General features: G+C 62.6%; 46 protein-coding genes and 2 pseudogenes (1 of these 48 running past the window's edge). 41 read left to right on the top strand and 7 right to left on the bottom strand.

From position 1 onward, the window contains the following. The 7 genes from AC3EA7_RS07575 to AC3EA7_RS07545 form a co-directional block, all read left to right on the top strand. Nucleotides 1-1045, top strand: the 3' portion of a protein-coding gene (locus AC3EA7_RS07575) for a Gfo/Idh/MocA family protein (protein WP_488613429.1). 74 nt of this gene lie to the left of the window's left edge; the window shows 1045 of its 1119 coding nt (coding positions 75-1119); the start codon falls outside the window, past its left edge; it ends in the stop codon at nt 1043-1045. A gap of 11 nt (nt 1046-1056) precedes the next feature. Further along, nucleotides 1057-2418: a glycosyltransferase family 4 protein gene (locus tag AC3EA7_RS07570; protein ID WP_488613428.1), complete on the top strand. Its 1362-nt coding sequence runs from the start codon at nt 1057-1059 to the stop codon at nt 2416-2418. Nucleotides 2419-2950: 532 nt separating this feature from the next. After that, complete coding sequence (locus AC3EA7_RS07565; RefSeq protein ID WP_488613427.1) at nt 2951-5095, top strand: polysaccharide deacetylase family protein; 2145 nt, start codon at nt 2951-2953, stop codon at nt 5093-5095. A gap of 22 nt (nt 5096-5117) precedes the next feature. After that, nucleotides 5118-5432 (top strand): XdhC family protein, encoded by a 315-nt coding sequence (locus tag AC3EA7_RS07560; protein ID WP_488613426.1) that lies wholly within the window; start codon nt 5118-5120, stop codon nt 5430-5432. Nucleotides 5433-5827: 395 nt separating this feature from the next. Then, on the top strand, nt 5828-6562 hold the full coding sequence (locus AC3EA7_RS07555; protein WP_488613425.1) for an XdhC family protein: 735 nt from the start codon (nt 5828-5830) through the stop codon (nt 6560-6562). 15 nt (nt 6563-6577) lie between these two features. Then, nucleotides 6578-7789, top strand: a complete 1212-nt coding sequence (locus tag AC3EA7_RS07550) for a Mur ligase family protein (RefSeq protein WP_488613424.1) — start codon at nt 6578-6580, stop codon at nt 7787-7789. Next, nucleotides 7783-8103, top strand: a complete 321-nt coding sequence (locus AC3EA7_RS07545) for a DUF1727 domain-containing protein (protein ID WP_488613433.1) — start codon at nt 7783-7785, stop codon at nt 8101-8103. The genes AC3EA7_RS07550 and AC3EA7_RS07545 overlap by 7 nt, the downstream gene beginning before the upstream one ends. A gap of 246 nt (nt 8104-8349) precedes the next feature. On the opposite strand, the gene AC3EA7_RS07540 is transcribed toward AC3EA7_RS07545, so the two are convergent. After that, the gene (locus AC3EA7_RS07540; protein ID WP_488613423.1) at nt 8350-8775 is read right to left on the bottom strand and encodes a PIN domain-containing protein; all 426 of its coding nucleotides are present in this window, start codon (nt 8773-8775) and stop codon (nt 8350-8352) included. After that, nucleotides 8772-9026, bottom strand: coding sequence for a type II toxin-antitoxin system Phd/YefM family antitoxin (locus AC3EA7_RS07535; protein WP_488613422.1), 255 nt, complete (start codon nt 9024-9026; stop codon nt 8772-8774). The genes AC3EA7_RS07540 and AC3EA7_RS07535 overlap by 4 nt, the downstream gene beginning before the upstream one ends. Before the next feature lie 158 nt (nt 9027-9184). Between AC3EA7_RS07535 and AC3EA7_RS07530 the strand changes: the two genes are divergently transcribed. The 32 genes and pseudogenes from AC3EA7_RS07530 to AC3EA7_RS07375 all read left to right on the top strand — a co-directional run bounded on the left by AC3EA7_RS07530 (nt 9185) and on the right by AC3EA7_RS07375 (nt 48481). Beyond that, nucleotides 9185-10012 (top strand): 5-deoxy-glucuronate isomerase, encoded by an 828-nt coding sequence (locus AC3EA7_RS07530; protein ID WP_488613421.1) that lies wholly within the window; start codon nt 9185-9187, stop codon nt 10010-10012. Then, complete coding sequence (gene kduD / locus AC3EA7_RS07525; protein ID WP_488613420.1) at nt 10009-10779, top strand: 2-dehydro-3-deoxy-D-gluconate 5-dehydrogenase KduD; 771 nt, start codon at nt 10009-10011, stop codon at nt 10777-10779. Before AC3EA7_RS07530 ends, kduD begins: the two co-directional genes overlap by 4 nt. An 81-nt stretch (nt 10780-10860) precedes the next feature. After that, a complete protein-coding gene (locus AC3EA7_RS07520) occupies nt 10861-11991 on the top strand; it encodes a hypothetical protein (RefSeq protein WP_488613419.1) in 1131 nt (376 codons plus the stop codon). 647 nt (nt 11992-12638) lie between these two features. Continuing rightward, a complete protein-coding gene (locus AC3EA7_RS07515; RefSeq protein ID WP_488613418.1) occupies nt 12639-13274 on the top strand; it encodes a hypothetical protein in 636 nt (211 codons plus the stop codon). A 22-nt stretch (nt 13275-13296) separates the two neighbouring features. Next, entirely contained in the window at nt 13297-14184 is an 888-nt protein-coding gene (locus AC3EA7_RS07510; RefSeq protein ID WP_488613417.1) for a hypothetical protein, read from the top strand. A 69-nt stretch (nt 14185-14253) separates the two neighbouring features. Beyond that, nucleotides 14254-14499, top strand: coding sequence for a hypothetical protein (locus AC3EA7_RS07505; protein ID WP_488613416.1), 246 nt, complete (start codon nt 14254-14256; stop codon nt 14497-14499). A 13-nt stretch (nt 14500-14512) separates the two neighbouring features. Beyond that, a complete protein-coding gene (locus tag AC3EA7_RS07500; RefSeq protein WP_488613415.1) occupies nt 14513-17500 on the top strand; it encodes a hypothetical protein in 2988 nt (995 codons plus the stop codon). A gap of 86 nt (nt 17501-17586) precedes the next feature. After that, on the top strand, nt 17587-18063 hold the full coding sequence (locus AC3EA7_RS07495; protein WP_488613414.1) for a TadE/TadG family type IV pilus assembly protein: 477 nt from the start codon (nt 17587-17589) through the stop codon (nt 18061-18063). Between the two features lie 16 nt (nt 18064-18079). Beyond that, nucleotides 18080-18598, top strand: coding sequence for a hypothetical protein (locus AC3EA7_RS07490; protein ID WP_488613413.1), 519 nt, complete (start codon nt 18080-18082; stop codon nt 18596-18598). 34 nt (nt 18599-18632) lie between these two features. After that, nucleotides 18633-19529 (top strand): SAF domain-containing protein, encoded by an 897-nt coding sequence (locus AC3EA7_RS07485; protein ID WP_488613412.1) that lies wholly within the window; start codon nt 18633-18635, stop codon nt 19527-19529. A 58-nt stretch (nt 19530-19587) separates the two neighbouring features. Beyond that, the gene (locus AC3EA7_RS07480; protein WP_488613411.1) at nt 19588-20844 is read left to right on the top strand and encodes an ATPase, T2SS/T4P/T4SS family; all 1257 of its coding nucleotides are present in this window, start codon (nt 19588-19590) and stop codon (nt 20842-20844) included. Nucleotides 20845-20875: 31 nt separating this feature from the next. Then, on the top strand, nt 20876-22138 hold the full coding sequence (locus AC3EA7_RS07475) for a nucleotide-binding protein (protein WP_488613410.1): 1263 nt from the start codon (nt 20876-20878) through the stop codon (nt 22136-22138). A 199-nt stretch (nt 22139-22337) separates the two neighbouring features. Continuing rightward, nucleotides 22338-24389 (top strand): ATPase, T2SS/T4P/T4SS family, encoded by a 2052-nt coding sequence (locus AC3EA7_RS07470; protein ID WP_488613409.1) that lies wholly within the window; start codon nt 22338-22340, stop codon nt 24387-24389. A 12-nt stretch (nt 24390-24401) separates the two neighbouring features. Next, nucleotides 24402-25352: a type II secretion system F family protein gene (locus tag AC3EA7_RS07465; protein ID WP_488613408.1), complete on the top strand. Its 951-nt coding sequence runs from the start codon at nt 24402-24404 to the stop codon at nt 25350-25352. A gap of 26 nt (nt 25353-25378) precedes the next feature. Then, the gene (locus AC3EA7_RS07460; RefSeq protein ID WP_488613407.1) at nt 25379-26170 is read left to right on the top strand and encodes a hypothetical protein; all 792 of its coding nucleotides are present in this window, start codon (nt 25379-25381) and stop codon (nt 26168-26170) included. 16 nt (nt 26171-26186) lie between these two features. Beyond that, nucleotides 26187-26885, top strand: a complete 699-nt coding sequence (locus tag AC3EA7_RS07455; protein WP_488613406.1) for a hypothetical protein — start codon at nt 26187-26189, stop codon at nt 26883-26885. A 555-nt stretch (nt 26886-27440) separates the two neighbouring features. Continuing rightward, the gene (locus AC3EA7_RS07450; RefSeq protein WP_488613405.1) at nt 27441-29771 is read left to right on the top strand and encodes a hypothetical protein; all 2331 of its coding nucleotides are present in this window, start codon (nt 27441-27443) and stop codon (nt 29769-29771) included. Then, nucleotides 29768-32617 (top strand): peptidase M23, encoded by a 2850-nt coding sequence (locus tag AC3EA7_RS07445; RefSeq protein ID WP_488613404.1) that lies wholly within the window; start codon nt 29768-29770, stop codon nt 32615-32617. The genes AC3EA7_RS07450 and AC3EA7_RS07445 overlap by 4 nt, the downstream gene beginning before the upstream one ends. Nucleotides 32618-32681: 64 nt before the next feature. Next, nucleotides 32682-32981 (top strand): hypothetical protein, encoded by a 300-nt coding sequence (locus tag AC3EA7_RS07440; RefSeq protein WP_488613403.1) that lies wholly within the window; start codon nt 32682-32684, stop codon nt 32979-32981. A gap of 19 nt (nt 32982-33000) precedes the next feature. Continuing rightward, nucleotides 33001-33390, top strand: coding sequence for a hypothetical protein (locus tag AC3EA7_RS07435; protein ID WP_488613402.1), 390 nt, complete (start codon nt 33001-33003; stop codon nt 33388-33390). Further along, nucleotides 33383-34054: a hypothetical protein gene (locus tag AC3EA7_RS07430; protein WP_488613401.1), complete on the top strand. Its 672-nt coding sequence runs from the start codon at nt 33383-33385 to the stop codon at nt 34052-34054. Before AC3EA7_RS07435 ends, AC3EA7_RS07430 begins: the two co-directional genes overlap by 8 nt. 12 nt (nt 34055-34066) lie before the next feature. Beyond that, nucleotides 34067-35920 (top strand): VirB4 family type IV secretion system protein, encoded by a 1854-nt coding sequence (locus tag AC3EA7_RS07425; protein ID WP_488613400.1) that lies wholly within the window; start codon nt 34067-34069, stop codon nt 35918-35920. Continuing rightward, nucleotides 35917-37230, top strand: a complete 1314-nt coding sequence (locus AC3EA7_RS07420; RefSeq protein ID WP_488613399.1) for a hypothetical protein — start codon at nt 35917-35919, stop codon at nt 37228-37230. Before AC3EA7_RS07425 ends, AC3EA7_RS07420 begins: the two co-directional genes overlap by 4 nt. Then, entirely contained in the window at nt 37211-39196 is a 1986-nt protein-coding gene (locus AC3EA7_RS07415) for a hypothetical protein (RefSeq protein WP_488613398.1), read from the top strand. The genes AC3EA7_RS07420 and AC3EA7_RS07415 overlap by 20 nt, the downstream gene beginning before the upstream one ends. A gap of 113 nt (nt 39197-39309) precedes the next feature. After that, entirely contained in the window at nt 39310-39963 is a 654-nt protein-coding gene (locus AC3EA7_RS07410) for a redox-sensing transcriptional repressor Rex (protein WP_488613432.1), read from the top strand. Between the two features lie 380 nt (nt 39964-40343). Next, nucleotides 40344-41570, top strand: a pseudogene (locus AC3EA7_RS07405) (DNA cytosine methyltransferase). A gap of 342 nt (nt 41571-41912) precedes the next feature. Next, nucleotides 41913-42302: pseudogene (locus tag AC3EA7_RS07400) on the top strand (very short patch repair endonuclease); the annotation flags it as partial. A gap of 480 nt (nt 42303-42782) precedes the next feature. Further along, entirely contained in the window at nt 42783-44186 is a 1404-nt protein-coding gene (locus AC3EA7_RS07395) for a substrate-binding domain-containing protein (protein WP_488613397.1), read from the top strand. 134 nt (nt 44187-44320) lie between these two features. Beyond that, nucleotides 44321-45091, top strand: coding sequence for an ABC transporter ATP-binding protein (locus tag AC3EA7_RS07390; RefSeq protein ID WP_488613396.1), 771 nt, complete (start codon nt 44321-44323; stop codon nt 45089-45091). A gap of 5 nt (nt 45092-45096) precedes the next feature. Then, nucleotides 45097-45801 (top strand): ABC transporter ATP-binding protein, encoded by a 705-nt coding sequence (locus tag AC3EA7_RS07385; RefSeq protein WP_488613395.1) that lies wholly within the window; start codon nt 45097-45099, stop codon nt 45799-45801. Nucleotides 45802-45811: 10 nt separating this feature from the next. Then, on the top strand, nt 45812-47398 hold the full coding sequence (locus tag AC3EA7_RS07380; RefSeq protein WP_488613394.1) for a branched-chain amino acid ABC transporter permease: 1587 nt from the start codon (nt 45812-45814) through the stop codon (nt 47396-47398). A 3-nt stretch (nt 47399-47401) separates the two neighbouring features. Beyond that, on the top strand, nt 47402-48481 hold the full coding sequence (locus tag AC3EA7_RS07375; protein WP_488613393.1) for a branched-chain amino acid ABC transporter permease: 1080 nt from the start codon (nt 47402-47404) through the stop codon (nt 48479-48481). A 56-nt stretch (nt 48482-48537) separates the two neighbouring features. Here AC3EA7_RS07375 and AC3EA7_RS07370 read toward each other — a convergent pair whose 3' ends face one another. Then, nucleotides 48538-48693, bottom strand: coding sequence for a hypothetical protein (locus AC3EA7_RS07370; protein ID WP_488613392.1), 156 nt, complete (start codon nt 48691-48693; stop codon nt 48538-48540). A 433-nt stretch (nt 48694-49126) separates the two neighbouring features. On the opposite strand from AC3EA7_RS07370, the gene AC3EA7_RS07365 reads away from it, so the two are divergent. Together AC3EA7_RS07365 and AC3EA7_RS07360 are read left to right on the top strand one after the other, a co-directional pair. Continuing rightward, nucleotides 49127-50401, top strand: coding sequence for a 6-phospho-beta-glucosidase (locus tag AC3EA7_RS07365; RefSeq protein WP_488613391.1), 1275 nt, complete (start codon nt 49127-49129; stop codon nt 50399-50401). A gap of 3 nt (nt 50402-50404) precedes the next feature. Next, nucleotides 50405-51628, top strand: coding sequence for a hypothetical protein (locus AC3EA7_RS07360; RefSeq protein ID WP_488613390.1), 1224 nt, complete (start codon nt 50405-50407; stop codon nt 51626-51628). 295 nt (nt 51629-51923) lie between these two features. Here AC3EA7_RS07360 and prmC read toward each other — a convergent pair whose 3' ends face one another. The 4 genes from prmC to AC3EA7_RS07340 form a co-directional block, all read right to left on the bottom strand. Further along, on the bottom strand, nt 51924-52796 hold the full coding sequence (prmC, locus tag AC3EA7_RS07355; protein ID WP_488613389.1) for a peptide chain release factor N(5)-glutamine methyltransferase: 873 nt from the start codon (nt 52794-52796) through the stop codon (nt 51924-51926). A 4-nt stretch (nt 52797-52800) separates the two neighbouring features. Further along, nucleotides 52801-53334: a hypothetical protein gene (locus tag AC3EA7_RS07350; protein ID WP_488613388.1), complete on the bottom strand. Its 534-nt coding sequence runs from the start codon at nt 53332-53334 to the stop codon at nt 52801-52803. A gap of 21 nt (nt 53335-53355) precedes the next feature. After that, nucleotides 53356-56052, bottom strand: a complete 2697-nt coding sequence (locus AC3EA7_RS07345; RefSeq protein ID WP_488613387.1) for a SpoVR family protein — start codon at nt 56050-56052, stop codon at nt 53356-53358. A 293-nt stretch (nt 56053-56345) separates the two neighbouring features. Next, nucleotides 56346-57455 (bottom strand): DUF444 family protein, encoded by a 1110-nt coding sequence (locus tag AC3EA7_RS07340; protein WP_488613386.1) that lies wholly within the window; start codon nt 57453-57455, stop codon nt 56346-56348. Nucleotides 57456-57671: the final 216 nt, after the last annotated feature.

The raw sequence follows: 57671 nt of genomic DNA, 5'->3' as shown, positions 1-57671 counted from the left end.
GCTGCCGCTGGCGCACCCCGAACTGGCAGGACAGGTGCGCCTGGTTGCTGTTGCAACCGCCAGCACCGCGTCGGCGGAACGGGCGCGGCGCGAACTTGGCGATGATGTGCTGACGACCACTGATCTCGGTGAGATGCTGGCGCATCCGTCGGTCACGGTCGTGGATTGCTGCGCGCCAACCGGCGACCATGCGCGGATCGCGGAAGCGGCGCTTGCAGCCGGAAAAGCGCTCTTCTGCGAAAAACCGCTTGGCGCAACGCCAGTCGAATCGGCGCGCATCGTCGAACTGGCGCAGGCGCGCGGATTAACCGGCGGCGTGAATTTTCATCTGCGCTTCGCGCCAGCGATTCAGGAAGCGCGCCGACGTGTGACCGGCGGATTGATCGGCGAGGTGCGCGGCTTCCATCTGCGCTACTACCGCAGCAGCAACCTGCGTCGCGACCGCGCCATCTCCTGGCGTTTCAGCGGACCGGGAAGCGGCGTGCTCGCCGATCTCGGATCGCACCTGATCGACCTGACCCTTCATCTGCTCGGTCCGATCCGCGCTGTGTCGGCGCGCACCGTCACCGTTGTCGTCGAGCGCCCTGGAGCGGATGGCGCCCCTACGCGAGTCGAAGGCGATGACGTCGCCTGGCTGTCGCTCGAACTGGTCAACGGCGGCTACGGAACCATCGAGGTCTCGAAAATGGTTCCCGGCGCCGGCGACGATATTCGCATCGAGGCGTATGGCAGCGCCGGCGCGCTGATCTTCGACACCCGCGATCCCAACGGATTGGAGATTGTCGAAGGGATCGGCGAGATCGGCGGACGCCGGATCGCCACCCTCAGCCGGACGACCCCGCCGGCAGCGTTGCCATCGCCGGAGACACCGGGAGGGACGTTGCAGTGGCACCTGGCGTCGATTGCGTCATTTGTCGGCGCTCTGCGCCATGGCGTCTCCCCAGAACCGGGTCTCACCGATGGTTTGCAGGTGGATCGCGCGATCGGCGCGGCGCGGCGGAGCGCCGCAGCCAATGGCGCGTGGATCGGGGTGAACGAAGGGTGAGGCGTGATGCAATGAATGGCTCTTCTCCACCCGATGCGTTGCGCGTCGCTATGCTGGCGCGGGTTGTGTTCCCGCTCCACGGCTTTGGCGGCATCGAGCGCCATGTCTTCCATTTGACGACGCACCTGGCGCGGCTTGGCGTGCGGGTGACGTTGTATGTGCAGACTCCGCGCAACGATGAACCGAATCGCGATTCGGTGCATCCCTACGCCGATGTGCTCCCCGGCATCGAGCGCGTTATCACGCTGCGCTACGACTACACCTCGCCGGTGCTGCGCCCCAATTCGATTCTGGGACGACAGATCAACTACCCCTGGTATTCCTGGCGGTTGGGACGCATAGCGGCAGCAGCGGCGCGGCGTGGTGCGTATGACGTGGTGCATGCCCAGGGATTGTGCGCATTCGGATATGGCTGGATCCGCGTCCGTGATCCGGTGCTGCGCTGCGTGCCGTTTATCGCCAATCCGCATGGGCTGGAAGAGTACCGCACCCCCGACTGGCGCAAATGGCTGGCATATGCTCCCTTCCGCGCCCTCTACTCCTACGGAACGCGCTGCGCCGACCGCGCCATCGCTACCGACGCCTGCACGCAGGATGACCTGCCGCGCTATCTGGGAGTCGATCCGGCGAAGGTCGTGGTCATTCCCAGCGCCATCGACGCCGATGAGTGCCTGGCGCCGGTCAACGACACCACACGTGCTGCGCTGCGTCAGCGATTGCGTCTCGATGAGGCGGACCTGACAATCCTCAGCGTCGGACGGTTAGAGCGCAACAAAGGGTATCACGTGCTGATCGACGCATTCACCCGGCTGCGGGAGCGCCTGCCATCACGCTGGCGCTGGCTGCTGGTCGGCGAGGGGAAGGAGCGCCGCGCTCTGGAGAGTCAGGCGCAGCAGGCTGGCATCCTCGACCACGTTACATTCGTGGGCCGGCTCAACGACGCCGAACTGCACAACCTCTACGAAGAGGTCGATCTCGTCGTGCATCCGACGCTCTACGAAGGTTCATCGCTCGTGACGCTGGAAGCCATGATCCACCGCCGTCCGATTGTGGCATCGGCGGCGGGCGGCATTCCCGACAAAGTGTTCGACGAACGCAATGGGTATCTGGCGCGCCCCGGCGACGCTGATGATCTGGCGGCGCGAATCCGGCTGGCGCTGGATCAGCGCGACCGCTGGGCAGCGTGGGGCGAAGAGAGCGTTCGCATCGTGCGCGCGACCTTCGACTGGCCCGTGGTCGCGCGGCGGACGAAGCAGGAGTACGAGGCGATGGTCGGGGCGAGGCGAGAGGCGAGGGGTGTGAGGCGAGAGGCGAGAGGCGAGAGGCGAGAGGCGAGGGGCAAGAGGCGGGAGGCGGGAGGCGAGGGGGGGTGAGCCGGGAGGTAGAAGTGCGCCGCTGGCGCGCCCGTGCAAACGTTGCGCGTTGAACTGGGGAGAGTGGAAAACCTCCCCGACCTTTGAGGTCTGCGCCACCGGTGTCGTGGATTCAAGGATCGTTGCGAGCGGCAAGGGGCTTGTCCTCTGGAGGCGTCTTGCCGCGACCTCGAAGGTCTTGGGGAAAGGTTGCAGGCAAGGAATACCGTAGGGGCGCCCACAAAGTTTGAAGGCGGGAAGGTTGCAGGTTACAGGCGGCAAGGGGCCTGTCCTCTGGAGGCGTCTCGCCGCGACCTCAAAGGTCTTGGAGGAGGGCGCGCGGCGGGCAGGCACAGGGCGGACAGGCACAGGGGCCTGCCCCTACGAGCGCAAACACATGTGTGGAAAATGCCCTGGCGGGCGTCAGCGCCATCAGGAGAACGATCACCCTAAAGCCGGAAATCCATCCCCAGGCTGAACAGAAAAGCAACACCGCCGCCAGCGTCGCCAACATCCAACACCATGGATGGCATATCGAAGGCGCACGCTTACTATGGTACAATTGTACCAGCAGGCGAGCATCCAGGCGAGAGGAACCATGCAGTCAGCCCCGGCTCGAACAGGGATCGAAGCCACGCCGATTGTTGTCTTTCACATCGCCGTTGGTCCCTTCGATGGCAACGGACATTGCCCGGTGCAGGCGAGCGTCAACGGACGCGCCGTTGCGTCGGAGCTGCACCTGGCGGAACCGCTGGTCGATCTGGGCTATCAGGCGCTCCACGCGGGTATGCAGCGGATTGCGGACGTGGCGGCTATCGGGCGGGCGCTGGGGCGGGCGCTGTTTACGCCGCCGGTTCGCGCGCTCCTGCTCGACGCTGCGCGTTCCGCCGCCGCAGATGGCGCGCGCTTGCAAATGCGCTTGCAGATCAACGCCCCTGAACTTGCGGCGCTTCCGTGGGAATATCTGTCACTCGGCACTACGAATGTCTGGACGCCGGCGCTGCGTGCCGACTATGCGCTGGTGCGGGCTGGGAGGCGCATCCCGCCGCTGCCGCCGCTGCCCCTGCGCGAGCCGCTGCGCGTGCTGGCGGTCGCCTCGCCTGGTAACACACACTGTCTGGATGCGCTCGAACGTGCGCTGGCGCCTGGGATTCGCGCTGGACGGATCGACCTGCGAACGGCGCACGACGCCACTCCTGCAACCCTGCAACGGGCGCTGGCGGAAGACGCACCGCATGTGCTTCACCTGGCAGCGCGCGTCGTCCTGTCACCCGAACAGCGGCTCGAACTCGACCTTGGCGCTATGATCGACGCTGGCGACCTAATCGATCTGCTGGCGCACGCGGCAGACCTGCGGTTGGCGACGCTGACCGGCAGTGACGGGAATGGGCAGATGCTTGACGTTGCCCCCATGCTCTGCGCTGCGTTACTGATCGACGAACGCCTGCCCGCCACGATTGCATTCAGTGCGCCGCTGCCTGCGGGCGAAGCGGCATGCTTTGCGGCGCTCTGTTACGACCAGCTGGCGCTGGGGGCGCCGGTCGCTCTCGCCGTAACGGTCGGGCGCGCGGCGCTGGCGCGGATCGGCGACCATTGGGGTGCGCCGGTGCTGCGGGTTGCGCCTGATACCGACGCGCTGTTCCAACCTTTGCCGCGCCGCGCCGCGCGCCCGCGCTCGATGATTCGACCGCTGCCCTTCGTTGCGGCAGCCGCCGTCGGCGCTGCGTTGATCCTTGGCGGATACCTGTTCCGCGCCCCGGGGCGCACACCGTCTGATGAGACCTTTGCGATTCAGGCTGCGCCGCCGACAGCACGCATCGAAGCGGCGGCGACCGCCAGGCGTCCGGCGTTTCTGCCGGTTCGCCTGCCGTTCAGCGAACCATCGGCGACGCCGACGCCAGCGCCGTCTCCCACGCCGACGCCGCTGCCAGCACCTGTCGGGTATACGGTTCATCTCGTTGCAACTGGCGAAACGCTGGATGGCATCGCGGCGCGGCTGGGCAGTGATGCAGGGGCGATTGCGGTCCTGAATGCGCTCGACCCCGACGCGCCGCTGCGCCCCGAACGGGCGCTGGTCATCCCGCTGTTCCGCACCGGAGAACCGGCGTTCGGGCTGACCGAACCGGTGCGTCGCGGCAACCCGGCATCCGGTAAGGTGGCGCTGACCTTCGATATCGAGATCGACGATACGACCCTCTATGCCATCCTCGAAGCGTTGCGGCAGCGTAACGTCAAAGGGACGTTCTTCGTCACGGGGAACTGGGTCAAACGCTTTCCCGATGCAGCGCGCGCAATCGTTGCCGACGGGCACGAGATTGCCAATCACTCGCTGACCCATCCCTACTTCTCCTGGATCGGTCTCGACGGCATGGCGAATGAATTACGTGAGACCGAGCGGATTGTTCAGGAGATCACCGGTCACAGCACACGACCGCATTTTCGTTTCCCGTATGGCGACTACACCGCGCAGGCGGTTGCTGCGGTTGCTGCAGAGGGATTTATCCCGTACCATTGGAGCGCCGATGATCGGGCGATCCCGGCATGGCTCGACCGCGCCGTCGCCGATCCGTCAGGAGCGGCGGGCGGCATCCTGTTGATGCACGGGCGCCCGGCGACTGCGGGGATGCTCCCTGGAATCATTGATCGTCTGCGCGCTGTCGGGCTGGAACCGACAACGTTGAGTGACACGCTCCGCTGATTCGTTTCTGTGAGGCATGTTCATGAAAGACGTTCTTCCTGCAATCGAGCAATGGCGCGCGCGCGGCGAGCGTGTGGCGATTGCCACAGTGGTGAAGACGCTTGGTTCCGCGCCGCGTGGAGTTGGCGCAAAAATGGCGGTTTCGTCGAGCGGCGCCATGGTCGGTTCGGTCAGCGGCGGATGCATCGAGGGGGCGGTGTTCGATGCCTGCCAGGAGGCGATTCGCACCGGCAAGGCGCAGTTGTTGCATTTCGGCATCGCCGATGATGACGCCTGGAATGTCGGGCTGGCATGCGGCGGCATGATCGATGTGTTCGTCGAGCCGCTGGACTGGTGATGCACGGCGCTGCTTTGCTGGCTGCAACACCAGAGACTCGTCGAACGTCTGATAGAGCGATCAACCAGATGTTGCCCAATCACTGCCCGTGTTGACCGTCCAGCGGCTGACGTTGGCTGAGCCTGTCGAAGCCCGCGTCAGCCGCTCCACGTCCTGGATTGTCCAGGTTGTGGTTGATCGCTTTATGAGATGGGTGTTTGGAACTTTCAAGGGCAGGCGAAGGCGCTGCCTTCGTCCACCCCGGCTTCACCTCATGAGGCGGATGTTCAGACACCCTCTGAAATGGGTGGACGCACACCCAAAGAGCATAGCATTAATTTGCAAACCAGGGGTGGAGCGCGTCCTGTCGAACGAATGACACGCCACCGCCCGGCACTATGTGAATGAGAACTATCATGACTCTCCTGTATACCACCCTTAAGTCTTGCCTTGCCGCAGAGCAACCGGTCGCTGTAGCGACGATTGTCGATGGCGCAGGGCAGATCGGCGCCAAGCTGCTGGTGCGCCCCAATGAGGCATTGCTTGGCACTCTCGGCAATCACGCGCTCAATGAGTCGGTCGAGCGCGATGCGCTGGCAATGCTACTGCGCGCGGAAAGCGGCATTCGCACCTATACCGTCGCCGATGGCGAAGTGCAGGTCTTCATCGAAACCTACCCGGCGCCACCGACGATGTTCATCGTCGGCGCGGTGCATATCGCTATTCCGCTGGTGACGTTCGCAAAAACGCTTGGCTTTCGTACCGTGGTGATTGATGCGCGCGGCGCGTTCGCCACTCCTGAGCGGTTCGCGCATGCCGACGAACTGATCCACGCCTGGCCCGATGAAGTGCTGCCCGGACGCCTGACCAGCAACAGTTTCGTGGTGCTGTTGACGCATGACCCGAAACTGGACGATCCGGCGCTCAAGGTGGCGCTCTCCTCGCCAGCGCGCTATGTCGGGGCGCTGGGAAGTCCCAAAACCCATGCCAGACGCCTGGAGCGATTGCGCGCCGATGGCGTGCCGGAGGAGCAACTGGCGCGCCTGCACGCGCCAATCGGTTTGAAGATCGGATCGAATTCGCCGGAGGAGATCGCGGTCAGCATCATCGCCGAAGTTGTAGCCGCTCGCCATGGATTGACCGGAAAGTAGCTCGTTTGCACACCCATGATTGATCTCCGACTGTTGCTGGCAGTCGCCGCCGGTAAATCGGCTGGCGTTGCCAGCCGCCTGTTGCGGCGCGGCGGCGGCACGACGCTCCCCGGCGTCGTCGCTCGACGTATCGATCCGCAGGCGCTGCGGAAACTGGCGGCAACGCTGCCACAGGGGGTCGTGCTGGTTTCTGGCACGAACGGCAAAACCACCACGACCCGCATGATTGCAGCGACGCTGGCGGACGATGGACGGATGCCGCTCCACAATCGCGCCGGCGCCAACCTGATCAGCGGCGTGACTGCAACGGCGCTGGCTGGCGCATCGTTGAACGGGCATACGCACGCGCACATTGGTCTGTTCGAAACCGACGAAGCTGCTTTCCCCGGCATCGCGGCAGAAACCGCGCCGCGCCTGATTGTGCTGCACAATCTGTTCCGCGATCAGCTCGACCGCTACGGTGAAGTCGATACGGTGGCGCAGGGATGGCGAGTGGCGCTCGCACGTCTTTCTGCGGCGACAACCGTGTTGCTCAACGCCGACGATCCGGCGGTTGCGGCGCTCGGAGAAGGGTTATCAGCCAGGGTGCGCTATTATGGTCTCAATGATCTGCGCCACGCCTCGGGCGCTGCGGCGCAGATCGGCGATGCCCGCTTCTGCCGGCGCTGCGGCGCGCCATACCGTTACACGGCGCTGTTCTACGCGCACGTCGGGCATTACCGGTGCGACTCGTGTGGCGCGATGCGCCCGACGCCGGACTATGCTCTCGAACGGCTGGACCTTCGCGGCACAGAGGATGCCATCCTCTATCTGACCTTTCCAGGGGGGGCGATGGAAACGCATCTGCCGCTTCCAGGTCTGTATAATGCGATCAATGCGCTTGCAGCAATCGCTGCGTGCCTGGAACTCGGCGTTCCGGCGCCACGTATTCGTGCCACACTCGAACGTTTCGACGCTGCCTTCGGACGTATCGAGCGGGTCGATGCGGGTGGCCGCCCATTACTGATTGCCCTGATCAAAAACCCCGTCGGCGCCACCGAAACCATCCGTATGCTGACGGATGCGTTCAACGTTCAACGCGCAACGTATTCTGAGACGTTGCGATGCAACGTCTCTACGGGTGACGTTCAACCCTCAACGTATTCCGAGACGTTGCGGTGCAACGTCTCTACGGGTGACGTTCAACGTTCAACGTTCAACGTTCAACCCTCCATCTCCTCATCCTGATCAACGACCGCCATGCCGATGGCACGGATGTCTCGTGGCTGTGGGATGCGGAGTTCGAGCGTCTGGCGGGGCATGTGGCGCACGCGACAGTCGGCGGAACGCGCGCGGCGGATATGGCAGTGCGGCTGAAGTATGCGGGGGTCGAACCGGGACGCCTGACCGTCGTCGACGATCCGGCAGATGCGCTGGACGATGCGCTGTCGCGGTTGCCATCTGGCGCAACGCTCTACGCTCTGCCGACCTACACCGCCATGCTCGATTTGCGCGCCGAACTGGTGCGTCGCCGGTGGGTGCGACCGTTCTGGGAAGATTAGACTGCATCCAGACCTGAACTCAATACCCTTCGAATAAGCTCACACAAAGGCGCAAAGGCGCAAAGACTCCGCGCCTGATAGGAAGATCACCCTCAACCTGGACGATTACGCCTGCACCTGTGGAGCGGTTAGCGCTGGTTTCGACCGCTCAACCTGCGTTGGCTTCGGCAGGCTCAGCCAACGCCGAATGGATGCTGCTCCGATGACTGACCGCGAGCGGGACGCCCGTGCACCCAGGTGGGACGTTTAGCCCTCATCCCACGGATTAATGACCGGTATGCCAGCGCCAGCAAAGTCCCTGATGTTGCGCGTGACCAGGACGTATCCTCCGTCACGCGCGATTGCCGCAACCAGCGAGTCGATCGCAGGCAATAACCGTCCATTGCGCTCGAGCGCCGCAGTCAGCGTTCCCCAGGCGAGGGCGACACTGGTTGTGATCGGGACGATCCGTCCCTGGAAGCGCAGCAGGAGATCGTTGTGCAGCCATTCCTGTATCGTCTGTTTGCTCTCCGTATCGGGGAGTTTCTCAACGCCTTTTTGAATCTCGCCAATAGTGATGACGCTCAGGTATACCGTGTCGGGGTCGAGACCGTCGATCCACAAGATGACCTTCGGATCTGGTCGCCGGGAGATCAATTCAGAGATGACGTTGGTATCAAGCAGATACTTCATATGCTTATGTCATCGCGCAAACCGCTCTGATCGCGCTGGAGATCAATATCGACTCCAGCGAGCGGCGACTCTTGAAAGAATTCGGAGAGTTTTCTACTTGTGAGGTGCATACGCCGATATTCGGTATACGACAGAACCACCACTGCCTCAGTTCCGCGTCTGGTGATGATCTGAGGACCATTGCGGAGCGCCTCGTCGACGACCTCGCTCAATCTGTTTTTGGCTTCGTGCAACTGCCAGATGCGCGACATAGATTTCTCCTGTCTAGCCTATCTAGCCAGATTATACCATGCATCAAGGCGCTAGGGAGACCGCACGATGTGGTATAGTTTGCACGCACTTGTTCTCTCCGCGAATGAAATCGGTTGCAACGCCGGAGATGCATTGCAGAACCGAAGGAGCGCATGCTATGGTCCCCTATTTCACGCATGTCGGCGGTAGCCATGGTCTCAACATGCTGGATGTCAATCCCTGTACCCTGCTCGATTTCGGTCGCCTGGTCCTTGTCGATGGCGCCAGTTTTTCTGGCGAAACCGGCGGACGCGAGGCGGTGCTCGTTATTTTCGGCGGGCGCTGCACGGTGCAGGTGGCCGGAAAGACGTTCGCCGGGATCGGCGCGCGCCCCAATCCGTTTGCCGGAAAACCGTATGCGGTCTATCTGCCGGCTGGCAGCGTCTACACGATGACAGCGCATGGCACGCTGGACGCCGGTCTCTGTTCGGCGCCGTCGGATCTGGTGACCGATCCGTATGTCATTACGCCCGATATGATTGTGCGGGTCGATGCGGGCGCCGCCAACTTCAGCCGCACGCTCTACAACATTCTGACGACCAGCAGTCAGCCGGAATTGCCTGCCTCGCGGTTGTTGGTCGGTGAGACGTTTGTGCCCTCGGGTAACTGGAGCACCTACCCGCCGCACAAGCACGAGGTCGATAACCTGCCCCACGAGGCGTACCACGAAGAGATGTACTATTTTCGCGTGAATCCTCCTGAAGGTTTCGGGTTGTGCCGCCATTACAGCCCGGAGCGCGGCTATGACCATACGTACACCATCGCCGACTCGACGATTTTCATGACGCCTCACGGCTACCATACCACCTGTAGCGCGCCAGGGTATACGAACTACTTTCTCTGGTTCCTCGCCGGCGCCGGGCGCACCCAGGCAGTCGCGTTCGACCCGGCGCTCGCCTGGGTGCAGAAGGCTGTGCCGCTGATCAGGCAGGCGGAGCGAGCATGAAGAGGAATGCACTCGATCAATTCCGTCTCGATGGTCGTGTGGCGCTCGTCACCGGCGGCGACAAAGGATTGGGGCAGGGGATTGCCGTTGCGCTGGCGCAGGCTGGCGCGGATGTGGCGGTTGTCTCCCGTTCCGGGAATGCGGCTGCGACGCCGGACGCCGTCGCCGCAGCGGGACGGCGTGGCGTGGCACTGACCGCTGATCTGAGCAGCACTGCATCGGTTGACCGGATTGTTGCCGAGACCTCCGCGCACCTCGGACGGATCGATATTCTGGTCAACAACGCCGGGATTATTCGTCGCGCGCCGGCAATCGATTACGGATGGAACGACTGGCGCGCCGTGCTCGACGTGAACCTGGATGCGGTCTGGGCGCTGTGCCAGGCGACCGGACGCCTGATGATCGCTCAGGGGCGCGGAAAGATCATTAATATCGCGTCCCTGCTCGCCTTCCAGGGCGGCATTCGCGTCCCCGCCTACGCCGCTGCAAAACATGCTGTCGCCGGGTTGACGAAGGCGCTTGCGAATGAATGGGCGTATTTGGGGGTGAATGTGAACGCCATCGCCCCCGGCTACATGGTCACTGACAATACACAGGCGCTACGCGACGACTCGGAACGCGCCCGACAGATCCTCGAGCGCATTCCCGCCGGGCGCTGGGGCGTTCCCGACGATCTGGCGGGTGCGGCGATCTTTCTGGCATCCTCCGCCAGCGACTATGTGCGTGGTCACGTGCTCGTCGTTGATGGCGGGTGGCTGGCGCGGTGAAGCAGCGGTTGCATTCCGCTTTCGGAAGTATGGCATAATGCGCCTTCGTCCGGTCAGTACATATGAGAGCTACGAGGCTGCATGCACCATGTTGTTTATCGTCCGGGCAGGGGCGTTGCCGTAGCTGCGCTGCTGATTGCGTGCATTGTGGCGTTGCCTGCCTATGCCGCGCCGCGACCGGCTGGGATTGCCGATGGGGTGATTGTCGCGCCAGACGGCGGTTTTGCGCTGGCGCCTGATGCGCCGCCGGCGCCGGCAGCGTTTGGCAATGCTGGACGTTTCGGGAGTTTCGTCAGCGACGCAGTTATGTATCAGAGCGTGTTCGATACGCTGCGCGTCACGTATGAAACCCGCCTCCCGCGCGGCGCACAGGTGGCGCTCGATGTGCGCGCCAGCGCCGATGGCGTGCATTGGACGCCGTGGGTCGTCGATCTGACATCGGGCGCAACGGCGCAGTTCGACCGACCGGCGCGCTATGCACAGTATCGCATTCGCCTGCTGGCGACGGATGAAATGCCGTCGCTTCACTCCCTCCGGTTAACTCCGATCCGTTCCACGCCATCGTTCACCGCATTCGAGAACGAGCCGCCGCCGGTCGCGCCGACGTTTACCGTCCACGCCACGCGCCTGGGGCTGGTGGGACGGCGCACCGCCAATGGTCATCGAATCGCCCAGCGTGACCGTTTTGTGGCGCTGCCGTGCGTCTGCGTGCTTTCCAGTCGCGGCGGCAACGAATATATGGTGCGTATCACGTACAAGGACCGGAGCGTCGTCGCGCCAGTGTACGACGTCGGACCGTGGAACACGCGCGATAACTACTGGGACCCGCAGGAGCAACGATATTTCAGCGACCTGCGCCAGGGATGGCCCCAGGACCACGCCGCTTTCTTTGATGGGCACAATAAAGGACGCGCACAGCATGGCAGGGTGCGCTTCCCCACCGCTATCGATATTGCCGATGGTATTTGGTGGGACGACTTTGGCATCAAGGGCGACCGCGCCGTGGTGGATGTCACGTTCCTCTGGATGGGGCGCGACCCGCTCGAACCGTCCGATCAGCCTCAACCTTCCCCGGAAACGCCGCCTGCTGATGCGTCTATCGCCCCTGCGCCCGGTGATACGCCGCCTGCTGATGCGCCTATCGCCCCCGCGCCCAGTGATACGCCGCCTGCTGATGCGCCGGAGGATGCAGAACAGGGTGCAGGGGAGTGACGTTACTATGCACTTATGTGTGGTCAGGTGGTTGCCACACTACGGGTACGTCCCCTCACGAGGTGCGCAACGTCCCGACGCCTGTTTTCCTCTCATCCCCCCTCTTTCCACACGATACATGATCCACACGTCTGAGAGCGGCTTCCAAGCCTGTGCAGGCGGGCTTCGCGCCCCTCCCCCGCGCCTTCCGCCGCCAGGCGGATTTTTCGAGCATCCCCGCACAGAATCGTCTCCCACCCTGTCCCCTGGCGCTACCCGCGTCCCCTACCAATGCCCGCCGTTTCCTGCAACCATCGTGGGGCATGGTTGGTCTTCACAGTCGCGCCGCAGCGGCGTATACTGCGGCGCAGAATAGTACGCAACGCGGTGAAGGATGCAGGCCGCGATGAGCAGACGGCGTTCGGGCGCAGAGCTGCGGCTCTATGCCCGAACGTCGTTGTGTTGGCGGGGAAAAACGTTTAAGGTTCGTTACAACGCAGAAACGGTGATATGCTATGCTCAAATGGCATAATGTCTCATTACCTGTCACCGGAGGTTTGTATGACAACAACCCGTCATCGCTCGACTCGCCGTCTGCTCCTCTTGACGCTGCTGGAGCGGACATCCGTCACTGACCGTCAACGCTGTTCGTTCAACCAGGAGAGTGCATGATTCGTCTCATTCTTCAACGACAATCGTCATCCATTCTGTTGACCCTGGCCGTCGTTCTGTTCGTGGCGCTTGGACTCGGCGTGCTGTTCGGCGTTCCGCGCGGCGGGGACGCCCAGGCGCTGGGCGACCCGAACGCGCCGCGTCCGACCGTCGCGGCGCCGACGGTCATCGCCGCGCAGCCGCCGATTGCCCGTCCGGCGGCGCCGGTTGACCATCGTCCGCCTGACCGTCCCGACCCGTCCTTGCGCATGCCCGACGTCGCCTTGCATCCCGCCGCCATCGCCGCCGTTCAATGCGCCCTCGGCGCGACGGCGCCGGCGCACGACCCGACGCTGGACGAAGCCGCCATCGCCATCGCCCGCGCCGGGTTCGCCGCCGACTCGGTGGACGCCATGATCGCCGCCGAACGCGCCGTCGCCGCCGAGTACGATCTGATTGTATGGGGCGTCCTGGGCGGCTTCGCCGCCGTCCATGCGCCGGACGCCGACCCGTGCCGCTTCGCCGGCAAGGATCTGCGCGCCGAACTGACCCGCCCGGAGTGGGCGTCGGCGCGCGCCGTCGGCGTCGCCTTTTTCGCCGAGCCGAGCGCCGACGCGCCGGTCTCGGAACTCATCGTCGTCGGACGACGATGACCGCAGCCGGGAGGAGTCTTCCATGCCGTTCCGTTCACTTCTTCGCTTCATCCTGATCGCAGCGCTTCCCATCGCCATGCTGACGGTCGCCGGCGGCGGCGCGTCCGCCGACGACGCGCCGACGGACGGCATCGCTCCGTTGCCGCATGAGTCCCGCTCGTTCGATGCGCCCCAAGCGGGGGGCGTCCGCCCCGTCCCGACGCAGGCGGACGCGGGGGAGTCCGTCGCGCCGCCCGCAGCGGTCAACGCCCCCGTTCCCCCGCAGACGGCGGGCTTCGAATCCATCGCCCCGCAGTCGGCGGGAAGATGGAGCGTCTATTTGCCGCTCGTGGCGACCCCGTCCGACCCGCTGCGCGACATGGAACTGGAGTTCATCCGCCTGCTCAACGAAGAGCGCGTGCGGCGCGGCATTCGCCCGGTCGTCGAAGAAGCGCGCCTCAGCGCCTATCAGCGCGACGCCAGCGCGCCCCTCGTCGCAGAAACCATCGCCGCCGAGGGATTGAAGGCCGGGTGCCGCCATCAGGCGCGCTATCCGCTGATGCGCTCCTTCGCGTTGCTTGAAGCGCTCGCCTGCAACGTCGTCTCGGCATCGCGCGCGCTGACCATTCTGCTCGACAGTCCGCCGCATGCGGGGATCATCCTGAACGACGACGCCGACACGGTCGGCGTGGGGGTCGCCGGCATTCCCGGCGATACGTGGGGCGGTTATGTCGTTGCGGTGATGACGGCGGCGACCGACATCATCGCGCCGGAGGACCTGAGACCGCGCGCGCTGAACGCCGTCAACGCCCATCGCATTGCGCTCGGCTTGTCGCCGCTGACGCCCAATGCGGCGCTCGACCGCGCCGCGCAGCGCATCGCCACGCAAACCGCCGCACAGCCGCCGGTTGCCGCGAGCAATGGATGGTAGTTCATCCCCTGCGACCACTGGTTTGACCCGACGGAGTTTGCGCAGGCGGAAGGGTATCGCGGACGGACGTTGACCAGGACATTGTGCAAGCAGAACGCCGGGTTCTACTCGCGGTCGCGGATCGACGCCGACCTGGCGTGGCTGCTGGAGCCGCCGGATATTCCTGCGGACCCGTGGCAGGCGGCGTATCAGGCGGAGTGGCGGGCGGCGGGGGTCGGCGTCGCCTACGCCTACAACGACCTGTGGCCGGATCGGTTCTACGGCAACAGTCACACGTTTATCATCATCGTGCTCGGCGATGACCCGAACGGATAATCAGGAGGATCGCATGCGCGCATCATCGTCCGACTCCTTCGTCGCTCCGCCGTCAAGCGCCGCCCCGCCCCCCGCTCCGCCGCCGGCGCGACGCGGGGGAACACGGCGCCGCATGACGGCGGTCGTTGCGATTATCATCGCGCTGCTCATCGGCGTTGCGCTGCGCCCCGCCGTCAGCGGGGCGCAGTCCGGCTTGCCAAGCGGGCACCCGTGGGTTCGGGTTCCCGTCGGCAGTTCCTCTACGCTTACGCTGTATGAAGATGTCTCCCGTCGCTACTATCACGGACGGGAAACCGCGCCGCAGCCGCAGTTCAGCGGCGGGCTTATCATCAATCGCCCCGGACCGCCCAGCGGGTGGCCCGCCGTCGGCTACCCCGGCGATGCCGTGCTCGGCGGAGTGAGCATCCCCGGACAAGGCGCACGCGTCGCCTGCCCGAACGATTGGCCGGACAACAGTTCTCCTTTCTCCTTTTGGTCGTCCGGGTACTGGGCGGTTTTTGCACCATGGTCGCGGCAATCAACCGCCGGTTCCGTCACGTGGACGAAGGGAAGCGAGTACAGCGCCTTTTTCCCCTCCGGCGGCGGGTGTGCGGTCGGTCAAATGTCCTGGTACGTTGAACCGACGCCGACGCCGACGCGTCTTCCGGGCAATCCGACCCCGACCCCGCTGCCGTCGCTGGCGCCAAGCAGTATGCCGACGCCGACGATGATCCCTGGCGGTCCGGCGGCGTGTCAGACGGTTCCGTATCCGATGCGGCTGTCCCTTGAGGTGAGGAAGGCGAACGGGACGACGGAGCTGCACCAATACAACTATCTTGCCTATCGTACGGATTACACGTTCGACGTATACTGGCATGCGCAAGGCAAGAACGTGACGTTATACGATATCCCGCCGAACGATCGCGAGGACCCGACGACCCGCTTCCCGCACCTGCGCACCTGGATTCGGCTTGCTCCGGGCGACGTCGTGACGGCGACTTTCCCCATTGGGGAATTTGACACCTTGTCGGGGAACGGGATAGGCGGCGCGTACCATTGGGGCAGGGCCACCATACGGATCGCCATTCAGGAAATGGGGACGGACCTCAGTCCGGGGGGGAACGGCGAGAACGCCGACCGGCTCCTCATGTGGCTGGACATTGAAAGAAACGCACGGGACGGACTACCTCCCGCCGTGCCCCCAACGTGGAAAGACCTCGATTTCCAGTTCAACACCTTCGCGCCGCCGATCGGGTTCCAGGCCGTTCTCGCGCCGGGGGTTGCGATCGTCGATCCCAGAAACGTGTTTACGTCCTTCGACGGCGCGGACCATGGGAACGAGTCCGCCGTCCCGCGCAGATCCTGGCCGGACGAAACGCATCGTTACCTGCGACCGCTTCAGGGGCGTTACCCTAACGGGGACATTATCAACCCAAACACGGCGAACGCCCCGCCGTTGAAGTTCCGCTTCACGGTCGGAGAGGGGAAGATGTATCGCATGTTCGCCATCACCCGCATGGAACGCCCCGGCTGCGACATGGGCGAAACCGATGGCTGGAAACTCGGTCGTCCGGTCGGAACCTTCTCCCAACTCGCGTTCGGCGATCCGCGGACGGATGATTTCAATCCGAACCCTGACCTCATCATTGCGCGCGGCGGCGCGCAGGAGGTCGCCGCCGGCGCCCGGGCGGAGTATCGGATCGAGGTGACCAACAACCCGCGGGTCACGAACCCGATCACCTCGATGACGACGCTGCTGACCGAGACGATTCCGTCGGGACTGGAGTTCGTCAGGGCGAGCTGCGACAATTGCACGACGTTTGCGCAACGGAGCGGAACCTCGCCCAACGGCGCATTCGTTTGGGACATCGGCGCCATCCCGCCGAGCGAAAGGCGCACCGTGCACATCACCGTGCAGGCGCCGTTGACGGCGCCCAACGCGGCGACCATGGATGCAAAAACCATGCCGGCGCCGCCGCAGGAGGACAGGGTCCCGGGTAACAACCAAGCCAGCCATACGATGCGCATCGTGCGCGGGAATGTGCGGGCGGAGATCGTCGCGCCGAGGCTGACGCGCCCCGGTCAGGAGTTTGTAATTCGCGTGCGGGCGCGCAATACGACGCCGAACGCGCCGGCGTTCATCCGTCAGATGATCCTGACGCTGCCCTACGGCGTCGCGCTGGTCGACGCCGGCGGCGGGCATGTGGACGGGTCAAGCGTCTCCTGGAATTATAGAGGGGTCGAAGGGCTGCGCGTAAACGGCGGCGCGTCGCACGAGCAGGTCGTGCAGGTGCGGACGCTGCGCGAAGACGAGACGGCGGCGCTGCCGGCGTTCTTGACGACGAATCTGCAGATCATCCCGGTGCCCGGCGGCGACAGGGATCCGAGCGACAACGCGGCGCGGGCGCTCACGGTGGCGCTGATCACGCCGAGGCCGCAAGGCGACGTGCGCTTGCGCATCCATTCCGAGTTCGACCCGAACGAGGGGGTGTACCTGACGGAGGGTGCGGCGTTCGCGTGGCCGCTCGGCGAGACGCTCTACTTTACGCCGCGCGTGACCCTGACGGAGCGACAGCCCGGTCTGCCGTACTATCGGGTGGATCAACGGATCGTCGCCTGGAGTTTCCGCTCCGGTCCATGGAACCTGACGCAGTCCGGCGCGCCCTGTCGCGCCCGCGAGGAGCCGCTGGCGACGGACACGGCGCATGCCGACCTGAGCGGGATGCCGGGGTGTCGCTATCGCTACCTTGACGCGCAGCCGTCGCCCGACGACATGCGCCGCCAGGGACGGCTGCACTGGTCGGCGTTTGCGCCGAACGTCGAGGAGCCGACGTATCTTGTCTCGCCGCCGCCGGCCGATCCGAGCATTCGCATTCGGTATGCGGTGCTGGTCACGTTGACGGAAACCGGAGAGGACCTGGACGAGGACGGACGGAGCGACAGCGTGCTGGAGCGGCGAACGTTCGTTCTGGACGGCGGCGAGGCGCCGGTGACGCTGATCGCGCCGCGGGATGCGCGGTGACCAACGACGCGAGGGTTCATCAGGAGGGCGCTCCTTGCGGGGCGCCCTCGGCAAAGGACAGGACGCACACCCAAAGGAGGATGGACATGATCGAACGCCTATCCGTCATCTTCCGCCGATCCATCCGCCGCTCCTGTCATGGGCAGTCCTTGATCGAAACGGCGATCACGCTCTCCATTCTACTGATCATCATTTTCGGCGGGGTGGCGGCGATTCAGGCGATCGGCGCGCATTATACGGTCAGCCAGGCGGTGCGGGTCGCGGTGCACCAGGCGGCGCTGCGCGGCGCGACCGGCGGGATGGACGGGCGCGACTATGCGCTGAACGACGCGCCGGGACCGGTGGCGGAGGCGGCGCGCGCAGCGTTCGCCGGGAGCGTGTTCGCCGACCCGCAGCACGCCGTCATTCGCGTGCGCTGCGAATCCTCGTGTCGGCGGTATGACCCGGTCACGGTGACCATTTGGTATCAGGCGGAGGTCTGGACGCCGATCCCCGGACTATTGACCGACATTCGCGTCGAACGGAGCGCCACCCGCACGCTGGAGCAGGATGTTCAACCGTAATCGCAGGAGCTGCGCCATGAAGCGACCCGCCAACCGCTGTCTCGCCGTTCTGATGCGCGCCGAATCCGGGCAATCGCTCGTGTTCGTTGCGCTGGTTCTGGCGTTTCTGACGCCGTTCGTGTTCACGATCATCGAGTTCAGCGAACGCCAGCTGGAGGTGGCGCAGATGGAAGATGCGCTGCAGCAGGCGACGCGCTCGGCGGTGCAGACGTTCGCCTATGACCATCTGGCGCGCAATCGTCGGCGCATTAACGAGGAGCGCGCCAAGCGGGAGGCGCGGCTGACCTTCGAGCGCAACCTCGGCACAGTGCGGGGCTTGAGCGGAACGCCCGCAGACTTGGCGCGGCAGGTGACCTGGACGATCCTGCCGGAGGGCGGGACGTGTCGGTTCGCAAATCAGGAGACGATGACCTTTGATCGGCCGGCGGTCTGCGCCGAGGTGCGTCCGACGCTGACCGGGTTCGGTCTGCTGGGGTATGGACCGTACCGTCCGCTTATCACGGCAGCCGCAGCACTCGATGTCCTGGAACGATAGGATTTCTCAATAATCACGACAACGGAGAGCTACTATGTCCTCAAGTCTCTCGACACCGCTGAGCAGTGCGCTCACCCCCAAAAAGTCGCAGGTTGTACCGGCGCTGTTGCTCGTTATCGGCATTGCAGCATCGCTCGCCGCCGCCGCCTACGGCTATATCGAGAGCCGCCGCACCGAACGTGTGGTCATTGCTGCGCGTGATGTCCACTACGGACAACAGATCACCGCCGATGATCTCGCTGTGATCGAATTGCCGTTGCATCGTCCGGTGCAGGTGACGGGAATAACCGATCCAGGCGCCGTCATCGGGCAATATGCAACCCGACAGATTGGGGTAAATGACCTGCTGCAAGCCAGCATGCTGTCGCCGAATCTGCCAGATGAGCCGGTGTATCCCAACGGGCGCAAACTGGAGCGGAACATGGTTCCGGCCCCATTCGCACTGACCGGCGTAGGACCGGTCACCGACCGCGACCGGTTGAACATCGGGTTCATCGCCAGCGACCCATTGCTCTGCGACCGAACACGGGCTGACGTATCGCCTGGAACTGTTCTGAATGTTCCAACGACCCTTGTGGTGGTTCAAGAAGGTGCGCGGGCATATGCCTGCCGCTGGATGTCCGGCATTCCAATTCTGTACATCGAAGACGACGTTGCATATCTGGAAATGACCCCCGCGCAGGCGCATGCGCTGCGGGCGCTCCAGGCGGCAAATGTGGCGCTGTGGGCGGAGCGTTATGGCGCCACCAGCGATCCCTTGCAGTACATGGACCGCCTTGATGCCGCCCAGGTCATTTTGCCCGACCTGACGCGCCCTGTTACCGAGACGCTTCGCCTCGAGCCGCAGATTGTCTCTGACGCGCGCGCGCCGATCCCTGGCGCGACTGCGCCGATTCCCGGCGCTCCAACCACATCTTCCCCTGACGAATAATCTGCGTTCCCCCCCATTATCGGCAGATACCGTCGCTGTACAGGACAGGAGGCATCCTATGAGCGGGTTTTTTGTCGCAAAAAACGGTCAAGAAATTGAAACACAGTCTCTCGATACACATCAACGCACCGTCTCTGACGCTCCGCTTTCCCCCAACGAGCGGCTGGCTGAACTGCGGTTCTGCCAGGAGACCAGGCGGTTGAGCGACTGGCAACGACCCGTCGCCGAAACCATGTGTCGCGCCGGTCTTGGCAACGGATACACCGTTGCGGAATGGGCAGAGATCGCATGGTACGGTCCGCTCGATTTCTGGCTGCACCCCGGATCGCGCGTGTCCGACATGTTTATCGATGGACCGGATCGCACACTGGTCGTTGTTGAGGATGGGAACCGCACCGATACCGGCATCCGCATTGGCGACGAGTGGTTGCGCTGGACGCAGCGCCAGTTGCTCCTGCGAGCCGGTTTCGTCACTCCCGATCATCCCGACGACTGGCGCAGTGATGATGGGCGGGTCGTTCACGCGCTCTACGGCACAGCCGACCGGCGGCTGCGGTTCGCTGTCACCCGTCCGCCGTATACGCCGGATGGCGCGACGGTCGCTGTGCGCGCGCTTCCCGCGCGCTGGCGAACAATCGACGATCTGGCACAGCAAGAGGCGGGCGTCCTGCCACGCGAAGCCGCCGAACTGCTGCTCGAAGCCATTCGGCGCGGCGTTACGCTTCTGATTGCCGGCGGCGCGGGCAGCGGCAAGACCACTCTCACAGCGGCGTTGCTCCAGGCAATTGCCGCCGAGAAGCGCGTAATCCTCATCGAAGACGCGCGCGAATTGCCGCTGCCGCCTGACGGAGTGGCCGTGGAAGTGTTGCGCAGCCGCAGCAGTTTTGCCGGTTGTGTCCGATTGGCGCTCCGCCAGCGTCCTGATCTGATCGTCCTTGGCGAAGTGCGCGGTTCTGAAGCCCTGGCGATGCTCGAAGCCGCTGCAACCGGTCATCCCGGCATCTGTACGATCCACGCTCCCGACGCGCTCACCGCGCTGCGCAACCTGGAGCGCTTCGCCACACTCGAAGGTCTGGCGTCGCCGGGGATTGTGCGTGGTCTGATGACGAGCGGCGCTGTGCCGTTGATTGCGCTGCATATCGGGCATTACGGCGGACGTCGGCGTGTCGGGCAGGTGATCGAGGTCATTGTCACAAGTGGTAGTCAGGCAGGCGACATCCTGCCGCACAACATCCTGTTTGCTTTCAATCCTGCAACAAACCGGCTCGAACGGAAATACCCTGTCCAGAGCGCATGGGGCAAGGGTCGGCTATAAGGCTGGGATTTTCGAACACAAGGAGCTTTCCATGGCAACCGAACTCTTACTGGTCACCAACACACCAGGGCTTGTCGAGGCGCTTGGCGGCTACAATGGCATTCTTCCCTTCGCGGCGCCGAACCTGGCGCGGGTACGCAGCCTGATCGTCGGCGAACAACCGCCGCCGGCGGTGTACCTGGAAGATACGCGCGGCACCATTCCCGACCTGTGGGACACCATTCGCGCGGCTCAGGCGCGCGGAGTGCGCGTGTTGATCGGGCTTCAGAGCATTGGCGTGGTGCATGCCGGCGACTTTACCGACGCCGGGCTGGCGGTAACCACAGCACGTGGACCCGAAGCGCTGGCTGCCTGGATCGCGCAGCAACTGGGCGCTGCCAGACGACTTGCCGCGCGCCAGGTGACGATTGCGGTCGCCGGAGCGAAAGGCGGCATCGGGAAAAGTCTGGTGGTTGCATCGCTTGCAGAAGGGATGCGTCGCCGCGGCTTGCGTGTGCTCGTTGTTGACGGCGATCTCTCGAACTCAGGTCTGGTGCCGGAATTTCGCATTCCGGCGGGGTTTGGCTCGTTTCTGACATTGCGGCAGGAAGGACACGGTCATTCGCGCTTCACACCCGCCAACGTCGCTCGCCTGATCTGGCGGCATGCTCCCAGCGGCATTGACTTCCTCCTTGGCGCCGATGAGTCTGCGCTGGCTGCCGACTTCACGCTGCCGGATTGGCGCGCACTGATGCAGGCGGTCGGCAGCCTGGGCGAGGTGCTGGATCACGATTATGACGTTGTGCTGATCGATACCGGTCCTGACATGAAGAAACGCCCATATGCGCTCGAAGCCGCGCGCAATGGTGGATGGGTCGTCCTGCCGGCGCCGCCGGGACGCAAAGAGCGCGCAGGGGTTGGGATTGCGCTGCAACAGTTTGCGACGCACCAACCCGACCTGACTGATCGCTGCATGCTTATTTTGATGGAACCTGAGCGTGGCGTGACCGTTGGTGTGCGCCGGGTCGCGCCGTTGTTTGCTGAACATTGGCCCAAAGCCCGCATCATCGGCACATTGCCGCGCGACCCGTATCTGGTCAGCCTGGCAAACGAAGAGACGGATCGGTATCTCTCACCACTCGATGCCGGCAGGTTTCGCCCTTTCTCACTGGCGGTTCACAATATCGTTGAGGAAATGTGCGGCATTATCGGGCTGCCGCTGCCGCAACCGAAACCGAGTGTCAACCTGTTCCGGCGCTGGTTTCCAGGAAAACCAATGTTGAGAGCGGGAGGTGAGGCGAGGCAAGGGGCGTGAGGCGAGGGACAAGAGGCGAGGAGTGGGAAGGAACCCCGGTTCTCAGTTCTTGGTTCTCGGTTCTCGGTTCTTGGTTCTCGGTTCTTAGTTCTCGGTTCTTGGTTCTCGGTTCTCGGTTCTCGGTTCTCGGTTCTCGGTTCTCGGTTCTCGATTCTCGGTTCTCGGTTCTCGGTTCTCGGTTCTTCAACAAGGATACGCTATGAACCCTCGATCCATCATCAACCCATCTACGCCGCTGCTCACCATCGAGGAAGACGGCGGATTGGCGACGCTTCTCGGCGGACCAACCGACACCCTGGCGCGCGAGGCGGCGCTGCGTGAGGCAGCCATTCTACAGGCGGCGCGTGATGAACTCCAGCAGGCGTTCAGCGCCGACGGACGGCGGCATTTGCTGAACCCGTTCGCGCCTGCCGCCGAGCGAAACGCCGAAGTCGTCGCCGTACTGCGCCAGGCAATCGGGCAGCATCGCGCGCGTGGCGGCCCGCTGGCGCGTGTCCCGACCGATGATGAAACGCTGCTGGAGATCTTTGCCGCTACCATCGGTTGGGGACCGGCGCAGCGGTACCTCGATGATCCGCGCGTCAACGAGGTCAAAATCATCGGGCGGCGCATTCGCGTACAGGAGAGCGGCAAACCCTTTGTGACCGTTGCGGAGCAATTTGTCACTGCCGCTGAAGTGCGCGATCGCGCAATGTTACTGGCGTCGCTCATGGGTGTCCACCTCGACGCGCAGAACCCGCAGGAAACATTGCCCGCCGATCACGGAACGCGCATTCATGCAACTATTCCGCCGCGCATCCCGACCGAAGATGGCGCGCTGATCTGCATCCGGCGCGGGCGGCGTGTCGCGTGGGATTTACACGACGTGATGCAGCATGGCACATTTGATCGGCAGATCTGCGACCTGCTGCTGCTGCTGGCGCGGGCGCGCTGTTCGTTCCTGATTGCCGGGCGCACCGGCAGCGGCAAAACAGCGCTGCTCGAAGCGCTCGCCAACTCCTGGCCCGGCGATCCCCATATCCTGACCATCGAAGACCACATGCAGGAGATCCATATCCGGCGCGCCGACCTCTGGACACGCGAACAGGTCAATACCCAACGCGACCCCAATGCCTTCGGACGTGTCGCCAGAGAAGCGCTGCGTCAGACGCCCGATCTCCTCTGCCCTGGCGAGATACGCGGCAACGAAGCAGGGGCGGTGCTGGCACTTGTGCTCTCCGACCATCCGGTCATCACCACGCTGCATGCGCGTTCATGCAGCGAAGCGATTGAACGCTTCGCCAGTTTTGCCGCCATGCCTGGCGCATATATGTACGAAAATCGCCGCACCGATGCCCTGCGAGACGCAGCCAACGGCTTCGATGTGGTGATCAAGGTGGATAACTGGGAAGAACTCGGTCTTCGCCTGATCACCGACATTGCGCTGCTGGACGGCGTCGTTATGGAAGAAGGCGCGCCCCGTCCGGCGCTGGTTCCGCTGGCAAAGGTCGATATCCGGTCGGATGGACGGATCATCTGGCAATGTCGGGCAGTCGTCGGCAATAGCGGGTTGTTGGAATGGGCGGAAAGCGATCAGACGCCAGCATCGCTGCGCGAAAAACTGATACGGGCGCGCGCTCTGGCGCAGGTGCGGCAGAGCGCCACTACCCTCGACGCTGTTGCAGGTGCGATTGCCCGCGCGCATACCCACATGCTGGCAGGTGCGCCAGAGCGCGCGCTGGCGGCGCTGCGCAGCGCCTGGCTGCAACGCCGCGACCCACGACTGATCGGTGCAGCGCAGGACATCTTGAGTCAGGCGCCAGGCACCTTTGCCAATGCCATCGAGCAGGCAACCATCGAGGGTGCGGCGCTACAACGGCTTATTGAAGCAAACCGCTGGCGCGACGCGCGCCTGGCGCTCGATGCGATCATGACCGACCTGGCAATTGCAGCGCATGCTGCGCCGCCGGGCGGCTGGGAAATGGTCGAGGCTCACATTCGTCAGGGTATCGCTGCCGAGACCGCTGCCGAAGAAGCGCGCATCGAAGCGGAACGGGCGCTCGAGCAGGGGCAGCCCCGACTCGCCGTTGATATGCTTGCCCACTTTACTCCATCCAATCTGCCGGTAGCGATTGCGCTTCCACTGATTCGTGTGCGCGAACGCGCAATGGAATATCTGGTCCAGACCGGGCAGGGGTCTGAAGCCGCGCTTGCAACGGTACGCGCACAGCGTCTGTCGCTGGAGGCAGGCAACAAACCGGACGCATGCTGAAAGGATGCTGCAATGAACCCCGAATCGATGATCATACCGAACACGACCCATCCTGAAACCGTGTGGCTGGCGGATATTCCGCCGCTGGCGGCGACCATTGCTGCAATTCTGGCGCTGACGCTGCTGATGCGCAGCCGATTGGGGGCAGCACTCGATGCGTATCTCGTACAACGATTCGCCCGTCCTGGCGCCGATCTCCTCGATCCTGCGCTGCGCTGGCATCCCCCGGTGATATGTGCGTCGCGTCTGCTTGGCGTATGCGTCATCGCCGCGCTCGTGATCCTGGTGGTCGTCAACCGGATCGGACCGCTGCTCGTGGCGCTGGTGCTGGCAGGACCGGCGACGGCGCTGCTCGTCTGGGGGCTGCTCTGGTTTGAAGAGCAGCGCTACGTGAACCGCATTGACGCCGCACTACCGGCGACGGTCGGGCGACTCGAGGCGCAGTTGCGTGCAGGAAGCGGTTTGCAACCTGCCATCGAGAAGGTTCTTGCCGATATGCCTGCCTCGCCGCTCAAAGCCGAATGGTCGTGGCTCCTGGAGCGGCTCGGACAGCCGCTCACCACCGGATCGCTCGCCACTGCGACGAGCGTGTGCGCTGCGTTGCGTGCGCAGACGCCATCGCGCCGCCATGCCGCGTTTCTGAGCCATCTTGAGATTGCTATCGATCAACCGCACGCCTCACTGGTGCAACGTGTGCGGGCCGCGTATGAAGCCATGCATGCATCCGACCGCCGCGCCAGTATGCTGGCAACAGAACTTTCGCAAATGCGCAATACTGGAATTGCTCTCTTCCTGATCAATGTTGGCATCACGCTCTACCTCTTCATCGTGCAGCACGAGCGGTTTCTGACCGCGTACAGGAGCGAGGTGGGCGTGCTCGCGGGAGCAGTGCTGGCGCTGGTCGTCGGTGCGCCGCTGGTCGGCGGCTACCTGTTGGGACGGGCTGAAGACATAACCTATTGATGCCACCAGATGAAGCGAGGCGTTCCATGATCGACATCTTTGTTGCACCGGGCGTCTGGACAGTTTTTGCCGGTATTGCCGGAGTCCTGATTGCCGTTATTGGCATGGCGCAACTCGAGCATGCGCGCGCATTGGCGAGCGGATTGCGCACTCTTCCTTCACGTTGGGGTATGACCGGACGGTTTGTGCTGGGACACCTCGCAGCACTGCCGCTTGCGTTGACGCTTGTCTTCCTCATCGTGGCCACAGGAATCGACGGCATGCCGCGCCTGCTCCTGGCAACTGTTGCATTCGCTATCTATCTGTATATCGGCGTGATTATCCCGCGCAAACCGATGACAGCCAGACAGCGGGAACAGAAACGATTGCGACGATTGATCCCTTCGTTTGTTGCCTATGTCCGTGTGGCGCTTGCCGGGTACGATCCGCCGCCGGCGCTGCTCGAACGCTACCTGATACGACCCGATGACCGATATGCGCCGATGCAGCGCGTCGTGGTCGATGCGCTGCGCCTGGTGCGCGACCACGGCGTACTGCCGTTCGATGCAGTGCGACGTGTGGCGCGCGAGCGGGGATGCCCTGAATTGATCGATGTTGCGGAGGCGCTGGCGCAGGCTGAGGCGGAAGGTTCCGATCCGCAAACAGCGCTGCTGGCGCAGGAAACGACGCTCAATCAGGTGCTCCACGACGAGTTTCGCCAGATGATTGAGCGCCGCAAACTCTATCTGCTCGCGCTCGCAGCCCTGGCGGTCGTCAGTGTGCTGGTGCAGATCATCTTCGTGATTGTTATGGGCAGCAACGTGATGGGGCGTTTCTGAGCCGGAGTATGGCACGATGACACCTTTTCGCCGCAACCGTTCACGTCGCCGGAGTGCGCCGCCGCAGACCATCGCGCAGCGCCGTCGCGCGTCTCGCGTTCCGACAATCGGAGATCGGGTGGTGCGCTGGCTCCTGTTCTGTCCGTCGGTTGATCGGCTGCTGACCATCATCCTGCGCTATCCGCGCGCGCTCATGATTGCTGCCATCGGCGCTGGAGCAGGGCTTGCGATCTGGCACATGGGGGCGGTTCTGCGCGCATCCGATGCCACACCGAATCTGGCGCGCATCGCCGATGGGCATGAATTTTCGCTGCCGACCCCGGCGATGACGCCAAACGATGACGTTGTACGCTTTCTGGCAGCGTACAACCAGGCGAGCGCACTGGCTGCGGCGCATGGACAGGCGGCGCTGCTCGAACCCTATCTGGCGCCCGACGGTCCCGCCTGGCAGGCAGTGGCAGCGGAGTATGCGCGTCGCGCCGGCGCCGGTGAGCGCCGCAATGCCACCCTGGTGCGCTGGGGCGTTTTGCAGAGCGACGTGACCTCCGCCGGGGGATGGATCGATACCCAGGAGCAGTGGGATGTCGTCATCACTGTCGGTGGACGCATTATCGACAGCAGACGTGGCGTACTGACTCGCAACCGCTACTGGTTGCGCCAGGACGCTGGCGGCTGGCGGATCGTCGATGCAGCGACAACTGAGGTGATCCGATGAGTGTGGCGCATAAGCAAGGGTGTCCTGTCCCTGTTGGTGTGCACGCGCAAGATACCCTCGCTTCCGGGAAAAGAGTGAACACGTGTCTGTCGAAGGGGCGCTGCGGGCGAAAGCCCTCGCTGAGGATGCAGTTCGACCATGCTCACTGCACGTGAAAGCTCCACTGAGGCTGTTGCTGCCAATACGCGGGCGAGACCGGATTTCTTTCTCAATGTTCATCAGCCCGCAGCGTCATCGCACACCGGATGTCATATGGCATCTTTGCGCCTTTGTGTGAGTCTTCTACGAATGCGCGGTCATTTGGACCATACTGCTGGAGCGCTGCGGCAGGACGCCGGGCCGCTGCGGGTGAAAGCCCTCGCTGAGGATGTGGTTCGACCCTGCTCAGTGCACGCGGTTCGACTGCGCTCACCGCAAGTGGAAGCCCCGCTGAGGCTGCTGATGCCGATGCGTAGATGCGTCCACGCCTGCTGGTATGCGTTGACCGTTGCGCCTTGCGAACCGAACGCGCGAACGTCTTGTCTGACTGAACGCGATAGGGTATGAGATGGGAGCATGGCTATGACATTCCACTTCTGCATTGCGGATAACGATCTCCCTGTCGAACACGCGCAGGATGCCGTAGCCGCTACAGGCGACAGTTCCCTGTCGCAGAGGACATTCCGTACCGGTGCGCACAGATGGCGTTTTGGCGTTGTCATGGGTGTTATTCTCCTGACTCTGCTGATCGTCCCGCCGCCGACGGCTCGCGCCGATGCGCCCGGCACACGCGGTGATCCGTTCCAGCCGCAGGGTTCGACCCGTCAGACAGGCGCTGCACCCGCCGATAGTCTGCTGTGGCAGGAGGTGCAACCTCTGGCGCCGTCGGGTATGCCTCTGGATGCGCCGGCGCCGCGAATCGCGCTCGACTCTGGTCCGACTGGCGGCTGGCTGTCGCGCAACCTTAACCCCGGCAACTGGGTTCTCGATGCCGGGATGGGCGTTGTGGCGGGGGTCATTGCCTCCTTCGGCGAGACAGCGCAGCGCACGGCGGCAGTGCTTCTCAATGCGCGCGCGTCTGAGCAATCCTGGACGATCATTCCTTCAAGCTGCGGCGACAACGCCGCAACCAACTTCGTCTTCTGCACGCCGCCTGCCCTCACCTACAATCATCCGGCGATGACATCGATCTGGAGCGTCATGCGCGCCGTGGCGCAACTGCTGGTCACGCTCCTGTTCGTTGTGCGAATGAGCCGTTTGCTGGCGGAAGGTCAACCAAGCCTGGCAGCCGAAGGGAAAGGATTGCTGCTGACCTTCATCGGCGTTTCGTTGTTCATCAATTCGACGCAGGCAACGCTTGCCCTCATCATCGATCTCTTCAATGCCATCAGCGATGCGCTTCTCTCACGAGCTGCGTTCGAGATGCCGACGCCGGTGGGACCCGACTTGAATATCGGTGCGCTGCTGATGTACGCCCTGTTCTGGTTGGTGATGGTGTGGTTGATCATCAAAAGCGCGTTTCGCGTGGTGCGTGTCATGGTGCTGGTTGGTCTTGCGCCGATTGCAGGCGCGCTTTTGATGGATCGCGCAACGTCACCGCGCTTCTATGGCTGGCTCAATCGTCTTTTCGATCTCCTGATCGAGCAGGTGGCGCTGGCAGCGACGATGATCGTCGCAGTGGCGCTGGTGTCGCCATTGAGAGGCGGTGTGGTCGAGGCATTTACCGGGTATGTTCTTGGGCTGCTCACATTGCTGGTGACGGTGCTCGGGTCGGAGAAGTTGACCGGCATGGCGCAATCGGTGACGCAGGGCATGCCGCTGGCGACGCGGTTGCAGAACTACCTCTGGCGCAGAAGCGGAGTTGTTCCGAAGGCGGAGAAGGCGGCAACGTGGACGGTGAAACGGGTCGCGTCCGCTGCTGGCGATTCTTTCATGCGTCTCGGCGTTGATCGTCGCTTTGACCGGACGGCGCGCGAGGTTGTCCGACCGGGCGCGGATGCCGCGAGTGGCCATTCCGCCGCTGCGCCACGGACCGTCGATGGGCGCATGCCATTTCAGATGCCCACCGCCGATAGCCGCAGCCGGCGCAGGTACGACCGCCTGAAAGCACAGATGCTCGCCGGTGATCAACCCGACCTGGCGCGGCGCGACATCGCAGCAATCCATGCGCGCGGCATGCGCGCTCAGGCTGATGAGATCAGGAAGCGTATCGGTTTCGGAACTCCGCAGCAGGAAGTGCTGGCAAAGCGGCAGACCGCCGCCGATCTGGAACGGCGCGCCGATCAGCACGAAGCGTTTGCGCAAGGACGGTTGCGTCCGCGTCCATCGCCGTGGAATGCCGGGCAACGCCAGCGGCGCCGGGAAGTTGCGCGTGATGCCCTGCTCGAAGCGCAGGCTGAGCACCGGATCGAACGCGAAGACACACTCGCTGCGATCCAGCGCGACGAACGCGAGTTACGCAGCGCCGCTCCCGAACAACGCGCCGCAATTATGGCGCGCATCCAGGAACGGCAGGCGCGTGTGACGGAACTAACCCCCACAGCGGGCATGACCGTCGCCGCAGCCACCCGCGCGCGCGCGGCGGCGCTCATGCGGCAGCGCCTGGCGGCGGAAGGGCTTGCCACGCCGCCGCGCGCGCGCCAGCCGTGGGAGATGAGACCACCATCAGCGCCGCCACATCACTCTGTCACTCCTCCGGTCGAGCGTTCCGCTTCAGGGGCGGGTCATCTCTCAACACCGCCGCCCGCTCACCGCCGAACGTGGGAAATGGTAAAACCATCGTCGCCGTCCTGTTCCGTGATTGTCACCGGGCATCGCACGCCGGACATCAGCCCTTCGGCGCCATTTCCGCATCCGCAGGTTTTGCCGACGCACCGCGCATCCGATGAACAGGAGCGCCGCCGATGAGCGAGAGCGAACATCAGTCTATCTCTCCATCACCGGCGCGTGATGTCGCCCACGGCGCTGCGCGCATGGCAGCGCGCCACATGGCAAAGCGCGCGCTTGCAGCCGGCAGTCATGCGGCGCTGAAGATCGGCGCCGTGGCGGGTGGCAAGGTCATGCTCATCGTGGCGCTGGTCGTTCTGGCAATTGTCCTGATCTGCGGCCTGGCGCTGACGATTGCAGGCGCGCTCGGCATGATCTTTCAACACACGGCGCTCCCCTGGCCCGTAGCGCCGGACGTGCAACCCGACGGAACCTACCGCGCAGGCGGGTGGGCGATCTCCAGTCGCTTCGGATGGCGTCTCCACCCGATCACCGGTCAGCCCGAGTTCCACGACGGCATCGACATTGTCAGCCCGACCGGCGCCTGTCCCTTCGCGCATCGCTGTGTGATTCCTGCCATGATTGATGGCATGGTCACATATGTTGGGTGGGACTCGAACGGCGGACGTCAGCCGGATCGGGAAGGCGGCGGGCAGATCGTTGTCGTCGAGAGCAGTCGCGGCGCGTACCAGACGATCTATGCCCACCTGGAACCGTACCGCCTGCATGTGCAACTCCAGGGGCGAATTATCGATGAGTACGGACGCTACGACGATTATGCCGACTATCAACCGATCGGCGCCGGCGAACTCATTCCCGATGTTGCCGACGGCGCGATTGCCATTGCGTGCCGGGGTGACATGCCCACGTTCGCGCCAGTCCGCAGCGGTGCGACGATCACCTTCCTCTACGACCGCCCTGCCGATTGTCAGACCACGGTGACGTGGGGTGCGCGCGGGGATGGCTGGCGCGGCTGGATTGCCGACGATCCGCCGGCGAATGCACGCGGGCAGGCGACGCTACGCTGGCAGACGCCGATCAACGGCTTGCGCGGTCAGCGCCGCGCCGGTGATGTGGCGTTGCGCTTCCGTGCCCACCTCGTGCCGCCGCCGCCGCCACCGACTCCAACCCCGACGCTGGTTGCGCCAACGCCAGGAGTGCATGCGCACGTTAGCGAACCGCCCATTCTGGTGATGCAATCAGCCGCAGGAAACCACGCCAGTCAGCCCCCCGCATGCCAGCCGACGAGCGATGGCGGGCGCTGTGTGTGGCGGCTGGCGGATATTCCGGTTGTGTCACGTGAGAATGCCTTCTGGAGTAATGGGTATGGAGCAGGAAGCCTGAAACGCGCGCCTCGCACGATGTCCTTCGCCGTCGAGCCTGGCGTTTCGCCCTCTCCAACACCGACGTCACAACCGCAAACCGCTTCATTTCTGTCCGCGAGCATGAGCACGGTTGGGTCCTACCAATTGCCCGTTGGCGGGCGTCGTCAGGTCGCATTGACCGGAACGAGCAGCGACTGGCCCCTGACCGTCGAAGTCGATGCTGGTGAGCGCCTGACGGTGCTGGACGTGACATACGTCTCTGGTGGTGCGCGATGCTCATCGACAGTCCGCAGCGTGCGCTGTGACATAGATGGACCGTATGCGTTCGCTGTCGGATTCGTGGTGGAAGTGCGCGCCGACGCGCCGATGAACAGTGTCCAGACCGTGCATGGAACGGTTCGATCGCCGGTGCGCCAGACAACCGCAACCGTCAATCTTCTCATCGATTCATATGCCGTCACTCCCGGACCATGGCCCCCGCCCACACCGTTTCCGACAGCGACACCGGCGCCGTACCCGCCGCCGGCGATTGCCACGACGCCACCCCTTCCGCCAGAAATCATTTTCCCGGAGGTGACGCCGATTGCCGAACCTCCGCCAGGACCGGGGCAAGGACCGGGTCAGACGCCGTTGGCGTGTCGGTCACAGGCGCTCGTGCCACTGCCGGGGGTTGTCAATGCCGCAGGCGGCACGACGAATATGGCACTGGCGGAAGATGCTGCGCGCAGTTTTGCCGCTGTGCGTGCCGAGATCATCGCGGCGACCGGGCAGGATCCGCTGGCGCGTCTGGCAGATGCGCTGCGTTCGCCGGAGTTCCGCTCCGATAAGCCGGGCGTTGCGCTGATGTCGTGGCATATGACGGGGCGGGCGATTGATGTGGATACCGGCTTTCCCTGGCGGCGGCTGCGCGATGGCCGGATGTGGCGGCTGTACCTCGATGTAACCGACATAACGGCCATCTTTGAGCGTCATGGCTGGAATCGTATTCCTGATCGCACCGATTCACAGGAGTGGTGGCACTATGAGTATCACCCGAACGGCATCAGTTGGGCCAGCGCCATGCGCGAAGTCTGGCCCCTCCAGCGGTTGCAGTCGGCATTTCCGCAGATCAACTGGATCAGCGTCGGTTGTCAGTCAGCGCTGCCGGACGGCAGCACGCCGCTGCCCGGCGATATGGACGAACGCTGTGTGGCGGGCGCCCCCGCGTTTACGCAGGCTGTCGAAGCATTGCCCGGCTGTGGTCCGCCGGTGCGCCTGGGGGAGCGCGTGTATCAACTCGAGTCGCCATTGGGGTTTGTCGGACTGACCGGGCAGACGACCGGCGCACACCTGCACCTCGGGATACGGCAGCGCGGGTATGCGGGCGACTTCCCGATGATCAACATCTGCACACCCGCGTGGTTGCAGGGCATGCAGCCTCTACCCGGCACGAATTGCTGGACGGATATGGTCGATCCGCTGGCATTCCTGCCACTGGCGCCGCCGGGCAACATCGCCGGATTGCCGGAAGGCGCCCCCTACCAATTGCCGCCGCCAGATTACCCCGGGTCGCTCTACCGTGATCCGCGCCCGGGCGAACCGCCAACGGGACAGTACTGGTCGCCCGACGCCGATGGCGGCAGGTATGGCGGCGGCAAATCCGGGCGATCAACGTCGAGGTGACCGCCACGGGGCAAGCTGTGCCTGTATCGAACATTCTTACTGCAATCTGAAAGGAGACGGCACAATGGAATCCATCATTTCGATCATCGGCCTTGCGGTTTCGTCCATCCCCGCCGACCTGCTCGGTCTCTTCGCCGATCCGCCGAAGTTCGACGGATTGTTCAAGGCGCTGTTCGACTGGCTGAAGAACATCATCACCGTCGCCGGGGGCTTCTTCCTGCTCATCGATATGGCAAAGCACATCTTCTCATCACCACGCGACCTGCGCAGCGCAGGCATCGATCTGGCAGTGTTCGTCATTTTGCTGGTTGTCGCCAATCAGTCGTCGAGCATTGTCGCGTGGGCGATGGGGTTGACCGGATAACCCGAAGAGGAGGAGATGCGTGAACGATTATCTGAGCGCGGTCGTGCCGCGCCGATTGCGGGTGCGTGCATCGGTGCAGATCGCTGGGATGCGCCTGCCGGCGCGTTCGTTCCTGATGATCGTCGGGATGCTGGCAGTCGGAGGGATTGCCATCTCACTCGGCGCCACTATCGAACGCACCATTTGGGTGAGCGGCGGGTTGATCTTCGTCGGTCTGGCGCTGCTCGAAGGGCGTATGTGGGGACGCTCATTGCGCGACGCGGCAGGCATCGTCTGGCGGCACCTGAGCCGGACGAAGCGGCTGCGCGCCACCCAACTTCAGGCGATTCTTCCGCAGGAGGAGTCGTTGATGCTGGCGCCGTCGCTGCAACGACCGCGCTGGCAACGCAGGGAGGGTTCCGGTGAGTGACAACGAACTGTGTGTCGCCATTCCACAGCGCATCGTGCGCGGCGCAATCCTGCGATCTGATGGACGCGCCGTAGGACTGGTCGGCGGCGGTGCGCCTGCGTGGGATCTGCGATCCTACGAAAGCCGGGCACACCTCGCAGAGACCTACCACCGCATCTTACTGGCGCAGGAAGCCCCCGTGGATGTGTACGTCGTCGATGGACCGCCGGACCTGGAGTGGGAGATGGCCGAACTTCGCTCTCGCAGCGATCAGGCGGATCACCCCACACTGGCGGCCATTCTCGACGAGACAGCGGAGTATCTGGAGGCATGTTCTGGCGCCGCCGTCAGCCGCAGCCGGCAGACCATTTGGGCAGTCGCCGGCAGCGAACCGTCGGCGCTGCCGGTCAGCGCCAGAAACTGGCTGTCGGGATCGCTCCGAATCTCGAATGGCGCCGTTCCGACACCGCGCGACACATCGTTGTTAGCAGAGGCGGTGGCACGAGCGCGCCGTCTAGCGGAGGCGCTGGCATCGCTGGGCGGTTCACCACCGCCGCGTCTGCTCGAAGCCGAAGAGATTGCCCGGTTCTGGTTTCGCCTGATCGATCCGGTGCGCGCATTGCGCTACCCATTGCAGGGCGCGTTGCTCGAACGAATTCGCCTGGTGGTTCATACGAGTCAATGAAAGAGAGGGCATATGTCACTTCGGGACGCGCTCTCCCGCCCGATCATCGATCCGGTGCGCCGCCGCACAACCGATGCCGCATTCTTGTCGGGCGCCACAACGCTGACAACCCTGCTGGCGCCTGATGGGATCGACCGGCGCTGGAGTCATATGGTTCAGGTGGGCGATTCGTTCATCACGACGCTGGAGGTGCGCGCATTTCCGCCGGTGCTTGCGCTGGCGTGGCTCAACCATGCAGGGTTGGGGTTGGATGGGGTGGGCATCACCGTTCATCAGCGCCTGGTTCCCATTCCCGACGCACTTGCCCGTCGCTGGCTGGCGCGCAGCGAAGATGCGGCGCTTGGCACGCTGGCCGGTGACGCGCAGGCAGGCACGCACTTCGATGCAGAGGCGCAACAGGGAGTGGAGGCGGCGGCGGCGCTGCGCCACGACCTGACGGCAGGCACGGATCGTCTGTTCCAGGTGGCGATCACTATCACGGTTGCTGCGGCAACTCCTGAAGAACTGGCAGCGCGTGTTGACCGGATACGGCAGGCGGCGGCGCAGCAAGGCATTCTACTCGGTACGATGCAGTTTCAGCAGTGGGAAGGGTATCTCGACTCGCTGCCGCTGGGACGAACCCCTGCCGGATTGATGCACGATGCCAGCGGGCGCGCCGCTGCGATGGGCATGCCCACGGCTTCGCCAGGGCTGACACGGCGCGGCGGGTTGCCAATTGTCTGGGGCGAACACCCGCGCAGCGGCGCGCCCGTCGTCTATGACCGCTGGCAGGCGACCAACCCGCATATGCTCATTGTTGCTGAGTCGGGGAGTGGCAAAACGTACACCATGGGCGGGTTGCTGGCGCAGGAACTGGCGCTTGGCGAGGACGCGCTGCTCATTCTCGATCCGAAGCGACAGGAGTACCGCGCGTTGACGACGGCGCTTGGCGGCGCCTACATTTCGCTTTCGAGTCGCGCCGGGTATCACATTAATCCGCTGGAATTGCCGCCGCTTGCGCCCGAACGCGCACGCGCCGTTGCGGCGCTCGAAGAAGACCTGCTCGCGCAGCGGATCAGCATTGTCAAGGCATTGATCTCCCGTGAGTTGAAGGCGCAGGGCACCCACGTCGATGCAACCGGCGCCGCTGCGATTCAGGATGCCATTGCCGCAGCCTACGCCGCACGCGGCATCAGCAGCGATCCGCACACATTTATCCAACCGATGCCTACGTTCAGTGACGTGCAGCAGCATCTTGCGGAGATCGCCCCCGACCTGGCGCGCGCCATGACGTTGTTTACGCGCGGCATCATCGGCGACCTTTTCAACCATCCGTCGAATGTGCCGACCGACAACCCGTTGCTGGCGATCGATCTCTGGACATTGCTCCAGAGCAACGACGACATGCTTGCGCGTCTGCTGCCGGTGATCGTGATGGATTTCTTCGTCACCACGGCGATCAATCGTCCGACCGGGCGACGCAGCCATCTGGTGCTCGATGAGGCGCATGCGCTGCTTCACTCGGAAGTGGGCGCGCGCACATTGCAGATGATCTTCCGTATCGGGCGGAGTCTTCAGTTTAAGGCCACTGTCATCACTCAGAGTCTCGACGATCTGGACGAGAGTGAACAAACGCGCATATTGCTGGAAAATGCGCGCACCAAACTGATTCTGGGGCTGAACCAGGACTCAGATGCGGTCAACCGGGCGGCTGCCATTCTGCGGCTGAATGATCAGGAAGCGGCATACCTGGCGACGTGCCGGATCGAGCGTGGCATCGGCGCAACCGCATTGCTGCTGGCAGATGGCGAACGCACGCCGTTGTTCATTCCACAATGGCCCGACACAATCCATCGGATTGTGACCGGCGCAGGGAGCGACCGATGATTGTTGCAGGGTATCGTATCAATCTGGACGCGCTGCTGGCGCGTGCTGTCTATCGCTGGCACTGGAAGATTGCGCTCACCGTGCTGGCTGTCGGGATACTGACCGGTATTGCGAGCGGCGCCATCCCTCCCTTCTGGCGCGGGCGCGCCGAACTGCGGGTACAGGCTGCGGAGGCGGCGCATATCACCGTCGATGGACGCCCCTGGTATGGCGAGATCTATGCAGGCGCGCACATTGTCGCGGCGACTCTGCCGGATGGACGGCGTTCCTGGGTTCATCTGACGCTGCAAGCGGGGGAAACGGTCTCGCTCAGTCTCCCGCCCGGTCTCCCGCCGCCACGTGTGCGTCAGATGCCATCCGCTGCTCCGGGAATGCGCATTGCATCAATCTGGCGCGCCGGCGACTCGTGGCGCGTGCAGAGTGTCGTTCCGCTTCCTTCAGATGCCGAAGCGAAAGATCTCGATGAGAACGCTCTGGCAACGCAAACCATCGCCTTCGGCGCGTCGGGAGTCGAGCGGTTGACCACGATCGATGCCTATCGCGGGCGAGCCGATGTGCTGACGGTCGATGGAGTACGCTACGAAGCGGTATATGAACCGGCTCAACCGGGCAGCCGTTCGGAGAGCCGGATTGTGGTGCGCGGCTGGGAATATATGACTGCCACCGTTGTCGGGGATGTGTCGCTCGTGCGGTTCGCACCGAATGGTCGGGCGCTGCTGCTGGCGGAACGCACTGTCGCGGGTGAACACATCCAGTATCTCACGCCGGATGCGCCGCCGGTCGCAGTTGTCGCGCTGCCTGGCAAGATTACGGGCGTCGCCTGGCGCCCGTCGGGTGATGCAGCGCTGATCGCCAGTCGTGATGGAGAACGACGCGCGCTGACTCTGGCGCGCCTGCGCCCGACGCCGGTTGCAGCAGTCGTTGCCGAGCCTGCCGTGGATGGATTGCCGCCATACGCCTGGAGCAGCGATGAGGTCGTATGGATTGCGCCGGACGATGCGGGACGATCGCAGGTATGGCGCGCCAGCCTCGATACGCTGCTTCCTGAACGCCGGATACCGCTCGATGCGCGGGCGATGACGTGGCTGACGGATGGGACGCTTCGCATTGTCATGCTTCAGGATGGTCAGGTTGTCATCGGTCGGCTGGACGGCGATCGGTTCATCGGTGAAGCCACGCTTGCGGATGTGCCGGGGCGTGCCGACCTGACCGGCGAGTGGTACGACGATGAATTGCTCCTGCGTAGTGGCGACGAGGCCTGGTTGATTACTTTTGTGGAAGGAAGGATGGATGAGCGTACCACGAATTGAAGCGTTGCTGGTCAGCCTGATTGTGCTGATTGCTGCTGCGGTCGCGCTGGCGACAGCATACGCTCCCCCCATTCCCCGACAGTCGCAGGCGGGAATGGTCCAGGAAGCGCCGCGCGAGACAAGAGCAGCGCCAACCGTCACTCCCGGACGGCAGTCCGGTGACGTACTTCCAGACAATGCGGCATCTATCATTGTGGATGTTGGTGGGCAATGGATTGTTTGGGTGGAGACGAATGGACTGATTGCCACGTTCTCCCTGAGCAGCGTTGCGTTCCTGATGCTGGCGATTGTTGCAGTGCGGCGCCGGCGACACAACGTGGGGGCGCTTCGCTGTGGGCATCCAGCCACGGATGTCACTGGCATCGAGGCGTCCCCTTTCAGGGACAGGTTTGTTGGATGGGCGTGGGTGGTGTGCGCATTGGAACGCCCTGGTCTCCTTCATCCTCCCCGCCCCCCGCTCCCTCGCAGGGAGAAGGGGGAGTTGGAGCGCCCTGATGCCTCAAACGGGCAATTCAACGAGACGGCTTACCGGGAAAAATCGACCCTTGTGAGCGCTGCGCCTCCCTGTGGGCAACCTGAAGGCCAGCATCCTGTACCTGCGCAGAAATGGAGCGTGCCCCTCCAACAATGGAGCACAGTGGCACGAAGGCATGCGCAGGTCTGGACCGGCGCCCTCCGACGTATGGCAACGCTTCAAGGTATAGGGCGGAGAATGCAACGCTGGAAAGATGTGCTTTTGCGGTTCGGCAGACCGGCTTTGTTCCTGGGAAATCCCATCCCAGAGAACCAGAGAGATGAGGCGGAAAAAGCGCCGGAATGCGGCAACCACGACGCACCTCCGAATGATGCCCCATCGACAGGTGGAGAAGAAGGGCAACCTGATGTTCTGGCAACAGTCGATCATCTTGTGGCGTCAGAGCAATCCGTTACACAACCCGAACCCAACACAATCAAAGACTATCAATCCCGCATGACCGACAGCGCCGCAGCAGCGGTTGCAGCCATTCTGGACGTTTATGAACAGCAGAGGCTGGCACGAAGCATGGTCACATTTGCTGAAGCCGGCATTGAACGCCAGCGAGCGCAGGTGCGTTTGACTGTTGCTGCCCACCCTGATGAGTTCGAGACGCTGGCAACACTGCCGGAACAGATCGAAACCCGTCTGACCGGTTCAAAAGCGCAGTGGCAACGCACCACACCCACCCATCCGACGCTGGCGGCCACGCTGCATAGTCCTGTTCCCGCGATGCACAGCAGTCACCTGCTCCTGCCGGTGGCGCGGCGTCAGTGGGATTCACGTCTGCCCGCCTTCCACCGTGGCGCCTCAGCGGTATCGTTCCTGCCGCTGCACACCTGGCGACACGTCGGATTCTACGGCGGCAAAGCCATCGAGAGCGCAAGTTCTGCGCTCATCGACCTGTTGTATGCCGAAGCGCCCGATACGCTGGCGGTGACTATCATCGACCAGGGGCAGGTCAGTGCGCTCTGCAAGGAGACGCCGCACCTGGTTGCGTTGCCAGGCGCAGCAGCAGAGTCGCTGATGGCGCTTGGACGGGCTGTGCGTTCCTTTCCACGGGCTGGCGCGGCGATGCGTGCACTGTTGATCGTTCTTGTGGAACCTGACGCACTGCTCCGCCGGGCGCACAGTGATCTCGTTGCCCGTCTGCTGCGCCACCCCGATGCGCCCGTCTACTCTGTGCTGGCGCAGACCCGTATGCCGGATGCCTCACAGCGACAACACACACTCTTCCCTGCCGTTATCACGGGTGGCGGATACGGGCGATCACACGGCGCAGGCGACTCGCCTCCGGCGGGAATGGTGCGCATTCTTGCGTCGCATGTTCGCCTCGAACGACAATGCCACGTCTACGACGCAGCGCATCTGGCAGCGCTGAGCGCATTGCTGCGCGTGAGTTCTATTGCGCCGCTTTCGCCGACGGTATGGGAGGCGATAGGTACATCTTGACAATCCGACAAAGATAGTGCTACACTTCACATACTTCATGCACGTCAGCGCTTCCCATATCAGCGCACATATGGTGAGCGAACGGTTCAGGCGCGGAGGTCTCTGTGGATCGAATGGAAGGACCCCCTGATGTTGTTGTCCGGCGGCTGCCGTTGTACGCTCGCAGTCTGCGCTATCTCCTTCAGGAAGGCATCGAGTCTGTCTCCTCACAGGAACTTGGCGACCGCATCAATGTCACTGCTGCACAGATCCGCAAAGATCTCTCCTACTTTGGTGAGTTTGGCAAACAAGGCATCGGCTACGATGTTCGCAAACTGCTCCAGCAGATCGAGGATATCCTTGGTCTGACGCAAGAATGGCCTGTGGCGCTGATCGGCATCGGGCATCTCGGTGAAGCCATTGCCCGGTACGAAGGCTTCCGTCAGCAGGGCATCCGCATCGCCGGGCTGTTCGACAGCAACCCGGCAAAGATCGGCAAGGTCATCGATGGCATGACCACCCAGAGTTTTGAAGAGGCGGAGCGGGTCATCCGGGAGCAGGGCATCCGTCTGGCAATCATTGCAGTTCCAGCGCGCAGTGCGCAGGAAGTGGCGGACCGTCTGGTGATGGCGGGCGTGCGCGCTATTCTGAGTTATGCGCCTACCGTGCTTCAGGTTCCCGAGGGCGTCTGGGTGCGCTATATCGATCCAGTTGCCATCCTTCATAGCATGACCTACTATCTCGCGCGCGATATTGCGGGCGTGCGTCATAACAACCCCGAAACGTAGCGTTGAGCAGGCAAAAAAGCCTTCGCCCGCTCAGCTGCACTCCATGCGGCGATTGTTCGGATAGGCGCTCAGGCGCACAACAAAACGCCAGGCGAAATGATATTCGCAGCAGTGGCGGGAAGACCGGAGTCGCTGGCAGATCGAAAACGCTCGATGACTATGGCGTTGCCTGGCAGCGCGCAACAGTGGCATGCGAACCTGTGGTCGCTGCATGCGACGCCGGAATGCGCGGCGTGTAGATGCCTGGGATCTAAGCGGGAATAGATCCTCTTGACGACTGATCCCGAACGTGGTACAAACGGGCTGTCACAGGTCATTGCACGCATGTCGAACATGTGTATAGAATGTCTACACGTGTTTATTCTCGGTGAACGCTCTTCATGACCAGCCTGACCTTCTACGAATTCTTTGCCGGCGGCGGCCTGGCACGGATTGGACTGGGGCCGCAGTGGACCTGCCTGTTCGCCAATGACATCGACGCAAAAAAAGCGGACGTGTATCGGCGCAGCTTCTCCGGTGCGCCGGAGCTGGTTGTTGAGGACATTCATCGCATCACGACCGATATGCTTCCGGGTCGCGCATTGCTGGCGTGGGCGTCTTTCCCCTGTCAGGATCTGTCGCTTGCGGGGAAGGGGGGCGGGCTTCGCGCCGAACGCAGCGGTACCTTCTGGCCATTCTGGAATCTGGTGACCACGCTCGACCGGGAAGGGCGACCGGCGCCGATCATTGCCATTGAAAATGTTGTTGGTTTGCTCACCTCGAATCGAGGACGCGATTTTCAGGAACTGGCCTCGGTTATTGCTGCATAGGGATACCGCCTGGGAGCAATGGTCATCGACGCCGTGCATTTCGTCCCTCAATCGCGACCACGGCTCTTCATTGTTGCAGTGAAGGACGATGTGACGATACCGGCGATGGTGATCTCGCCCACGCCGCACGCAACGTGGCATCCGGCAGCGGTCGTTCGCGCCTTCCGTCATCTCGCGCCATTGGCGCAAGATGCGTGGATCTGGTGGAGTCTCCCTTTGCCGAAACAGGCGCCACGCTGTCTTCACGATGTGATCGATCCTGAGCCGACCGGTGTTTCCTGGCATCGCCCCGAAGAAACGCAACGCCTCCTGTCGCTCATGTCTCCGCTTAATCTCGCCAAGGTGCGTCACGCGCAGTTGACCGGTCGTCTCCACATTGGTACGATCTACAAGCGAACGCGCGTTCAGGATGGGGTCAAGCGCCAGCGCGCAGAAGTGCGGTTCGATGGCGTGAGCGGTTGCCTGCGAACGCCGGCTGGCGGTTCGAGCCGGCAGACGATTCTGGTGGTCGAAGGGGATGTCGTTCGCTCACGGCTGCTTTCGGCGCGCGAAGCGGCGCGGTTGATGGGATTACCCGACAGGTACTGGTTGCCTGAACGTTACAATGATGGGTATCACGTCATGGGCGATGCGGTTGTCGTGCCGGTCGTTGCGTGGCTGGAAGAGCATATCCTTCGCCCGATTGCAACATCTCTCGTGCAGACTGAGGAGTGCGTATGTCAGCCCGTGAGCCGGTCATTCTCTGTGAGTTATCCGAAGAGACAAAGAGGCTCATCAACGATTACGCCGAAGCGCTGAAAGCGCATGCGCCTCGGATCGGAGACCATGGAATGAATGATGATGAATTCTGGCAATCCGGTCTCTTTATGCTTGTACCTCTTCCCCAGAACCATTCCCGATGCGCGTAACAACCCCAAACCGCTTTGCTGGAAGATTGATGAAGTTAAGTTCTTGAAAATACTCTACGACGTATTCAAGTGCGATGATCAGGATGTCGTCGAAATCGGCATCGAGGCGCAAATGTCAGGTCTTGATGTTGAGCGACGAACGATCTGGAAGCGAAATGGTACAATAGTCACCGAGTCAAAGTGGACGACGCTCAAGCGAGCGCGATAAAGCCATGCCGGTGTCTTCCAACCCGAAGAGCGCAGCCGCATTATGGCGAAGGTTCGCGGCGAAAATACCTCGCCGGAACGCCTTGTGCGCTCGCTGGTTCACAAGCTGGGGTATCGGTTTCGGCTCCATCGCAAGGATTTGCCCGGAAAGCCTGATATTGTTTTGCCGCGCCACAAGAAGGTCATTTTCGTTCACGGCTGCTTCTGGCATCAGCATGAAGGGTGTCCCCACGCTGCGCGACCGACGAGTAATATCGAGTACTGGAACCGGAAACTTGATCGCAATATGGTCCGTGACCGTGAGAACCTGCACAAACTGGAATATCTCGGCTGGAATGTGCTGATCGTCTGGGAATGCGAAACGCGCGATCACGAAAAATTGCTCGAGAAATTGACAGGGTTTCTTGCATCCTGATTGTGGGGCGGGTGTGAGACCCGCCCCTCCGCGCCGCGTCTGTACGGGCGGGTGTGAGACCCGCCCCTCCGTGACCCGCCCCTCCGTGACCTGCCCCTCCGCGACCCGTTTGTACGGGCGGGTGTGAGACCCGCCTCTCTGCCTCTCTGCGCCCCGCCCCTCCGCGCCCTGCCCCTCCGCGCCGCGCCTGTACGGGCGGGTGTGAGACCCGCCCCTTCTCTTGTAACCGCCCTGTAACTGTTGTGGACTACGCTCCACCTACGTCAGAATCTTTCCAAACTTGCGCCCCGTACCTGCCCTACGCCCGCGTGCGATGCTCGTTACACAATGCACATTGGCGTGCACTATGCGTTTGCCACCGAGACGACGCTCTTGTCCCGAAGCAATGAGCGTGCAGGAATATTGGGAACCTCAGCACGCAGTCATCTCTGCGCGCTGTGCATTCCTTGTAGCAAAGAAGCTCATATGGAGGAGGTCGCCATGAAATCTGCTCGCCTGCTCGCAGTGCTGTCTCTGCTCGCTACCCTGGTCCTGGCAGCCTGCGGCGCTCCCGCAACTCCGACCCCCGCTCCCACGCAACCCGCCGCCCCCGCTCCGACTCCCGAACCGACGCAACCTGCAACGCCGGTCCCGACTGCTGAACCGACCAAAGAAGCGGTTTCCACACGCCTGACGTGCGCCGAACCGGTGAGGGTGGGATTGATCACAGATGCCTCTGGATCGCTCGCAATTTATGGCGCGCATATACTGCGCTCTTTTATGCTTGGCATGGAGTACATGGCCGGCGCTCCCGGCTCGGCCGGTGAGAAGTTCGATTTCAACGCCGCGAAAGAGAATACCTTCAAAGTGGACGATTGCGAGATCCGGGTCTTTGTGCGCGATGATGCCAGCAACCCGCAGAATACCGCAACCATCGCCCGCGAACTGATCGATGTCAACAAAGTCAACATTCTGGTCGGCACCGTCTCTTCAGGAGCAACCGCCACATTGCAGGGGATTGCCTTCGAGAACAGCATCCCGCTCATTGTGGCGCCTGCCGCCGCCAACGATATCACCGGCAAGGACTTCAACATCTACACCTTCCGCGTTAGCCGCAATAACTATCAGGATGCAATGAATGTCTGCACCTATCTTACTCGGCAGTACAAGAAATTCGTGCAGATTGCGCCAGATTACGCCTTTGGACGCGGTTCGGCAGCGGCGTTCCGCGATGCGTGCGGAGTGTTGGGCGGCGAATTTGTGATCGATGACATTTTCGCGCCTGCCGATACGACCGACTTTACACCGTACATGGAGCAGATTCTCAACTCGGGGGCGGAAGCGTACATCGTCACCTGGGCGGGATCCGGGTTTGTCCCGCTCTTCCAGGCAGCCAACGACCTCGGCGTGAATGAGAAGATGAGCCTGGCTTCGGCATTTATCGATAATGCCTTGATGCCGGTCTTCTTCGGCGGCGCGGTCGGCTCGACGAGCGGCATTGTCTACCACTACACCGCTCCCAAGAATCCTGCCAACGATTTTCTGGTTGCCAATACGAAGCCACGCTATGGCGTCAACCCCGATATTTTCGATGCTGATGGCATGAATGCCGCTATCCTCCTGGTCGAGGCGCTGCGCAAGACCAACGGCGACATCAGCGGCGAGGCGCTGATCAAGGCGATGGAGGGCATGTCGTTCGAAGGACCAAAAGGGACGGTGTTTATCCGACCAGAAGACCACGTCGCCATTCAGGATATGTACATCCTCAAACTGACCAACCTGACCGACCCGGAGGCAAAGTTCTACGAGTACGTCGCCACGAACCGCCCTGAACCGCCGTGCCTGCTTCCTGAAAATCTCAAGGGGCGGTGTGGAAATCTTCCCTATGGCAGTCTGAGCAGGTGAACGTCACCGATGCACGAGGCTGTCGTCCCGTGCATTGGGCCCTTGTGGCGCCGAAAGCAAAGGCGACAGGTTCAGGCATGATGCGGTACAATTGCTTCACGGCGCCGTCGGACGCGGTTCCTCTGGATGGCATCATGGAAACCGATGTTATTCTCGAAACCCGCAACCTGACCAAAGCCTTTGGCGCGCTGGTGGCGGTGGACAATGTCAGCATCAGGGTGCGCAAACATTCGCTCCATGCGATTATCGGGCCAAACGGCGCCGGAAAGACGACGTTCTTCAACCTGTTGAGCGGTAATCTGGAACCGACCGGCGGGCAGATTTTGTTCAAGGGACGCGACATCACGCGCCAGCCGGTCTATCGCGCGATCCATTGCGGTATCGGTCGTTCGTTTCAGATTACCAATATCTTTCCCAACCTGACCGTTTTTGAGAATATCCGTCTGGCGGCGCAGGCGACGGGCAGTGGCAACTTCCGGTTCTGGCGCCCGGCGTCGCATTTCAAACAGCACGAAATGCGCGCCTGGGAGGTGATCAAAAAGGTGGGGCTGGAAGAACGCGCGCTGGCGCCTGCCCGCACCCTGCCGCATGGTGATCAGCGGAAACTGGAGCTGGGAATGATCCTGGCGCCAGACCCGGAGATGCTTCTGCTCGATGAACCGACGGCGGGCATGGCTGCCGAGCAGGTGCCCGAACTGATCGCGCTCATTCGGGAGATTCAGAGCAGCGGCAGTAAAACTGTGATGCTGGTCGAACACAATATGAATGTTGTCATGAGCGTCTCTGATACCATTACCGTGATGCATCAGGGAAGGGTGCTGGCGGAAGGCGCGCCTGCTGATATTGCAGCGAACGAAGAAGTGCAGACCGCCTATTTGGGCGGGTTGTATCAGTTGAATGCATAGAGCCAATGACGCCGATCCTCGAACTCCGCGACGTTCATACGTTTATCGGGCAGTACCACATTCTGCAGGGGGTGAGTTTTGCCGCGCCGCATGGCGCGATTACTGCTCTGCTGGGGCGGAATGGGGCAGGAAAGACCACGACTCTCAAGACGATCATGGGGCTGACGCCGCCGCGCGCAGGCGAGGTTCGTTTTGAGGGGCGCAGGATCGATGGGAAACGTCCCTTCGAGATCGCCGCGCTGGGGATCGGTTTCGTGCCGGAACATCGCGCCATTTTCCGCGATCTCACCGTCGAAGAGAACCTGAAGATCGCTGAACGCAAAAAAGGGGATTATGCCCGCAAGCAGGACATGATCTTCACGCTTTTCCCCGATCTGATGCGCTTGATTCACCTGCGGGGCACGAATCTGTCGGGCGGCCAACAGCAAATGCTGGCGATTGCACGCGCACTGGTGGCGGATAATCGCTTGCTGCTGATCGATGAACCAAGCGAAGGGTTGGCGCCGGTGGTCATTGAAGGATTAATCGGCGCCATTCGCCAACTGGCGGCTGACAGCACCGTGATTCTGGTGGAACAGAATTTTCTGGTGGCCAGCCAACTGGCGGAGCACTATGTCATTATCGAAGAAGGACGTTCGGTCAAAAGCGGGCGAATGCCAGACCTGGTGAACGATAAAGCAGCGATCCATCGCTATTTAGGGGCGGCATAAGAGGCGACGCATGGAACAGATACCGGCGCTTATGCGCAAGAATCTGGTGTTGCTCCTCACCCTGGCGGTCATGCTGGCGGTATTTGTTGCTGCTGCAAGCGGCATGAGCCAGCAGGATTTCGTGATCACACTGCTGCGCGGTCTGGCGGTAGGAGCACTGACGTTCCTGGTGGCGTCCGGCTTTTCACTCATTTTTGGATTGCTCGACGTGCTCAATCTGGCGCACGGTACGCTTTTCATGATCGGAGCATACATTGGCTGGACGGTGTATGTGCGTCCCGATACTTTTGTTGATGTCCTGACGCCGCTTACCCTGATCATCAGCGGGTTTACGCTGCGGGATGTCTGGATACTCCTGGCGCGGCGCGTGCCGCCGGCTGGTGCGCGGAGCGCTGATCTTGCCGCAGCGTGGGGGCGGGTGGCGCCATGGGTGGCGATTGTGCCCGGCGCTTTGATTGGCTTCAGTGTCATGCGCGGTTACCCGATTGCGTTCTGGAGTCTGGAAAATTACGCCGAAAGCCCGGTCACGTTTTCTTTTCTCGCCGGACAGGGGCAGCGTGTCATCCCGGCGCCTGCCACCTTCGGCGATGCCTCGCCGCTGATTGCGTTCGCCGGGTTGATGCTGGCAAGTATGCTGACGGCGTTTGGAATAACGCTGCTGGGGCGGAGCGATGCCCATACAACTCAGGTGCAGGTGACGTGGCGCAGTTTTGTGCCCTTTATCGGTCTCGTTATTGGGGGACTGGCGGTATTCGCCGTTAATGATCCGCTGACTGCATGGTTGTTTGCGCTGGATACGAACTGGCTGTTTCTGATCGCGGCGCTGGTGGCGGTGCTGAGTGGCATGGGGCTTGGCGCGTTGATGGAGATGACGCTGATCCGACCGCTGTATGTGCGCCCGATTTATCAGTTGATGTTGACGCTGGGGCTGAGTGCGATTGGAATTGAGATGGTGCGCGCAATCTGGGGGCGGCCCGAGTTCACCATGCCCAAACCGGCGCTGTTCGCCGGCAGCGGCGAGGGATGTCCGGCCGAGTCGCTCTGGCTGGCGCTTCAGCATGGTTGTTCGACGATGATCTTTCAGGGTGGTCGCATTCGCGTCTACAATGAGATTATTGTTCCGCTGGTCGGGCTGGTGGTTCTGATTGCAGTCTGGTTGTTGCTCAAACGCACCCGCCTTGGCATGGTCATTCGCGCCGGTGTGCAGGATCGGGAGATGGTCGAGGCGTTGGGGATCAATGTGCGGCGCGTCTTCACCATGGTCTTTGCGCTGGGGGTCGGGCTGGCGGCGCTGGGAGGCGTGCTTGCCGCGCCATCGATCGGGCTTTCCAACACCATGGGTGAAAGTTTTCTCCTCAATGCGCTGATCGCACTGGCGATCGGCGGGTTGACCAGTTACCCCGGCGCAGCGATTGGTTCGTTGCTGGTCGGGATGCTTCAGCAGTTTATCATCAAGTATGGGCAGATTGGCATAGTCATTCCCTTTACTGAGGTTGTCTTCAAACCTTCACCGCCGCTGGTGCCGGCATCCACCATTCTGCTCATGGTGATTATTTTGCTCATTCTGCCCAACGGGCTGCTTGGTCGGAAGGAATAAGAGATGACGCCGTCCGCTCCTTCCTTTGTGCAACAGCATCGTATTGCGCTGATCAGTCTGTTGGCGCTGATCCTTTTGCCGTTCGTCATCGGGCTGTTCGAGGGCGCGTCACCGCTGGAGGTGTGGTCTAACCACAGTGGCGCCTCGAAGTTCATTCAGGGGCTTGCGATTGAAATTTTCATTCTGGCGCTGTACGCTCTGAGTTACGACCTGATCTTTGGCTTTACCGGTCTGCTGTCGTTCGGGCATAGTATGTTCTTCGCCGTCGGCGCCTATCTGACCGGCATTGCTCTGAAGAGTTTCGGGCTGAATCTGTGGCAGACGTTTGGCGTATTGATGCTGGCAGCCGTTGCGCAGGCGCTGCTGTTCGGCGTCGTGTTGCCGCGTGTGAAGGGCATTACCTTTGCGCTGGTGACACTGGGGATGTCCGGTGTGTTTCATATCGTGATCATGTCGCGTGAATTGGGCGACTATACCGGCGCCGACGTGGGGTTGCAGGGGGTGATCGTTCCAGATTTCATCAGCCCGGCGACGGAGCGTCTGCGCCTGTATTTCGTTGCGCTGACGGTGCTGGTTCTGTTTTATCTGCTCTACCGCCGGTTTGTCGACTCGCCGACGGGTCGGGTGTGCAAGGCGATCCGCGAGAACGAGGGCCGGGCGCAGATGTTGGGGTACAATACGTTCCTGTTCAAACTTGCGGCGCTGATCCTCTCGTCGATCACGGCGGCGATCGCCGGAGCGCTCCATATGATCTATCAGCCGATTGTCACCCCCGATACGGCGGGGTTGGGGTTCACCGTCACAGCGCTGCTCATTATCCTGATCGGCGGTGTAGGGACGCTCAACGGCGCGCTGGTGGGCGCAGCGATCTTCCGCCTGCTCGATTTTGGTCTGCGCCGTTACCTGGGAGAGAGCGCCAGTTTCATCAATGGCGCGATCTATGTGCTGATTGTTCTCTTTCTGCCGTATGGCATCGTGGGCACATGGCAACTCAAAGCCTCGTTCACCGTCCAGCAGATGCGTCAGGGGTGGCAGCGCCTGCTGAGTCTGTTTGGGTTGAATAAAGCGCGCCGAACATCCTGATGCTTCCTTCTATCCGATTCCCGCTCTCGTCGAGATGCCCTGCGCGAGATCATTGATCAGCGGTGTGGGGCGCAGATTGCGAACAGCGCGGCGCTGGCGGCGGGCGTGACGCCCGCGCCACCGCGCCCCATTCCACGCCGCCGCGCCCATACGAACGGCGCCCATCGTCCCCGCGCCCCTTCCACGCCGCCCCGCTGCGCCCGTGCCGCCATGCCACGTCTCATCCCGCGCCGCGTGCGCCGTCGCATCCACACAACGTTGCCCATCGTCCCCGCGAACCACCCCGCCGTACCGCCCAACCCGCCCGCGCCTGCGCCCGCCCGCCCCATCCCGCACCCGCGCGCCCCTTCCACGCCGCGCCCACACGAATATTGCCCACCGTCCCTGCGCACCGCCATCCGTAGGAGCAAGGCAGCGCCTCGCCCCTACCCATTCCACGCCCGCGCGCCCCTTCCACACCCGTGCGCTCCGTCCGGCGCCGCCTCGCCTCTACCCACCACGACCGGCGCTCTGCCGAAGAACTCGGCATGAACGGCGGACAATGCTATACGCCGCAGGTCGCTGCGATTGCGCCTCTGTCATCGCTGCGTCGCCCGGTGGTACAATGGCAAAGCATCGGCGCAACGGCAAGAAATGAGGCGATCAATGAACATCGTTGTCATTGGCGGCGGCAGCACCTATACCCCTGAACTCATCAATGGTCTGATTGCCCGGAATGCAATCCTGAATGTGCGCAGGGTCTGGCTCGTTGATCCAGATGCAGAACGCCTGCATATTGTCGGTTCATTTGTGCAGCGCATGGTCAGCCGTGCGAGCGCGGGATTTCAGGTGGAATTGACCGCTGATCGGCGGCAGGCGCTTGAAGGCGCCGATTATGTGATCACCCAGTTTCGCGTCGGCGGGCAGCAGGCGCGTCACAACGATGAACTCCTCGGACGACGGCATCACCTGGTCGGGCAGGAGACAACCGGCGTCGGCGGGTTTGCCAAAGCGCTGCGCACCATTCCCATCGTGCTCGATGTGGCGCGCGATATGCGTGAGATCGCGCCGCAGGCGATCCTGCTCAATTTCACCAATCCGGCCGGCATCGTCACCGAGGCGGTGGTGCGCTATGGCGGCGTTCCGGTCGTCGGGCTGTGCAATAATGCGATCAATGCGCAACGCGGTATCGCACGCATGTTCAATGTTCCGCCGGAACAGGTGTTTATCGAACAGGTGGGTCTGAACCACTTGAACTGGATCCGACGGGTGACCATCAATGGCGAAGATGCGACCGATGCTGTGATCGAGGGGTATGTCGAGCGCCTGCGCCATGATGAGGACCCGATCCGCTTTCCGCCTCGCCTCATCCAGATGCTGCGCGCTATTCCCTCATCGTACCTGCGCTACTTCTACCTCACACCGCAGATCATTGCACAGCAGAACAGCGACGAGCCAACCCGCGCCGAGGTGGTGATGGATGTCGAGCGCCGGCTGCTCGCGCGCTATGCCGATCCAGCACTGCGCGAGATGCCGCCGGAACTGATGGAACGCGGCGGCGCCTACTACTCGACGGCGGCGGCGGCGCTGATCGAGTCGCTCCATACCGGTGACAATGCCATTCACGTGGTGAACACGCGCAACAATGGCGCCATCCCCAACCTCGCCGGTGATGTGGTTGTTGAGATGCCGTGTACGGTGAGCGAACATGGTGCCACACCCATTCCGGTTGCGCCGCTTGAGCCGGCCTTCCACGGGCTGACCTGTCAGGTGAAAGCTTATGAGCTGCTGACCGTGCAGGCAGCCGTCGAAGGCGACGAAGAGGCGGCAATGCTGGCGTTGCTCGCCAATCCGCTCGGTCCCGACGCAATGCGCGTCGAAGCCGTTTGGGAGGATATCAAACGAACGAACCGCGGTTTCCTTCCCACGTTCGAGAGGTGACCTATGAGTCAGTCTTCGTTGCTTGCCGGCGCCGCCACGCGCTGCATCACCCCCCATCTCGATGAACGTCCGGTATTCCTGGCAGGGTTTCAGAACAACCGTCGCGCTACGGCGGTCGATACCGATCTGTATGTACGGGCGCTTGCATTGCGGTTCGATGAGCAGATCGCCGTGATTGCCGTGTGCGACCTGATCGGCCTGGATCGCAGCGATGTGCTGGATGTGCGTGCAGCCCTCGACGCGCGTGGCATCGACTCGTCAGGTCTGGTGGTCGCCTGCACCCATACCCATAGCGGACCGGATACGCTTGGGCTGTGGGGTCCGGATCGAAGCGTCAGCGGCGTGGATACGCTCTATCTGGTGTCGGTGAAGCAGGCAATCGTCGATGCTGTCCTCGAAGCGCTGACGTTCTGCTGCCCGGCGCGCCTGCGCTGCGCAATGACCCGTCTGCCAGGCTATATCGCCAATTTCCGCGATCCTGGCGTCGTCGATGATGATGTGGCAGTGTTGCAGTTCGTGAAACTCAACGGCGACGTGATCGCCACCCTGCTCAACCTGGCGTGCCATCCCGAAGTGCTCGACGGTGACAGTACGCTGATCTCGGCGGATTACGCCGGGTATGCGTGCCGGGAAGCGGAAACGCGGGTCGGTGGGGTGGCGCTGCACGTGTCCGGTGCGCTTGGTGGCATGCTGTCTCCCGACACGACCGACCGTACACCGGCGTGGGCGGAGCGAATGGGGCGCGCCTATGCCGATGCGGCGCTCACGGCGCTCGCAGGACAGCCCGCTGTTGAGGTCGAGCGACTCGACGTGCGCCGCGCCGAGTTTGACCTGCCGCTCGTCAATCCGCTGCTGGTTATGGCGCAGCAGATGGGAGTGCTACGGGTGCGCCAGCCGGTCAATGGCGCCATTACCACCTCCTGCACTTCCATCGCTCTTGGTCCGGCGCAGATCATCACCGTTCCCGGCGAACTGCTGCCGCGGCTGGGGTTCGAACTTAAATCGGCGCTGCCCGCTCCATGCCGGGTGCTCATCGGTCTGGCAGACGACGAGATCGGGTATATTTTGCCGGACGACGAGTTCGTTCCGCCTGTCGATTACCTGAACCCGGGGAAACAGTACGAAGAGAGCATGTCCATCGGTCCGACGACCGGCTCGCGGGTAATGGCAGCGGCGCGAGGGGTGATTGGAGGAACAGGCAACGATCACACGGAACGCGCAGGATAAACGATCGTCGCCAGGGCAGTGCGTGGTGCGGGCGCAGGGGCGGTGCGGGATGCGGCGCGCGGGCGCGGCGGAATGGGCGCACGGCGTGGGCGGCGTGGAATGGGCGCGCGGGCGCGGCGACGCGGGATGGGGCGCGCGGCGACACGGGATGGGGGACACGGGCGCGGGCGCCGTTCGTGTGGGCGCGGCGGAATGGGGCGCGCGGGCGTGGGATAGGGTGCGTGGTGGCGCGGGATGGGGCGCGCGGCGGCGCCGCGGCCGTGCGGTGGTCGTTCCCACGGGCGACGTGCAACGTTCAACATTCGACGTTCAACACCGTCACCACCCGATCCCACCCGGCCAGATCGCGCAACACACGCACGGCGGCAGACGGGAATGCCCGGCGCGCCAGCGCCGTAACCGCCTCCGCCTGCGTTGCGCCGATCTCCAGCATCAGCGCGCCGCCGGGTCGCAATGCCTGCGGCGCCGCTGCCAGCAGGCGACGATAGATGGCGAGACCGTCGCTGCCGCCATCGAGCGCCAGGTGCGGTTCGTGCAGCCGCACACCGGCGTCGATGGCGTCGAGGACGGTGTACGGAGGATTGCTGACCAGGAGATCAATCGGTTGCGGCAGCGGCGCCAGCAGATCACCGCACAAGAGTACAACACGATCGGCGACTCCGTGTCGTTCAACGTTCTGCCGCGCTACCGTGAGTGCGTCAGATGAAAGGTCGGTGGCATAGATCATGGCATTGGGCAGATGCACCGCCAGCGCAACGGCGATGCACCCGCTTCCGGTTCCGATGTCGGCGATCAAGAGGGTGTCGTGTGGGGAAAACCGCTGCCGCGCCCATTCGAGCGCGGCATCGATCAGCGTTTCGGTTTCGGGACGCGGCACGAGCACACGCCGATCAACGAAGAACTCCAGTCCGTAGAACTCTTTGCTTCCAATGAGGTAGGCAACCGGTTCGCATGCTGCGCGGCGCAGCACCAGCACGCGAAACGCCTGGAGAGCATCATCGGGGATGGTTTCTTGCAGCCTTGCAAGAACACGCGCACGCGACCAGCCGAGTGCGTGAGCCAGCAAGATTTCTGCGTCCAGGCGCGGCGTATCGCTCACGTCCCGCAGCGCCTCGACTGCCAGAGCTAGCGTCTGAGCCAGTGTTGCCTGCGCGTTGGGAGACGTCACCCGGCTACGCCTCGCAGGTCAATGCGCTGTCGAGCGCAGCGGTCATGCGACCGATCAGCGCAAAGGTCGCCGGATACGCGACGCGCTCGCGCTCCGGCATCCCTGGCGCCCAGTGGTACCGGGCGATGACCGCAGAGGGTTGATCGGCGCAGTAGAGCACAACCTCCCAGTAGGTGACGTCAGACTCCTCGCGGTACGGCGGCGACGAGCGCAGTTGGGCGACGCCTTCACTCTCCTCAAGTTCCCAGACGGCCAGCGGCTCTTCGAGGAAACCCAATGCCCGGATCATTGCCGCCGCGTGGTCGCTCAGCCAGGCGCGCACGTCATCGACCATCGGCGCGACGTGGCGTGTCACGGTGAGTTCGCGCAGCGTTGCGCTAAAACGATCCAGATCGGCGAGATCGATGCGCGCATCGGCTGCATTGGAGGGAACCACAATCACCTTTGTGCCATCATCGGTCCAGGAAAGCGCACTCACCGCCTGCGGACCCTCGCTCGCCAGGCGCTTCAACGTCTCAATCGTCAGTTTTCCGAGCATGTTCATTCCTTCCCAGCAGACCTAATCCATCTTCCGTTCCGAGAAATCGCGCCCATCAAAGGTGATCAGACGCCGCTTCTCGTCCACCACCGTTTCGAGGTGCACCGGACGTGTCCAGATACGCTGAATGTTGCGCATCGTGTCGCGCGCATAGTCCATCTTCAGCTCAACCCCCTCGTAGCGGTGGCGCAGATAGAGTTCGCCGCGATTGTTGTAGTTGCCATCTTCGATATAGATGAACGGCTGGCCGAAGTTCGTCAGGCGGAACAGGAGCTTTTCCTTAATCTCCTTGAACTCGCGCGACGCAATCTCATACATATCTGTATCACGATTATAGCGGAATGTAAAGAGCTTCTGCTGCATCACGAACTCTGGCGTCAGGAACTCGTCGATAAAGGTGACATCGTTGTAGAGACGGCGTATCTCGAACAGTTTCTGACGACCCAATCCCAGTTGCTTATCCCAGTTGAGTTTAGCAGCCAGGTTCTCACACTCCTCGTATTCTTTGCCGAAGCGCCCGGTATTCCAGCGAAACTCGATGTCGCGCAGTAGTTCAAGCCCGAGTTTGTACGGATTGAGGCGCCCGGGATGCACCGCAACCACGCCGGAGTGATGGTCGGCGAAGTCGATCAATTCATCATCGCGCAGCGCCTTGCGGGTCATAATCTCGGAGTGCCAGTAGCTATTGTGGTTAATGAACCCCTGCGCGGCGTAGCGGTGCGTTGCATGCACCGAGATATCGTACACATGAGCGCGTCCCCGCTCAATTGCCACAATCTCGTCTGACCACTCCTCACGCCTAAACCAGCGCCGATCCTCGATGTAGTGCGCCAGCGCCGCCTGCTTGCGCGCCAGACCGAAGCCGATCTCGGCGAAGAAGACGGCAGCCGAACGACCGGTGACGCGAATGTGCCATTTACCATCCGTATTGGCGCGGCGGCTGGCGAGAATGCCAAAGTTGAGCAGCAGCACCTGAACGGTTCTGCCCATCTCCTCGCTAGCGGTGGAGAGAACGACGCCAGCATCGCCTGCATAGCCATCGCAGTCGTACAGCGCACGCAGGAACGCCGCAACGACCGACTTCGGCGAGCGCAGAATGATGTCGGGCACACGCTTTTCGCGCGCTGCGACGTCAGTTTTGAGACCAAGGCGGACCAGGAAATCCTGGACGTCGCGCGAATAGAAAGAGACGCGCCAGCGGTTTCCATTCCTGCGCCAGCGCGCTTCGATGCCGAACAGTGAATGGACGAGATCGGCGAAGGCGCGCGCCTGATCCTCATCGGCGGTCGTCAATCCAATGGTGCGCTCGACCGCGCTGATATGCCCATCGCCGCACAGATACCCCAGGAACGCCGCCAGGCGCTCATCCACCACCTCCGGCACGCGAATGGGGACCCGTCGCCGGATGATCGGGCCGTGGTCAGCGATGGCGGCATCGTATGCTGCGACGAGCGGCGCCAGCGTTGTTGCGTGAACGCCGCGCACACCGCGCCGGTAGCGGATGACGGTCTCGACATCGACCTCTGCCGCATCAGCGATCTGTGCGAGGGTCGCACGGCGCACCGGCGACCAATCGAGGGCGACATACTGGTGCGCCCACAGGTTCTGCCCGCCGCCAATCCTGACCCTTTCGCCAACCTGGAGTTCATCGAGGCGACGCCAGCCGCCGTCGGGCAGCATGACGCGATGGTTGACCGATCCTTCGAGTTCCAAGCCGCGCCGCGTGCGCACCCGGATCGTCTCATAATTCTCGAACGCTGCCCAATCATAGACGGCCTGCGGCGTTTCGCCGTCGCTCACCCGCACCGCCTGTCGCTGGGCGACGATATCGCCGATGCGGAGCACGCCCTGATCGGTGAACACCAGCGTATCGTATCGGCAGCAGGCCCATCCTTCATTCAGGATCTTCGTCATGCCCTGGGGCGCGAAGTAGTACGCCTCATCGCGCACGATTTCGAGGATCGAATGCTGCCAGCGTTCGAGCGGCGCATAATTCATCAGAAAGAGGAGCACATCCTTCTGCGGATGCTCCGGGAACTTCTTCTGAAGCGCGCGTTCGCGTTCGAGGCGCTTGCGCTGTTGCTCGATAAACTCCGGCGGGTTGATATAGTCGCGCATGTAGCTGCGCTCAACTGGCAACCCCTCAACCACCTGCGGCTCTTCCTCTGCCATGACCGACTGATGGGTCTGCGCTTCGGGGCGCTTGATATAGGGTGCGTGATAGTCGATCAGGTTTTCGAGCGAGAGGCAGATGTCGATGAACTCCTCGACCTGCTCATACCCGTAGCGATCGATCATGCGCTGCACACGCGCGGCGTGGTTGGCCATTTCATCGAGCATCTTGCGGTTCGTATGCGCGAACCACATATTGTTCTTGAAGAAATCAACGTGCGCTGCGACGTGCGCCATGACCATCTTTTGCGTCACCGTCTCGTTGCCTTCGAGCAGGTACGCATACGACGGGTTGGTGTTGATGACCATCTCATAAATCGTGGAGCCAAGCCAGACGTGCCCCTTCATGAGCTGGTCGTACTCCATGCCAAAGCGCCAGTGGGGATAGCGGATCGGAAAACCGCCGAGCGCCGCGGTTTCGTAGAGGGTACGATAATCGAGAACTTCGTAAATAATGGGGAAGAAGTCAAGCCCATACTCCTTTGCATAGGCTTCGATTTCCTCCCATGCAGCCTGCAACTCTCGGGGGAGACGGGTACTCTTCATAGATGACTCATACCACTTGTGCGTTCAAAGTTGGCGCACTCGCGTCTTCGCAACGGTCATTGCGAGACGCGCCGGCGCCAAAGCAATCTTCTGGCAGCCGGGGCGATTGCTTTGCCCCGCTCGCCATGAGACCGAACATCATCGTACTGCGCCACTTGAGTCCACTGCACAAAGGCTTAACCACAAAGGACACGAAGCGCACAAAGGTGAATAAACATGAAGCGCATTTCCTTTGTGTCCCTTTGTGACCTTCATGGTTGCTTGTTGCAGTGAAGTCATAGATCGCTTATGCACTATCTTCCTTTACCAAGAAAATCCTTGATCGCGTCGTAGATATCGTCGCGATCGGCAATCTCCGAGATTACCAGCGCCTCGTGTTTGCCCAGGTGCTCTTCGAGATCGTGGGCGAAGCGCCCGGAGCCGTAGAGCGAGCGCACCTGACCATAACAGAACTGGTTGACCTTGGGCAGAAGTTGGGTGCGCAGCAATTCGATGCATTCGCGCGTATCACCGCCGCCCCAGTTGTCGCCGTCGGAGAAGTGGAACGGGTAAATATTCCACTCATCAGCCGGGTAGCGCTCATCGATCAGTTTGTTGCACAATTTGTACGCTGAACTGATCTTGGTGCCCCCGCCTTCGCGGATATGGTAGAACGTCTCCTGATCGACCTCTTTGGCAGCAGCGTCGTGCACGATGTAGCGAATATCGATCGCCTTGTACTGCGAGCGCAGCCAGGTTTCGATCCAGAACGCGGTAATGCGCACCAGCTCCTTCTGCTCGGCGCCCATCGAGCCGCTCACGTCCATCATATAGATGATGACCGCATTCGACTCAGGCTGAAGCGTTTCTTTCCAGGAGCGATAGCGCATATCCTGGCGGATCGGCACGACGATCGGGTCGGCGATATTGTACTCACCCGACGAAATCTGGCGTTTGAGCGCCTCGCGGTAGGTGCGTTTGAAATGCCGCAGCGAGTCGGGACCGACGCGGCGAATGCCGGAGTAGCGATCCTTATGCGAGATGATATTCTTCTTGCCCTTTGGCTGGATGTTGGGCAGTTGCAGTTCCTCGCCAAGGATCTGCGCCAGTTCTTCGAGGGTAATATCGACCTCGATAATGTGCTGCCCTGGTTCCGAGCCGGCCTCGCCCTGCCCCGACTGTCCATCGCCCTGCCCGATTGGATCGCCGACGTTGCCGTCGCCCTGCCCGACGCCGCCACCCTGGCGCGTGCCGTAGCGGAACTGCGGCAGGTCGATCTGCGGCAGCGGGATCGACACATACCGGCGCCCCTGGCGGCCGATCATCTCGCCCTGCGACATATACTTGCGCAGGTCCTTCTTGATCTTGCCGCGCACAATCTGGCGGAATCGGTTCAAATCGCGCTCAGCACGATGGATCGACATAGTGATGTCCTTTGGGGGTAGGGGTTGCGAGAACTGAGAACTGAGAACTGAGAACCGAGAACTGAGAACCGAGAACTGAGAACCGAGAACTGAGAACTAAGAACTGAGAACTAAGAACCTGGTTTCCTGGTCTCTACTCCTCTCTCGCCGCTTGCCCCTGACCTTGCGCCTTTTACCTTTTGCCTTTTGCCTTTTGCCTTTTACCTTTTACCTTTT

Source organism: Roseiflexus sp. (genome assembly GCF_057785375.1).
This window is presented reverse-complemented; position numbering and strand designations above follow the sequence as displayed.

Excerpts from the sequence above, each read along its gene's own strand:
- AC3EA7_RS07340 (WP_488613386.1), bottom strand. The coding sequence starts at position 57,455 with ATGTCGATCCATCGTGCTGAGCGCGATTTGAACCGATTCCGCCAGATT.
- AC3EA7_RS07510 (WP_488613417.1), top strand. The coding sequence starts at position 13,297 with ATGCCGTTCCGTTCACTTCTTCGCTTCATCCTGATCGCAGCGCTTCCC.
- AC3EA7_RS07375 (WP_488613393.1), top strand. The coding sequence starts at position 47,402 with ATGACGCCGTCCGCTCCTTCCTTTGTGCAACAGCATCGTATTGCGCTG.
- AC3EA7_RS07410 (WP_488613432.1), top strand. The coding sequence starts at position 39,310 with ATGGAAGGACCCCCTGATGTTGTTGTCCGGCGGCTGCCGTTGTACGCT.
- AC3EA7_RS07475 (WP_488613410.1), top strand. The coding sequence starts at position 20,876 with ATGGCAACCGAACTCTTACTGGTCACCAACACACCAGGGCTTGTCGAG.
- AC3EA7_RS07395 (WP_488613397.1), top strand. The coding sequence starts at position 42,783 with ATGAAATCTGCTCGCCTGCTCGCAGTGCTGTCTCTGCTCGCTACCCTG.
- AC3EA7_RS07550 (WP_488613424.1), top strand. The coding sequence starts at position 6,578 with ATGATTGATCTCCGACTGTTGCTGGCAGTCGCCGCCGGTAAATCGGCT.
- AC3EA7_RS07390 (WP_488613396.1), top strand. The coding sequence starts at position 44,321 with ATGGAAACCGATGTTATTCTCGAAACCCGCAACCTGACCAAAGCCTTT.
- AC3EA7_RS07565 (WP_488613427.1), top strand. The coding sequence starts at position 2,951 with ATGGTACAATTGTACCAGCAGGCGAGCATCCAGGCGAGAGGAACCATG.
- AC3EA7_RS07445 (WP_488613404.1), top strand. The coding sequence starts at position 29,768 with ATGAGCGAGAGCGAACATCAGTCTATCTCTCCATCACCGGCGCGTGAT.
- AC3EA7_RS07495 (WP_488613414.1), top strand. The coding sequence starts at position 17,587 with ATGATCGAACGCCTATCCGTCATCTTCCGCCGATCCATCCGCCGCTCC.
- AC3EA7_RS07465 (WP_488613408.1), top strand. The coding sequence starts at position 24,402 with ATGAACCCCGAATCGATGATCATACCGAACACGACCCATCCTGAAACC.
- AC3EA7_RS07365 (WP_488613391.1), top strand. The coding sequence starts at position 49,127 with ATGAACATCGTTGTCATTGGCGGCGGCAGCACCTATACCCCTGAACTC.
- AC3EA7_RS07555 (WP_488613425.1), top strand. The coding sequence starts at position 5,828 with ATGACTCTCCTGTATACCACCCTTAAGTCTTGCCTTGCCGCAGAGCAA.
- AC3EA7_RS07570 (WP_488613428.1), top strand. The coding sequence starts at position 1,057 with ATGAATGGCTCTTCTCCACCCGATGCGTTGCGCGTCGCTATGCTGGCG.
- AC3EA7_RS07530 (WP_488613421.1), top strand. The coding sequence starts at position 9,185 with ATGGTCCCCTATTTCACGCATGTCGGCGGTAGCCATGGTCTCAACATG.
- AC3EA7_RS07500 (WP_488613415.1), top strand. The coding sequence starts at position 14,513 with ATGCGCGCATCATCGTCCGACTCCTTCGTCGCTCCGCCGTCAAGCGCC.
- AC3EA7_RS07385 (WP_488613395.1), top strand. The coding sequence starts at position 45,097 with ATGACGCCGATCCTCGAACTCCGCGACGTTCATACGTTTATCGGGCAG.
- AC3EA7_RS07515 (WP_488613418.1), top strand. The coding sequence starts at position 12,639 with ATGATTCGTCTCATTCTTCAACGACAATCGTCATCCATTCTGTTGACC.
- AC3EA7_RS07470 (WP_488613409.1), top strand. The coding sequence starts at position 22,338 with ATGAACCCTCGATCCATCATCAACCCATCTACGCCGCTGCTCACCATC.
- AC3EA7_RS07425 (WP_488613400.1), top strand. The coding sequence starts at position 34,067 with ATGTCACTTCGGGACGCGCTCTCCCGCCCGATCATCGATCCGGTGCGC.
- AC3EA7_RS07415 (WP_488613398.1), top strand. The coding sequence starts at position 37,211 with ATGAGCGTACCACGAATTGAAGCGTTGCTGGTCAGCCTGATTGTGCTG.
- AC3EA7_RS07420 (WP_488613399.1), top strand. The coding sequence starts at position 35,917 with ATGATTGTTGCAGGGTATCGTATCAATCTGGACGCGCTGCTGGCGCGT.
- AC3EA7_RS07370 (WP_488613392.1), bottom strand. The coding sequence starts at position 48,693 with ATGGCGGCACGGGCGCAGCGGGGCGGCGTGGAAGGGGCGCGGGGACGA.
- AC3EA7_RS07440 (WP_488613403.1), top strand. The coding sequence starts at position 32,682 with ATGGAATCCATCATTTCGATCATCGGCCTTGCGGTTTCGTCCATCCCC.
- AC3EA7_RS07380 (WP_488613394.1), top strand. The coding sequence starts at position 45,812 with ATGGAACAGATACCGGCGCTTATGCGCAAGAATCTGGTGTTGCTCCTC.
- kduD (WP_488613420.1), top strand. The coding sequence starts at position 10,009 with ATGAAGAGGAATGCACTCGATCAATTCCGTCTCGATGGTCGTGTGGCG.
- AC3EA7_RS07490 (WP_488613413.1), top strand. The coding sequence starts at position 18,080 with ATGAAGCGACCCGCCAACCGCTGTCTCGCCGTTCTGATGCGCGCCGAA.
- AC3EA7_RS07345 (WP_488613387.1), bottom strand. The coding sequence starts at position 56,052 with ATGAAGAGTACCCGTCTCCCCCGAGAGTTGCAGGCTGCATGGGAGGAA.
- AC3EA7_RS07485 (WP_488613412.1), top strand. The coding sequence starts at position 18,633 with ATGTCCTCAAGTCTCTCGACACCGCTGAGCAGTGCGCTCACCCCCAAA.
- AC3EA7_RS07520 (WP_488613419.1), top strand. The coding sequence starts at position 10,861 with ATGCACCATGTTGTTTATCGTCCGGGCAGGGGCGTTGCCGTAGCTGCG.
- AC3EA7_RS07460 (WP_488613407.1), top strand. The coding sequence starts at position 25,379 with ATGATCGACATCTTTGTTGCACCGGGCGTCTGGACAGTTTTTGCCGGT.
- AC3EA7_RS07480 (WP_488613411.1), top strand. The coding sequence starts at position 19,588 with ATGAGCGGGTTTTTTGTCGCAAAAAACGGTCAAGAAATTGAAACACAG.
- AC3EA7_RS07350 (WP_488613388.1), bottom strand. The coding sequence starts at position 53,334 with ATGCTCGGAAAACTGACGATTGAGACGTTGAAGCGCCTGGCGAGCGAG.
- AC3EA7_RS07450 (WP_488613405.1), top strand. The coding sequence starts at position 27,441 with ATGGCTATGACATTCCACTTCTGCATTGCGGATAACGATCTCCCTGTC.
- AC3EA7_RS07540 (WP_488613423.1), bottom strand. The coding sequence starts at position 8,775 with ATGAAGTATCTGCTTGATACCAACGTCATCTCTGAATTGATCTCCCGG.
- AC3EA7_RS07560 (WP_488613426.1), top strand. The coding sequence starts at position 5,118 with ATGAAAGACGTTCTTCCTGCAATCGAGCAATGGCGCGCGCGCGGCGAG.
- AC3EA7_RS07360 (WP_488613390.1), top strand. The coding sequence starts at position 50,405 with ATGAGTCAGTCTTCGTTGCTTGCCGGCGCCGCCACGCGCTGCATCACC.
- AC3EA7_RS07535 (WP_488613422.1), bottom strand. The coding sequence starts at position 9,026 with ATGTCGCGCATCTGGCAGTTGCACGAAGCCAAAAACAGATTGAGCGAG.
- AC3EA7_RS07455 (WP_488613406.1), top strand. The coding sequence starts at position 26,187 with ATGACACCTTTTCGCCGCAACCGTTCACGTCGCCGGAGTGCGCCGCCG.